This is a genomic window from Streptococcus sp. M334, from assembly GCF_000187745.1.
In the GTDB taxonomy this organism is placed as follows: domain Bacteria; phylum Bacillota; class Bacilli; order Lactobacillales; family Streptococcaceae; genus Streptococcus.
Window position 1 is genome coordinate 1 of record NZ_GL732487.1, and the last position, 49036, is coordinate 49036.

A 49036-nucleotide genomic window follows, 5' to 3' on the forward strand; every position below is an offset into this window, starting at 1 on the left:
GCCGATTGGCTAGCTGACGTGCTGGCTGATTGACTTGCACTTGTTGATGCTGACTGACTAGCTGACGTGCTGGCTGATTGGCTTGCGCTTGTTGATGCCGATTGACTCGCACTTGTGCTGGCTGATTGGCTTGCGCTGGTCGATGCGGACTTAGACGCGCTCGTGCTGGCTGATTGACTGGCGCTGGTCGATGCGGACTTAGACGCGCTCGTTGAAGCACTTTGGCTGGCACTGGTTGACGCTGATACTGACGCACTTGTGCTTGCTGACACTGATGCACGGTAATCTGAGTCAGATATATTTGGCGTTACCGTATTTACCGTTCCATCTTTATAAGTAATGGTTACCGTTCCATTCTCTGCAATAGAATAACTTCTGATACGGTTTGCAGTCTCTGGATTCGCTGTTTTCACAGCATCTAAGATTTCATCTTTCTCACGCTGACTCAGAGCGTTTGGATGTTTAACTTGGAAGACTACTGACGGCTTCTTACCAGGGAATTTCTCATTCAACTTCCCTTGGGCGACAACTACTGTTGAAGTTCTCGATTCATTATTAGACAAGTCCACAGCTTTTACACCAAGTGTCCATCTATTTCCATCTGCATGTGGCTGATTAGGATTATAAGTAGCTGTATACTCTAAAGTAACAGGGGCATTCGTTGGTTTATTCTTGAATCCTGGTGCACTATCATTCGAAGAATAGTCATCTGAGAATATTTTATCTTTATCTGATGTACCATCGTAAAGTTTCAAGTCTCTAAGTTTACCACTATTATCTGAACCTTTTAAGACAACCTTAACTTCATCTCCTGCAAAAATCTCGTATCCATTCGTACCAGGACGGACATTATTTTTCGGAGAAAGCTTTTCCCACTTACCATTATTCTTGACATAGATTTCAAATTCAGGGTTTGGAGATACATTTTCTTTAGTAATTATATTAGAAGATGTGTCAGATTGAAGAGTTACATTGCTACCATTTGGATCCCTAACAACCATTTCTTGTTTAACCGTTACATTTCCTGTAGGCAACAAACCATTATTGGTATCAGTAACCCGTTTCAACTCAGACGGTTCAAACGTCACACTTGTTCCAGTAGATTTTTTAGGGAAGGTTTGAGTCCCAATCGTTAAAGTGACTGTTGCTCCTGGTATTACATCTGTCACTGTAATACTACGATTTGGCAGACCTCCTTGTAGCTTCACTTGACTATCTGCGATTCGTGGTGGGTTCGGTCTAACTTTGATAGTTACAGGAACATTTGTACTGTTGCCTGCTTTATCTGCGGAACCTTGTGGTAAAGTAACTTTAACTTCTTTCTTATAGATACCTGGAGCTGAAGCATCAGGTCTGGATACCCACTCATAAGTTGTCCCATTTGGAATCACAACTCTAGAATCAGAATTTTTAAGTGCATTACCAGAATTGGCAATAATATCATTTAGTGGAGTTGTATTTCCAACTGTTGTAACATACTCTTGTTTAGCCACTGGATCCACTACTGTATAAGTAAAGCTTGTCTCACTTGTCAAAGCACGATCTTGTGCAGACGGAGTTCCAAAGCGCCCTGTTGGATAAGTTGCTTTTACAGTATAGGTTGTACGGTGTGTCGTAGCTTCAGAATCAGTTGTATGCCAGACAGTACTAAATTTAGGTGACCCAGTTCGATTATTTAGTGGTGCACTTGCATTGTTATTCAGACGATACTCATAAGCAAATGTTGTTCCTGAAGGAAGAGATGGATTATTGATATAAAGATATGAATCTCCACCTATATTATTAGCATAGCTACCGCCAACAGTTCTATCACCTGAAGCTGCTTTAAAGGCATAAAATTGACCAGTAACTCTATTATTGGTTTTAGTCTCAATCTTTTGGTAAACTCTGTAATTGTATGTTAAATCCGTAGTAGTGTTATCTGGGTGAGTTACCGTTAAGATTGCAGTTCTAGGGTTCTCTCTGTCCCCCATCGCTGTCATTGTAGGAGCTTGCCCTTGTTTCCATGCAAATCTTGTCCCACTAGGGAAGTCAGAAGCTCCGCCAACTGGACGCACAAGACTTCTTGGATTTATATTAGATAAAGGCTCGTCGCTAACTGCATAAAAGTGCTCAGTTGTTTTCTCTACACCATACTTAACATTGTTTGTGACTGTATCCGTGGTTTTATCACGATAAGTAATGGTAACATCTCCATTACTAGCTACACTGATTGAACCCTCTTCAGCTCCTTTTTTATAGTCAGTTGAGCCTACACCTGATCCTGTACCTGAAAGAAGACTAGCATTGGCCGCCTTAAAGTTATCCAAGACTTGTTCTCTTTCTTTTGGACTTAGATTTGCCTTGTCATTAACTACGACTTTAGTACCTTTCGCAGGGTCTTGTCGCTCATTAAATCCTTTGACATGGAAATTGGTACGGGCTGTAGCAGTCTGACCATCAATATCTCTAACTGTATATTCAAGAACATAAGTACCTGGTTTATACGGTTCCCAAGCAGTACCTTTACGACCAACTGTCCCTGTTATATCAATATTGCGGGAGGTTTGATATCCTGTTCGCCTTCCTTGATAATCATAGGTCCACAAATCCCCTAGTCCTCTTCTAATAGTAGCAGGATAGTTTGGGGAAGTTACACCTGTAATCTCCTTATTAGATCCAGAAGCAGTGATTGTATCCATCCCTCTATCATCACGTAATCGTATCTGAAAATTAGTGACTGCATCATCATTATAAAAAGTGACATCAGATGGCATCGTAATCGTAGGCGGATTAGAGGCTGCACGGCTCTGACCTGCTGCACGATTAGGAACTGCTATACTTCTACTCATACGTGGTGGATGCGACACTCTAGTAGCTACTTCATGATGCATAGAAGAAGTATAGTTCCCAGAAGTATCCGCACTTGTAAATGGCTGGCTACTTGTACCAACTCTTGCATCCAATGTTGCAGTTCGCGACTGATTATTTACAGTGGCATAAACTTCAAGCGTTGCTTCTAGGTTTCTTTGTTTATCATGGCGTATATCATAAACATACTCATTTCCTGAACCACCACGTTTCTCCATTTCTTGTCCATTAAAGGTCACACGAGTAATCGTCGTATTAGGATCCACATCCGCAATCAGCCCTACATGATGCAAGGCATTGTTCGCGTGCATATTGATACGCCAAACAACTTCGTTACGATTTCTATCATATCTACCAGACTCAATTGAAGCTGTCGTTCCATGACTAGAAAATGATGCCCTAGGAGACGCTCCTCTCTCTAACGCTTGTCCGTTACGACTATCACGTTGACCTGAATGTGCACCTAAAACAGCATTGACAATGGAATTACGAGCTAGAGTCGCTTTTTGTACTACTGATGTCAAATCACTAGTTGGATCTGCCAAAGCTTTTTCAATCTCCGTAACAGCAACATTCACTTTGGTAATAGCAGAGTCCACATTCGGCAATCCTACAGCTTTTGCTAGGTACTCACCCATTTCAGCTGAAAGTTTGGTTAACTTCTTACGATTTTCATCTTGTTGTTTAGCTGAAACTTCTGTTGTTGCTATGGCACCAGCAGTCACTCCTACTAAACTCGTTGTGTCAGAAGTTGCTTGAGCAACATTCACACCAGCCTTTCCATCAATCTCAGTAGCCTTCAGTACAGCAGAATCAATTTTAAGATTAGTTGATTCTTTTGAAGGTGAGGAAGACTGTTCAGTTGTTGCTACAGATGTGCTCTGTTCAACTGATGAACTTGACGCTACAGAAAAACTTTCTGACTCACTTTTTGATTGACTAGTACTAGTAGAGGCACTGACCGACTCACTAGTCGAAGTACTTGCAGAAAGGCTAGCTGATGTACTAGCTGAAACACTTGCTGAGGTGCTATTAGAAACCGATTCCGACTTTGAAGCGCTTTCACTAAGAGAACTAGAGCTCTCTGAATTGCTTGCATTTGTCGTACCTAAAACTACCGTATCGTTTGCTACTAAAACATCCGATTTATCTAGTGTTTTTTCCAAAGCTACTGCTTCATTTGCAAACACTTTGGTTTGCGCCGCAACAGCACCACCTAAAACGGCTCCTGTGGTCACGACCCCTCGGATAATATCTAACCCTGTAATTGAATGGTTAACTTTATCTTCTACCACTTCAGTCATAACTTGAGTCGTATCAACACCGCCCCTCATGACCTTGAACAAGCCCAAAAGAGAGGTTGAAGCTCTCAACCAATGCTTTCCTGATTTAATTAACTTATAACGTGTCACACGGTCTGTTTCTCTGAACCTACCATTCTGACGTCTAAAAAACATTTTCTACTCCTTTTCCAGATAAAAGTGTAAACTATTGCCAAGTTTAATCATACTTGTTTAGTATACTTTAATTCTGAACTAAGGTCAATATGATATGTACATCAATTACCAGTCCGAAATGAATAAACAAACATCTATTTTAATATATATATATATATATTAAGTCGATCTGCTAACTTATACTCCTAATAATCTATTCCCAGAAATAAAACTCCTTACTTATTTTTAATTTTTTTACAAATATATTCAATTCAACTGAAATTTTAAAATTTTTAATTATCTAATTAATAAGAAGTCTCCTACGACATATCCAATCAAACAACACATTTTTTTCTAAATAGAAGATAGAGTTTAATAATTCTACTTATATAGAAACCAACAATAATAGTCTTCAAAAATTCAAAACGCAACAGTAGTTATCCTCGCTTTATGCTAAATCTATCTGCGAACTTGTCATTAACTTCAATATCAAATCAATATCTTGAGCTATCTATGGCTAAATTTCTAGTTTACTCTTTGATTTTCCCAAGCAAAATCAGACTTTTAGCCACCTTAACTTTCTGAGACTTACAATGAAAAAGCCCACAGACAATAGCATTCGTAAAACTTTACTAGTGGTGCAGCTATAGGCTGAACAAAACTTAATTACAGAATAACGAAGTAAAATAAAACGCATAATATCAAGGTTGTCCATTCAATACCTGATACTATACGCTTTTTTGATTTCAAAAACTTTTTTCTCAAGCTCGTTAGTTACTTAGATTGTTACACAATCAAATAAATTTACTGAACTACGACACGGAGTTTGGCAAATCAATTCCATTTGTAAAACTCAGTTAGTGAGGCAGTTAGGTTGCTAGGCCACTTCCTTTCTGTTACGACGGCAAAGTCCACGAATCGATACCATTCGTGGACTTTGCCTAGTGAAGCGTTTAGGTAAGGCTATTTTTTACACTACGACACGGAGTTTGGCAAATCAATTTCATTTGCCAAACGTAGTTAGTAAGGCAGTTAGCTAGACCACTCACTACCAGTTACGACGTAAAGTTTTACGAATCGATATTATTCGTAAAACTTTACTAGTGGAGCGCCTAGCCAAGTTCCATAGAAACTTGGCGTTAGTTACTTAGATTGTTACACAATCAAGTAACTTTGGCGATCTACATCTTCTCTTCCAACTCTACATCTGGATACTTGTCCGCAAACCAACGGAGGGCAAAGTCATTTTCAAATAGAAAGACTGGCTGGTCAAAACGGTCTTTAGCCAATATATTGCGGCTTGATGACATCCGTTCATCTAGGTCCTCAGGCTTGATCCAACGAACGGTCTTTTTACCCATTGGGCTCATGACCACTTCCGCATTGTATTCGCCTTCCATACGGTGTTTAAAGACTTCAAACTGGAGTTGACCAACAGCGCCCAGCATGTACTCGCCTGTTTGATAATTCTTATAGAGCTGAACGGCTCCTTCTTGCACCAATTGTTCAATCCCCTTGTGGAAGGATTTTTGCTTCATGACATTCTTAGCAGAAACCTTCATGAAAATTTCAGGAGTAAAGGTTGGCAGGGGTTCAAATTCAAACTTATTTTTTCCAACTGTCAAGGTATCCCCAACCTGATAAGTACCTGTATCGTAAACCCCGATAATATCACCTGCTACGGCATTGGTCACATTCTCACGACTTTCCGCCATAAACTGAGTAACATTAGACAGTTTGGCACCCTTACCAGTACGAGGCAGGTTGACACTCATGCCACGCTCAAATTCACCTGATACGATACGGACAAAGGCGATACGGTCACGGTGACGAGGGTCCATGTTGGCTTGGATTTTAAAGACAAATCCTGAGAAATCCTTGTCGTAAGGATCCACAATTTCACCGTCTGTTTTCTTATGCCCATGTGGTTCTGGAGCAAACTTAAGAAAAGTCTCAAGGAAGGTCTGCACACCAAAGTTAGTAAGAGCCGAACCGAAGAAGACAGGTGTCAATTCTCCAGCTAGAATAGCTTCCTCTGAAAACTCATTTCCAGCTTCATTTAAAAGTTCAATATCATCCTTGACTTGCTCGTAGAAAGGGTTACTACCAAAAAGCTTGTCCCCATCTTCAAGACTGGCAAAACGCTCATCCCCTTTATAAAGTTCCAAGCGTTGGTTATAAAGGTCATAGAGCCCTTCAAAGGCTTTCCCCATACCGATTGGCCAGTTCATCGGATAACTTGCAATACCCAAGACTTCTTCCAATTCTTGCAAGAGGTCCAGTGGCTCACGACCGTCACGGTCCAGCTTATTCATAAAGGTAAAAACCGGAATACCACGGTGTTTGACAACTTCAAACAATTTCTTAGTTTGGGCCTCGATACCCTTGGCAGAGTCCACGACCATGACCGCAGCATCCACCGCCATCAAGGTACGATAGGTATCTTCTGAGAAGTCCTCGTGTCCTGGCGTGTCGAGGATATTGACGCGCTTACCATCGTAGTCAAATTGCATAACAGATGAAGTAACCGAAATCCCACGTTGCTTCTCGATATCCATCCAGTCAGACTTGGCAAAAGTCCCTGTTTTCTTTCCTTTTACGGTACCAGCCTCACGAATCTCGCCCCCAAAGTAGAGCAACTGCTCAGTGATGGTTGTTTTCCCCGCGTCCGGGTGGGAGATGATAGCAAAAGTACGACGTTTCTTAATTTCTTCTTGAATATTCATAAGTTCTCTTTCTTTGATTCTCTATTTTTCTTGTTTCAATAGCTAAGAATGATTTTTACATTGGATTTTACCATTCCTTTCAACACTCCATTATATCGGATTTTAGCATTTTTTTCAATTTCTATTTCTTTTCACTTCCCCCTCCCTTATTTATAGGAAAATATGGTAAAATAGAACAGACTAAAAATCATCATTTCACGAAAGGATGCAAGATGAAAATTACGCAAGAAGAGGTAACACACGTTGCCAATCTTTCAAAATTACGATTCTCTGAAGAAGAAACTGCCGCCTTTGCGACCACCTTGTCTAAGATTGTTGACATGGTTGAGTTGCTGGGCGAAGTTGACACAACTGGTGTCGCACCTACTACGACCATGGCTGACCGCAAGACTGTACTCCGCCCTGATGTGGCCGAAGAAGGAACAGACCGTGATCGCTTATTTAAAAACGTACCTGAAAAAGACAATTACTATATCAAGGTACCAGCTATCCTAGACGATGGAGGAGATGCCTAATGACTTTCAACAATAAAACCATTGAAGAGTTGCACAATCTCCTTGTTTCTAAGGAAATTTCAGCAACTGAGTTGACACAAGCTACGCTTGAAGATATCAAGTCTCGCGAGACAGCTATCAACGCTTTTATTACCATCGCTGAGGAGCAGGCTCTTGCTCAAGCCAAAGCTATTGATGAAGCTGGAATTGATGCTGATAACATCCTTTCAGGAATTCCACTTGCTGTCAAAGATAATATCTCTACAGACGGTATTCTTACAACTGCAGCCTCAAAAATGCTCTACAACTATGAGCCAATCTTTGATGCGACTGCGGTTGCCAATGCAAAGGCTAAAGGCATGATTGTCGTAGGGAAAACCAACATGGACGAGTTTGCCATGGGTGGTTCTGGTGAGACTTCTCACTACGGAGCAACTAAAAACGCTTGGGACCACAGCAAGGTTCCTGGTGGCTCATCAAGTGGTTCTGCCGCAGCTGTAGCCTCAGGACAAGTCCGCTTGTCACTTGGTTCTGATACTGGTGGCTCTATCCGCCAACCTGCTGCCTTCAACGGGATTGTTGGTCTCAAACCAACCTACGGAACAGTTTCACGTTTCGGTCTCATTGCCTTTGGTAGCTCTCTAGACCAAATCGGACCTTTTGCTCCGACTGTTAAGGAAAATGCTCTCTTGCTCAACGCTATTGCCAGCGAAGATGCCAAAGACTCTACTTCTGCTCCTGTCCGAATCGCCGACTTTACTTCAAAAATCGGTCAAGACATCAAGGGCATGAAAATTGCTTTGCCTAAGGAATACCTCGGTGAAGGGATTGACCCAGAGGTTAAGGAAACCATTCTTAATGCTGCTAAGCACTTTGAAAAGCTTGGTGCTATCGTTGAAGAAGTCAGCCTTCCTCACTCTAAATACGGTGTGGCAGTCTACTACATCATCGCTTCATCAGAAGCTTCATCAAACTTACAACGTTTTGACGGTATCCGTTATGGCTACCGCGCAGAAGATGCGACTAATCTTGATGAAATCTATGTAAACAGCCGTAGCCAAGGTTTCGGTGAAGAAGTGAAACGTCGTATCATGCTAGGTACTTTCAGCCTTTCATCAGGTTACTATGACGCCTACTATAAGAAAGCTGGTCAGGTTCGTACCCTTATCATTCAAGATTTCGAAAAAGTTTTTGCGAATTATGACTTGATTTTGGGACCAACTGCACCAAGCGTTGCCTATGACTTGGACTCACTCAACCATGACCCAGTTGCCATGTACTTGGCTGACCTCTTGACCATTCCAGTCAACTTGGCCGGTCTCCCAGGACTTTCGATTCCTGCCGGCTTCTCTCAAGGTCTACCTGTTGGTCTCCAATTGATTGGTCCTAAGTATTCTGAGGAAACCATTTACCAAGTTGCTGCTGCCTTTGAAGCAACAACAGACTACCACAAACAACAACCCGTGATTTTTGGAGGTGATAACTAATGAACTTTGAAACAGTCATCGGACTTGAAGTCCACGTAGAGCTCAACACCAATTCAAAAATCTTCTCACCTACTTCTGCCCACTTCGGAAATGACCAAAATGCCAACACTAACGTGATTGACTGGTCTTTCCCAGGAGTACTTCCGGTTCTCAACAAAGGTGTTGTCGATGCCGGTATCAAGGCTGCTCTTGCCCTCAACATGGACATCCATAAAAAGATGCACTTTGACCGCAAGAACTACTTCTACCCTGATAATCCAAAAGCCTACCAAATTTCTCAGTTTGATGAGCCAATCGGTTATAACGGTTGGATTGAAGTCGAGCTAGAAGACGGTACAACTAAGAAAATCGGTATCGAACGTGCTCACCTAGAAGAAGACGCTGGTAAAAACACCCACGGTACAGATGGCTACTCTTATGTTGACCTCAACCGCCAAGGGGTGCCATTGATTGAGATTGTATCTGAAGCTGACATGCGTTCTCCTGAAGAAGCCTATGCTTATCTAACAGCCCTCAAGGAAGTTATCCAGTACGCTGGCATTTCTGACGTTAAGATGGAAGAAGGTTCGATGCGTGTGGATGCCAACATTTCTCTTCGTCCGTATGGTCAAGAGAAATTCGGTACCAAGACTGAGTTGAAGAACCTCAACTCCTTCTCAAACGTTCGCAAGGGTCTTGAATACGAAGTCCAACGTCAAGCTGAAATCCTTCGCTCAGGTGGTCAAATCCGCCAAGAAACACGCCGTTACGATGAAAGCAACAAAGCAACCATCCTCATGCGTGTCAAGGAAGGGGCTGCAGACTACCGCTACTTCCCAGAACCTGACCTACCTCTCTTTGAAATCTCAGACGAGTGGATTGAGGAAATGCGCACTGAATTGCCAGAGTTTCCAAAAGAACGCCGTGCGCGTTACGTTGCTGACCTTGGCTTGTCAGACTATGATGCTAGCCAGTTAACCGCAAACAAAGTCACTTCTGATTTCTTTGAAAAAACTGTTGCCCTCGGTGGCGATGCCAAACAGGTCTCTAACTGGCTCCAAGGTGAAGTCGCTCAATACTTGAACGCCGAAGGTAAGACACTGGAACAAATCGAATTGACACCAGAAAACTTGGTAGAAATGATTGCCATCATCGAAGACGGTACTATCTCTTCTAAGATTGCCAAGAAAGTCTTTGTCCACTTGGCTAAAAATGGCGGTGGAGCGCGTGAATACGTGGAAAAAGCTGGCATGGTTCAAATCTCAGATCCAGATGTCTTGATTCCAATTATCCACCAAATCTTTGCGGATAATGAAGCCGCTGTAGCAGACTTCAAGTCAGGAAAACGTAATGCAGACAAGGCCTTCACAGGATTCCTCATGAAAGCAACCAAAGGCCAAGCCAATCCACAAGTCGCCCTTAAACTCCTTGCCCAGGAATTAGCGAAGTTGAAAGAAGAGTAATATGTAAAAGAAACCAGCCCTGAGGTTGGTTTTTTCTCCCCTACCAAATCCCATTAACTATTTTGGCTTTATTTCCAGAAGATTTTATGGTAAAATGAAGAGTAATAATATTTATTAAAGAGGTAAAAACATGATTGAAGCAAGCAAATTGAAAGCTGGTATGACATTTGAAACTGCAGACGGAAAATTGATCCGCGTTTTGGAAGCTAGCCACCACAAACCAGGTAAAGGGAACACAATCATGCGTATGAAATTGCGTGATGTCCGTACTGGTTCTACATTTGACACAAGCTACCGTCCAGAAGAAAAATTCGAACAAGCTATTATCGAAACTGTGCCAGCTCAATACTTGTACAAAATGGATGAAACTGCCTACTTCATGAACACTGAAACTTACGACCAATACGAAATTCCAGTTGTAAACGTTGAAAATGAATTGCTTTACATCCTTGAAAACTCTGATGTGAAAATCCAATTCTACGGAACTGAAGTGATCGGTGTAACTGTACCAACTACTGTTGAATTGACAGTTGCTGAAACACAACCATCTATCAAAGGTGCTACTGTTACAGGTTCTGGTAAACCAGCAACTATGGAAACTGGACTTGTTGTCAACGTTCCTGACTTCATCGAAGCTGGACAAAAATTGATCATCAACACTGCAGAAGGAACTTACGTTTCTCGTGCCTAATCTCTAGAAAGAGGTCATTCTATGGGAATTGAAGAACAATTTGGCGAAATCGTTATCGCTCCACGTGTACTTGAAAAAATCATTGCCATCGCAACTGCTAAAGTTGAAGGTGTCCACTCATTTTCAAACAAATCCGTATCTGATACCCTATCAAAACTCTCTCTTGGTCGTGGCGTCTACTTAAAAGAAAGCAACGAAGAACTAACTGCTGACATCTATCTCTACCTTGAGTACGGTGTGAAAGTACCCAAAGTTGCTCTTGCTATTCAAAAAGCAGTCAAAGATGCTGTCCGTGATATGGCTGATGTGGAACTTGCTGCTGTTAACATCCATGTTGCAGGAATCGTTCCAGATAAAACGCCAAAACCTGAGTTGAAAGATTTATTTAACGAGGACTTCCTCAATGACTAGTCCATTATTAGAATCTAGACGCGAACTTCGTAAATGCGCTTTTCAAGCTCTTATGAGCCTTGAATTCGGTACAGATGTGGAAACAGCTTGTCGCTTTGCCTACACACATGATCGTGAAGATGCAGATGTGCAAATCCCAGCCTTTCTTCTGAACTTGGTTTCTGGTGTTCAAGCTCAGAAAGACGAGTTGGATAAACAAATCAACCAGCATCTCAAATCAGGCTGGACAGTTGAACGTTTGACCTTGGTCGAAAAAAACTTACTACGCTTGGGTATCTTTGAAATCACTTCATTTGATACACCTCAGCTGGTAGCAGTCAATGAAGCCATTGAACTTGCCAAAAATTTTTCAGATCAAAAATCAGCCCGCTTTATCAACGGACTACTTAGTCAATTTGTAACTGAAGAATAGTAGATAGAAAACAGTGTTTGACAACTATCAAACACTGTTTTCTTTGCTTCCACTATCTTAAAAAGTGGTAATAGACATAATTATAAACAAAAATCCAGATGGGTTTTGCATAAATGAGAAAGTTAAAAAAACTATGGCACAGGATGGTGATTTTTAAGTTCTTTGTCCACCGATATACTAAGGCATAGAAGAGACCGCCTAAACTATATATAATCAAACTGATAGGATCTCGGTGAGTTAGGATCAAATGACTAAGTCCAAATATAAGAGCAGATAAAATAACATCCAGATAGTACTTGGACTGGTGGAAAAAGGTATTCATAAAATACCCTCTATCAATTAGTTCCTCTGATATAGGTGCGACGACTACTGTTAAACTAAAACTGAGAACAGTTGATAGAAAAGTTGGTTGCCCATTGGAGTATAGAATCGAAAGAAAATCTTGAAAGATATACTTGTTATCAATTAGATGATGAAACTGTAACTGAAAAGCATCCACCAATTGACGAACAAAATAAGTAGCCACTAGACCAACTACAAGGTGAAAGAATCTTGACTTCTTTGAGCTTTTTTTTAAAATATAGAGCATCTCTTTCTTTTTTAACCAAAAGACAAATAAGACTACAAGAACTAGTTCCCAAACAAGTGAAATGACAGAATAGCCATCTATCCCCCATCCCAAAAACTTAGTTAGATGTACAACCCCTAACTCTGGTAGATAAACCGATAGAAATACCAGTGATGTATAGACTCCCAAATGCCCTAGTTTTTTCATACTTCCCCCTTTAATTTATCAATAGCCAATACCAGAACCACGTCTAGTCGCATGAGTCAGTATTGTACTCCATTCTGTCGCTAAACTATATACATATGGCGAATCCCAATGTCTATCATCAACCAACCAAATCATTCTACCACCTGAAGTTTGCTCTAAGTTCTCAGATGAAAGAACTGTAAATGTTTCTGTACCTGTCATTGCAAGTACTTCCTTAAAATAAATTTTTGTAAGCTTAGATCTACAGTATACATCTTTTTTATCTATTTTATAGCCCATCTCCTCAACTGTCAATTTTTCGACCTGAATTGCATTTTTCTAAAAAAATGAGACCTTTCTAGTCTCATTTAGTCATTCTTAGTATTTTCTAAATCGTTGATAACGCTCTTCCAACAACTCTTCTAGCGGTTTTTGTGAAAGTCTAGCTAGCTCAGCTTGGAGTTCTTTTTTGACACTCTTAATCAGTTCTTTACTAGAAAGTCCTGCTTCAGAAATCACCTTATCCACCACGTCCATTTCCAACAGTTCATGCGAAGTGATTTTCATCAGTTCTGCTGCTTCCATGGCACGACTGCCATCCTTCCATAGAATGGAAGCAAAACCTTCTGGGCTGAGAATGGCATAGATAGAATTTTCCAGCATCCAGACACGGTCCGCGACGGCTAGAGCCAGAGCCCCACCTGAACCACCTTCACCGATAATGATGGCGATAATCGGAACTTTCAGATCACTCATTTCCATGAGATTGCGAGCGATAGCTTCCCCTTGACCGCGTTCTTCCGCCCCCACACCAGGATAGGCACCTGCAGTATTGATAAAGGTCACTATTGGACGACCAAACTTTTCAGCCTGTTTCATCAAACGCAGGGCCTTGCGGTAGCCTTCTGGATGTGGTTGACCAAAATTCCGTTTTAGATTGTCTTGTAAACTCTTGCCTTTTTGGATACCAACCACTGTTACAGCTTGCTCTCCAAGCCAGCCAATACCACCAACAACTGCACCATCGTCACGAAAAGAACGGTCACCGTGTAATTGGATAAATTCATCAAAAATGCCTGTCGCAAAGTCCAAAGTTGTCAAGCGACTCTGCTCACGCGCTTCTCTGACTATTTTTGCAATATTCATCTTGGACCCCCTCCGTGCAATCTGACTAGGCTAGCAATGGTATCTGGCAAGTCTCTCCTTTTAACAATAGCATCCACAAATCCATGTTCCAATAGGAATTCTGCCTTTTGGAACCCCTCAGGCAAGCTTTCACGAACCGTATTTTCAATCACACGACGTCCAGCAAAACCAACCAAGCTCTGTGGTTCAGCCAGAATGATATCTCCTTCCATAGCGAAAGAAGCTGTTACACCACCTGTCGTTGGATCTGTCAAAATGGTCAGATAAAAGAGACCTGCATTTGAATGGCGTTTAACTGCTGCAGAAATCTTGGCCATTTGCATGAGACTCATGATTCCTTCCTGCATACGGGCTCCACCAGAGGCAGTGAAGAGGACAACTGGCAATTGTTCGACAGTTGCATACTCAAATAAGCGAGTGATTTTTTCACCTACAACCGTACCCATAGAAGCCATGATAAAGTTGGAATCCATAATCCCAAGAGCCACAGTCTGACCTTTAATAAGAGCAGTTCCTGTCACAACAGCTTCATCCAGCCCTGTTTTTTCACGCATAGCTGCTAGTTTCTTTTGATAACCAGGGAAATGCAAGGGATCCTTGCTTTCAATCCCTGTAAACAATTCCTTGAAGGTGCCCATATCAATCGTCAAAGCCAAGCGTTCTTGGGCAGAAATACGAAAGGTATAGCTACAGTGCGGACAGATACGCTCACTTCCCAGATCCTTCTGATAGATGGTATGCTTACATCCTGGACACTTAGAAAATAATTCATCTGGAACCTCTGGCTTGGCTTGAGGTTTTTCCCTAACCGAACGATTGGGATTGATTCGAATATACTTATCTTTTTTACTAAATAGAGCCATTGATTCCCCTTTTCGGTTTAAACTCTTAAAGTCATTTTATTCTTTTTCTTGATATTTAGGTAAGAAGGTTTCCATCAAGAAGGAAGTATCATAATCTCCAGCAATGACATTGCGATCTGAAATGAGGTCAAGCTGGAAATCTGCATTGGTCTGCACCCCCTCAATCTCTAGTTCATAGAGGGCACGTTGCATTTTCATCAAAGCATCAAAACGATTCTCTCCATGAACAATGACTTTGGCAATCATACTATCATAATAGGGGGGAATGGTATAGCCTGGATAAACTGCTGAATCTACGCGCAAGCCAACTCCACCACTTGGCAGATAGAGATTGGTAATCTTACCTGGGCTTGGAGCAAAGTTGAAGGCTGGGTTTTCTGCATTGATACGACACTCGATAGCATGTCCTCTTAGAACAATATCTTCTTGCTTAACAGACAGAGCTTGACCTGCCGCAATTCGAATCTGTTCCTTAACGATATCCACACCTGAAACAAATTCTGTTACTGGATGTTCTACTTGTACACGAGTATTCATCTCCATAAAATAGAATTTACCGCTAGCTTCATCAAGAAGAAACTCAATGGTCCCTGCATTCTCATAGCCAACAGACTCTGCCGCTCGAACAGCAGCAGCACCGATTTCATGGCGCAACGTTTTTCCGATTGCAATCGAAGGGCTTTCTTCCAAAACCTTTTGGTTATTCCGTTGAAGAGAACAATCCCGTTCACCCAAGTGAATCACATGTCCATGCTCATCTCCTAGGATTTGAACCTCGATGTGACGAGCTGGATAAATAACCCGTTCTATGTACATAGCACCATTACCATAATTGGCCTTGGCTTCACTTGAAGCAGTTTCAAAGGCAGAAACGAGATCGTCTGGTTTTTCAACCTTACGAATCCCTTTACCACCTCCACCTGCTGAAGCCTTGAGCATCACAGGATAGCCAATTTTTTCAGCAACAATCAAAGCTTCCTCAGAGTTATGCACTTCTCCATCTGAACCTGGTATAACAGGCACGCCTGCTTTGATCATCTGAGCACGCGCATTGATCTTATCCCCCATCATATCCATAACATGGCCAGATGGGCCGATAAACTTGATTCCCACCTCTTCACACATGGTAGCAAATTTGGAATTTTCACTGAGAAATCCAAAACCTGGGTGAATGGCTTCTGCCTCAGTCAAGACTGCAGCTGATAGAACCGCATTAATATTGAGATAAGACTCTGTTGCCTTACCAGGGCCGATACAAACCGCTTCATCTGCCAAAAGCGTATGAAGGGCTTCCTTATCAGCAGTCGAATAAACCGCCACCGTCGCAATGCCCAATTCACGCGCCGCACGGATAATACGAACCGCAATTTCACCACGATTGGCAATTAAAATTTTTCGAAACATGGAGAACCTCCTTAGTTCCCTATTGCAAAGGTAAGAGTACCACTAGCTGCAAGCTTGCCATCCACTTCAGCCTTTGCTTCAACCACGGCAATGGTACCGCGACGTTTTACAAAGGTCGCCGTCATAACTAATTGATCACCTGGTACAACTTGCTTCTTGAATTTAACCTTGTCCATACCAGCGTAAAAGACCAGTTTTCCTTTATTTTCAGATTTTGACAACTCCAAGACACCAGCTGTTTGCGCCAATGCTTCCATGATCAGAACACCTGGCATAACTGGATATTGAGGGAAATGACCGTTAAAGAAGGGCTCATTGATGGTTACATTTTTGATGGCAACAATAGTGTCCTCGCTCACTTCCAAGACACGGTCTACTAGGAGCATAGGATAACGGTGGGGAAGGGCTTCTTTGATTCCTTGAATATCGATCATTTGATACGTACCAATCCTTTACCAAACTCAACCATTTCTTCGTTAGAAACGAGAATTTCCGTTACCACACCATCCTTAGGAGCTGGGATTTCATTCATGACTTTCATGGCTTCGATAATGACCAATGTTTGACCTTTTTTAACACTATCACCAACTGTTACAAAGGCAGGTTTATCTGGACCAGCAGCCAAGTAAGCCACCCCAACAAGTGGGCTCTCTACAAGATCTCCCTCAGCAGCCACATTTGTTTCTGCTGGAGCTGGAACTTCTTCTGCTACAGTCTCTGCTGGAGCAGATGTAGGAGCTACTGGACTTGGTGTTGCTAGAACGGGTGCTGGAGCAACTTGAGGTGCAACTTCAGATACAAGTCTCGCTTCATTCTTGCTAAACTCCAACTCATCCGTCCCATTCTTATAAGAAAATTCTCTCAAACTTGATTGGTCAAATTGAGCCATCAAGTCTTTAATATCGTTTAAATTCATACTTACTTATTCTCCCAACGTTTGAAAGCAAGAACTGCATTGTGGCCACCAAAACCAAAAGTATTTGAAATAGCATATGGAATTTCTTGCTCCAAGCCTTGTCCATAAACGACATTGGCTTCGATATAATCTGATACTTCACTTGTTCCAGCTGTCATTGGTACAAAGTTATGACGCATAGCTTCAATTGTGACGATAGCTTCTACCGCACCTGCAGCCCCCAGCAAATGTCCTGTGAATGATTTAGTTGATGATACAGGTACTTCCTTACCAAGAACAGCCACGATCGCACCACTTTCTCCTTTTTCATTAGCAGGAGTTGACGTTCCGTGAGCATTGACATAGGCTACTTGCTCTGGAGAAATCTCAGCTTCTTCCAAGGCTAGTTTGATGGCCTTGATAGCTCCCTGACCTTCTGGATGTGGAGAAGTCATGTGGTAGGCATCACAGGTATGTCCATAACCAACCACTTCAGCAAGGATAGTTGCCCCACGTTTTTCAGCGTGTTCAAGGCTTTCAAGAACCAACATCCCTGAACCTTCACCCATGACAAAACCGTTACGGTCCTTATCAAATGGAATAGAAGCACGAGTTGGATCCTCTGTAGTAGAGAGAGCTGTCAGGGCTTGGAAACCAGCAATAGCAAAAGGTGTGATAGAAGCTTCTGAACCACCTACCAACATAACATCTTGGAAACCAAACTTAATGGAGCGGAAGGCATCCCCAATCGCATCATTTGATGAAGCGCAGGCAGTATTGATAGATTTACAAACACCGTTTGCTCCAAAACGCATAGCAACATTTCCTGAAGCCATATTTGGTAAGGCTTTTGGAAGAGTCAATGGTTTCACACGTTTTGGTCCTTTGTCATGGAGGCGAAGCACTTGATCTTCAATTTCTTTGATTCCACCAATACCTGAGGCAACAATAACACCAAAACGATCTTTATCAAGGGCCTCTACATCCAAATTGGCATGATTAACGGCTTCTTGAGCTGCGTACAAGGCATACAAAGAATAGTTATCGAAACGATTGGTATCTTTCTTAACAAAGTATTTATCAAAAGGAAAATCTTGGATTTCTGCCGCATTATGCACATCAAAGTCACTATGATCAAATTTTGTAATTTGACCAATTCCGATTTTTCCAGTTGTCAAACTATTCCAAAATTCTTCTGGTGTATTTCCGATTGGAGATGTTACTCCATAACCTGTTACTACTACGCGATTTAGTTTCATCTTTTTCACCTCTAGCTTTTGCTACATACTTAAGCCACCATCAATGGCAACCACTTGACCAGTTAGATAATCTTGGCCTGCTAAAAATACTGTTAAATCTGCAACCTGCTCTGCCTGCCCAAATTCTTTCATAGGAATTTGCGCCAGCATAGCATCTTTTACCTTGTCGGATAGAACAGCTGTCATATCAGATTCTATCATTCCTGGTGCGATCGCATTAACCCTGATATGGCGATTAGCCACTTCACGCGCCACAGACTTGGTAAAACCAATCAAACCAGCCTTAGAAGCAGCGTAGTTAGCTTGACCGATATTTCCCATCAAGCCAACAACACTAGACATATTAATGATAGCACCTTCTCTGGCTTTCATCATCGGTTTTAAGACTGATTGTGTCATGTTAAAAGCCCCAGTCAGGTTAACCTTGAGAACTTTTTCAAAATCTGCTTCTGTCATCTTGAGCATAAGGGTATCTTGGGTAATCCCTGCATTGTTGACCAAAACATCTACTGAACCCAGCTCTGCAATAGCTTGCTCAACCATACGTTTAGCATCTGCAAAATCTGACACATCTCCTGAAATAGGAACTACCTTGACACCATAGTCTGCAAACTCAGCGAGCAAGTCTTCTGAGATAGACCCACGACTGTTTAAGACGATGTTGGCTCCTGCTTGAGCAAACTTATGAGCAATGGCAAGACCAATACCACGACTCGAACCTGTAATAAAGATATTTTTATTTTTTAGTTGCATTCTTTTCTCCTGTTTCCTCTTGTATTTATGGGAGAAGGGATTACTCGTTTTCTAGCAAGGCTTCCAAGCTAGCCTGATCTTCAACATTGGCTAGTTTAGCTGTTTTATCAATTTTTTTGACAAAGCTTGACAAAACTTTCCCTGGTCCAATCTCGATAAAGTTGGTTACGCCTGCTTCTTGCATAACTGCAATACTTTCATAGAAACGAACTGGTTCCTTGACCTGACGCGTCAAGAGTTGAGCAATGTCTTCTTTTTGCATAACTGCAGCTTCTGTATTGCCAACTAGAGGACAAGTAAAATCTGAAAAACTTACCTGAGCTAGAGTTTCAGCTAGTTTCTGGCTAGCAGACTCAAGGAGAGCGGTATGAAAAGGTCCTGAAACCTTGAGTGGAATCAAGCGTTTGGAACCTGCTTCTTGCAAAAGTTCAACAGCTCGATCAACTGCAACCACTTCTCCACCAATCACGATTTGTGCAGGTGTATTATAGTTGGCTGGAGTAACTACTCCAAGTTCAGAAGCTTTACGACAGACTTCTTCAATAACCTCTACTGGCGTATTGAGAGCTGCGACCATCTTGCCAGATCCAGCAGGAGCTGCTTCTTCCATATAGGCTCCACGCTTAGCAACCAAGGCAACCGCATCTTCAAAATCCAAGGTGCCACTGGCCACCAAGGCAGAATATTCTCCAAGAGACAAACCAGCAACCATATCAGGCTGATAGCCCTTCTCTTGCAATAAACGGTAGATAGCAACCGAAGTCGCTAGAATGGCTGGTTGGGTATAGCGAGTCTGATTGAGTTTTTCTTCTTCCGTATCAATGAGATGACGCAAATCATAACCAAGCACCTGACTCGCTTGATCAATCGTTTCTTTGACAATAGGGTAGTGATCATATAGATCTCGTCCCATACCTAGATACTGGGCACCTTGGCCAGCAAATAAAAAGGCTGTTTTAGTCATTTCTTACAACTCCTGCCCAACGAGAGGCTTCTTCTTGAATTTTCTTAGCTGCTCCGTAATACAAATCTTTTAGGATTTCTTCAACGGTTTCTTCTTTGGAAACAAGGCCTGCAATTTGACCTGCCATAACAGAGCCACCATCCACATCTCCGTGAACAACCGCTTTGGCTAGAGCACCTGCTCCCATTTGTTCAAAAATTTCCAAATCTGGATTTTCTTGTTTAAAGGCGTCTTTCTCAGCTTTTTCAAAATCACGAGTCAACTGATTTTTAATCGCACGAACAGCATGTCCAAAGTGTTGAGCTGAAATCGTAGTATCAATATCTCGAGCTTTTAATATCTTGGCCTTATAATTTGGATGGGCATTAGACTCTTTTGCAACGACAAAACGAGTTCCAACCTGAACCGCCTCTGCACCTAGCATAAAGCCAGCCGCAGCACCTTCACCATCCGCAATCCCTCCTGCAGCAATAACAGGAATAGATACAGCAGCAGCAACCTGGCGCACCAAGGTCATGGTTGTTAATTTCCCAATATGTCCCCCAGCTTCCATTCCTTCTGCAATAACAGCATCCGCACCGATTTTTTCCATGCGTTTAGCTAGGGCAACACTTGGTACAACTGGAATAACTGTAATACCAGCTTCATGGAAACGTTCCATGTATTTGCTTGGATTTCCTGCTCCTGTTGTCACTACCTTAACACCTTCCTCGATAACAAGGTCTACAATATCTTCCACAAAGGGAGACAAAAGCATGATGTTGACACCAAAGGGTTTATCAGTCAATGATTTGATTTTATCAATATTTGCCTTGACAACTTCTTTAGGGGCATTCCCCCCACCGATAATCCCTAGCCCTCCAGCCTTGGAAACAGCCCCTGCCAAATCACCATCAGCAACCCAGGCCATTCCTCCTTGGAAAATAGGATAATCAATGTTCAATAATTCTGTAATACGCGTTTTCATAGTGCCTCCATCGTTTCTTGCTTACGTAATAGTTCGATATCGTCATAATTTGAAAATCAAACTATTGCCTAAACAAGAGGGAGCGGGTTTCCCTACTCCTTCTATCTATATTCTGTTTATTTTGTTTGCTCTTCAACGTAGGCAACCAAGTCACCAACTGTTTTCAAGTCATCTTCTGCTTCGATTTGGATATCAAAAGCATCTTCGATTTCTGAGATTACTTGGAACAAGTCCAATGAATCTGCATCCAAATCATCAAAAGTTGATTCAAGTGTTACTTCTGATGCGTCTTTCCCAAGTTCTTCAACGATAATTTCTTGTACTTTTTCAAATACTGCCATGATAGGACTCCTTTAAAATAAATAGTTTTTTATAACAATGTGTTCACCACATGATTACCTAAATTGTAAGAATGAGCGTGCCCCAGGTCAAGCCTCCACCGAAGCCTGATAGCAGAACAGTCTGACTACCATCTAAACGGATGAGGCCTTGTTCTACACACTCTGAAAGTAAAATCGGGATACTGGCTGCACTGGTATTTCCATATTCCATCATATTGGCTGGAAGTTTGTCTCGGTCGACACCGATTTTCCTAGCCATCTTATCTAAAATACGGTCATTAGCCTGATGAAGTAGCAGATAATCCAAGTCTGTCGCCTCTACAGGAGATTCTTCAATGGTCTGTTTGATAGACTTAGCTACATCTCGAATAGCAAAATCAAAGACTGCGCGTCCATCCATCTTCAAAAATGAATCTGCATTTTCTTGATTTGAAAATGGAGAATGTAGACCTGAATGTCCATAGGTCAGACACTCGCTGCGACTTCCATCACTATTGAGACTCTCAGCCAAGAAATACTCTTGCTCGCTAGCTTCTAACAAGACACCACCAGCACCATCTCCAAACAAAACAGCTGTTGATCGGTCCGACCAATCGACCGCTTTAGAGAGGGTTTCGCTACCAATTACCAAGCCTTTTTGAAAGCGTCCAGAAACGATAAACTTTTCAGCAGTTGAAAGAGCAAATACAAATCCACTACAAGCAGCTGTTAAGTCAAAAGCAAAGGCTTTTTTTGCACCGATATTAGCTTGAACACGAGCAGCTGTAGAGGGCATCATCGAATCTGGAGTAATGGTAGCTAGGATGATAAAATCCAACTCCTCTCCTGTGATTCCATCTTTAGCCATCAGTTTCTTAGCAACCTCTGTAGCCAAATCACTAGTAGATTCTATTCTTGAGATATGCCTTTGTCGTATTCCCGTCCGACTTGAAATCCACTCATCATTGGTATCCATAATCTGAGCCAAATCATGATTTGTAACCACTTGCTCTGGCACATAATGAGCAACCTGGCTTATTTTTGCAAAAGCCATTATCTCAAATCCTCCAAAAATTGATAAAGATTAGTCAAACCTTTGCTCATAACCTCAATTTCTTGCTTACTCATACCATCAATGATTTTTTCAACCATGGCCTTGTGGAAGCGTTTATGTAGCCTATGAACCAAGCGACCTTTCTTTGTCAAATGCAGATGCACCACACGTCGATCATGTTCTGAACGAATGCGTTCAATGTAACCCTTGCGTTCGAGATTATTCAAACTAGTCGTAACTGTCCCAAGAGTCACCATCAACTCTTTCGACACTTTACTTGGTGTTACATCTGGGAATCTCCCAATCACATCAATCGTATGCATTTCTTTGATGGAGACATCCTTGAAACGACTACCTCTCAAGCTAACTTCCTCAATGACGAGGACATTGTTAAATATAGATGTTAAATATTCATTAATTCGTTGGTAGTCCAATCTTTCTTTCCCTCCTTCTCAAAAAACTTTTACAATCAAAACATTTGACAAAAGAATTATATCAAACTTCAAAGAATGGCGCAAGTATTTTTTTATTTTCCTGTAAATTTAGGTCTTCTTCTCTCCGAATGAGCCCGAACTCCCTCTTTGAAATCCTCTGTTTTGGCCAGTGATTCCTGCAGATGCAGTTCTAAAACAGCATAATCTTGCCAATCTTTAAATTGGCTCTCCCAAACCAACTTCTTGATGGCTGCATAGGAATTACTTGAACCACGTCTTAATTTTTTAAGAAGCTGTTCTCTGGTTTTTTCTAACCTATCAGCTTCCGAAATACGGTAAACCACACCCCACTCTAGAGCTTTTTCTGCTGTTAAAGCCTCTCCTGTCATGGCTAGTTGAGCAGCACGCGTCACACCGATACTTCGGCTCAAGAGATGAATTCCTCCTGCATCTGGAGCCAAACCAACTCCAACAAAGGCTTGGATAAATTTAGCCTTATCGGTCGCTAAACAGAAATCTGCGGCAACAGCCATATTTGCTGCAGCACCTGCAACAGCTCCATCAACCTCCATCAAGACAGGTTTAGCAATTTGCTTGATTTTATAAGAAATAGCATTGACCAATTCTGCGATTTTCGTCAATGATGGAATATCATCTTCATCCACCGCCCGCTTCATCTCTACTAAATCTCCCCCAACTGAGAAGACTTTGCCATTCGCATTGATCAAGATAAAATGCACAGCTGAATCCTCTTCCGCCAGAGTCAAGGCTTCTAAAATTTCCTCACACATGGGAATATGGAAACCATTTGCGACCTCAGGACGATTCAAGGTAATAATTGCCAAATCCTCTTCAAGCTGATAAATAATATGTTCCATCTGGACTCCTTTTTTATTTTTATAAGCAAGTTAAATTATTTTGTTTTCAAAGTATATCTTTTTTATTCTAAAAAAGCAAGAATAAGAATGTAATAAGTGTCTCAGCCGATTTTAGATTCCTTATCTTTTCCTGTAAAATAGCTTATTTTCTTCATTGAAAAAAGGCTTTCTTTCTGCTATAATCGTATAAAATACTTACTTTAGGAGTTCTTATGAAAGTTGTTAAATTTGGAGGTAGCTCTCTTGCCTCTGCTAGTCAATTAGAAAAAGTTTTGAACATCGTAAAAAGTGATTCAGAGCGCCGTTTTGTAGTCGTTTCTGCGCCTGGTAAACGCAATGCTGAAGATACTAAGGTTACGGATGCCTTGATTAAATACTACCGCGACTATGTTGCTGGTAACGATATTAGCAAGAGTCAAAACTGGATTATCGACCGCTATGCCGCTATGGTTAGTGAATTGGGACTGAAACCAGCCGTTCTAGAAAAAATTTCAAAAAGTATTCGCGCCTTAGCCACTCTTCCTATTGATGAAAATGAATTTCTCTACGATACTTTCCTCGCAGCGGGTGAAAATAACAATGCCAAATTGATCGCTGCCTATTTTAACCAAAACGGTATCGATGCACGCTATGTTCATCCTAGAGAAGCTGGGATTGTGGTAACGAGTGAACCTGGCCACGCTCGCATCATTCCATCAAGTTATGACAAGATTGAGGAATTGACAAATACAAATGAAGTCCTTGTCATTCCTGGTTTCTTTGGAGTTACCAAGGAAAATCAAATTTGTACCTTCTCACGTGGAGGCTCAGACATTACAGGTTCTATCATTGCTGCAGGGGTTAAAGCTGATCTCTATGAAAACTTTACGGATGTTGATGGTATCTTTGCAGCCCACCCAGGAATTATCCACCAACCACACTCGATTCCTGAGTTAACCTACCGTGAAATGCGTGAGTTGGCTTATGCAGGATTCTCAGTTCTTCATGACGAGGCACTTCTTCCTGCCTACCGTGGAAAAATTCCTCTCGTTATCAAGAATACCAACAACCCTGACCATCCAGGCACTCGTATCGTTCTAAAACACAATAGTGATGAATTTCCAGTTGTGGGAATTGCTGGTGACTCAGGCTTTGTCAGCATCAACATGTCTAAATACCTCATGAACCGTGAGGTGGGATTTGGACGCAAGGTTCTTCAAATCCTTGAAGATCTCAACATTGGTTGGGAACATATGCCAACAGGTATCGACGATCTTTCAATCATCCTTCGTTCTCGTGAACTAACTCCTATCAAGGAAGAAGAAATCCTTCGTCAGTTGGTTCAAAAGGCTGAAGTAGACCATGCAGAAATCGAACACGACCTTTCAATCATTATGATTGTTGGAGAAAAAATGAAGAGTCATATCGGAGTAACTGCTACTGCGACACGTGCTCTATCTGAAAATAAGATTAATATCCAGATGATGTCTCAAGGTTCTAGTGAAGTATCTATTATGTTTGTTGTCCATAAGGACCAAGAGAAAGCAGCAATTAAAGCCCTCTACAATGCCTTTTTCGGTGAAAGTAAGGAAGTCTAATCATGGCCCAATCTCTTAACAAAACAGTGCTTCTCAATACGACAGGAACTTCTTACCTCTCTATAGCTGGGAAAGTTGGGAAATTTCTGGTCGGAGATCAGGCTTTGGAATTTTATCCAGATGTCAATGTCGAACAATTTATCCAGATTCCTTGGGACCATATCAACCAAATTGGAGCCAATGTCACTGGTCGCAAAATCAGTCGCCACTTCGAAGTCTTTACAGACAGAGGAAAATTCCTCTTTGCATCAAAAGACTCAGGTGCCATTCTCAAAATTGCTCGCGAAAAACTGGGCAACGACAAAGTCGTCAAGCTTCCGACCCTAATTCAGACCATTGGTCAAAAATTTAAAAATCTATTTGCAAAAAAGTAGAAACTTTAGTATAATCATAACAACGGATAAGTAGGTTATCTTCTTCTTTCAGAAAGTCTGCGGGTGCTGCGAGCAGATAGGAGGGATAGGTGAAATTCTACCGTTAGTAACAATTACATACACAATCAAGTGCACACCTGTGAAGTTGGATGGAACCGTGGCCCTGCCACTCCAACGCTTTATCAGGTGTGCTTTTTTCATAAAGGAGTTCTTATGTTAGATATCAAACGCATTCGTACAGACTTTGATGCTGTCGCAGAAAAATTGGCTACACGTGGTGTAGATGCTGCTGTTTTGAATGAGATGAAAGAAATCGACGCTAAACGTCGTGACATCTTGGTCAAGGTTGAAACTCTCAAAGCAGAACGTAACACAGTTTCAGCTGAGATTGCCCAAGCCAAACGCAACAAGGAAAATGCAGATGACAAGATTACTGACATGCAAAATCTATCTTCTGAAGTCAAAGCCTTGGATGCTGAATTGGCAGACATCGATGCTAAATTGACAGAATTTACCACTACTCTTCCAAACATCCCAGCTGACAGCGTTCCTGTTGGGGCTGACGAAGACGACAATGTGGAAGTTCGCCGTTGGGGGACTCCACGCGAGTTTGACTTCGAGCCAAAAGCTCACTGGGATCTGGGTGAAGACCTTGGTATCCTTGACTGGGAACGCGGTGGTAAGGTAACAGGCGCTCGCTTCCTCTTCTATAAAGGGCTCGGTGCTCGTTTGGAACGTGCTCTCTACAACTTTATGTTGGATGAACACGGAAAAGAAGGCTATACTGAAGTCATCACACCTTACATGGTTAACCACGACTCTATGTTTGGGACTGGTCAATATCCAAAATTCAAGGAAGATACTTTTGAACTCAGCGACAGCAATTATGTCCTGATTCCTACAGCTGAAGTTCCTCTAACAAACTACTATCGCGATGAAATCCTGGACGGTAAAGACTTGCCAATCTACTTCACTGCTATGAGTCCATCATTCCGTTCTGAGGCTGGTTCAGCTGGTCGTGATACGCGTGGTTTAATTCGTTTGCACCAATTCCACAAGGTTGAAATGGTGAAATTTGCCAAACCAGAAGAATCTTACGAAGAATTGGAAAAAATGACAGCCAACGCTGAAAATATCCTTCAAAAACTCAACCTTCCATACCGTGTCGTTGCTCTCTCTACTGGAGATATGGGCTTCTCAGCTGCTAAAACTTACGACTTAGAAGTTTGGATTCCAGCACAAAATACCTACCGTGAAATCTCAAGCTGTTCAAACACAGAAGATTTCCAAGCCCGTCGTGCTCAAATCCGTTACCGTGATGAAGCTGATGGAAAGGTTAAATTGCTCCACACCTTAAACGGTTCTGGACTTGCAGTTGGACGTACAGTGGCTGCTATTCTTGAAAACTACCAAAATGCAGATGGTTCTGTGACCATCCCAGAAGTTCTTCGTCCATACATGGGTGGAGCTGAGGTCATCAAACCATAAAAAAATAAGGTTTAGCTATTTCTAGCTAGACCTTTTTTCGTAACCAATTCAGATAAGCACCCAATACAAAGAATAAAATAGTTAGGCATATAATAGTTTCAGCCAAGACCAGATAATCTAGAAATGGAAGCTTCAATATTCCCTGAGCCATCTTGAGCGAGGTAGCCGTGATAATGGTTGGGAAGGTGAGGGCTGAGAAGGCTGGTTGAAAGCCTTGTTTTAAAATATTGGGCAGGCAAGTTAAAACAAAGAAAAAGAAGGATTGAGAAGCCAAAATCATAACGATTAAGACCCAAGTCGGTAGGCTGGCACCTCCAACCCGAACCAGGGAAGCCAAGAGTAGAGAGAAAGGAGCACAGTAGATTCCTTCCTGTCCAAGCATGGCTAGTGGGAGTGGATGTTGCTTTAAATCACTATAAATAAGGGGATAGAGATAGAAGGTCAAGAGAAAACCAAAACTCAAGGTCGCATAGGCAATCTCGATGATGCCCACAAGCGGATAGGTCAAGGCTGCCACTGCTATCCCCACATAAAGTACCGTCCAGCTAGGAGTGGAATGAACCCTCCGACCCGGATAGGCAAATTTGATAGTGAAGCCAGCAATCAGAGCCACATCCAAGAGAAATGAAAACCACCAGAGTCCCTGTGCTACCAAAGGAAGATGAGGGAATACGCGAAAGACATAAGTCGATAAAATCATCCCAGCCATGGGAAAGGTCGCCATTCCTGACAAAAGAGGGGGCTTGGTCAATTCCTGCTTGGTTTCCTTCCAATTAAAGAGATGCAAAATCAGAAAGTAAATCCACAAAATCAAACCTGCTAGACTCAACAGATGGGACAGAACCGGCAACGTATCTAAAATGAGATTTCCAGCTCCTGCTAAACCTAGCAAACAACCAGAAAATACTAAGGGGAGTTTTTTCATCCTAACCTCCAATAATCATGTTAGTTTCAGTATAGCATAAAAGCGCTTAAATGAGGACTTAAAAAACGAAGTCCGATTATTTCAGACTTCATTTTTTACTCAGATATGAATTAAGCATAAGGTTGCAATTCTGGGTTAATTGGGGTATTAGCTAGGTTGTTGGCATAGTTGCAAAGACTGGCAAGACTAACACCGAGAACCACATCCAAGGCATTTTGTTGGCTATAGCCAACTTCTAGAAACTCAGACAAGGCTTCATCGCCTACACGACCCTTGGTATTGATAACTGCCAAGGTAAACTTAGCTAGGGTGTCCAATTTAGGATCTGTTTCAATTGGAGTACGATTGCGGAGGGCTTGAAGCAGGTCATCATTCATTTGGATTTGTTTGATTGAAAATGCTGTGTGACCTGCGACGCAGAAAGCACAACCATTGGTCACAGCTGCCGTGATTTGCACTACTTCGCGCTCAACGGGGGTCAGGCTGTTGCGACGGTTGATAGCTCCGACAGTACGGTAAGCCTCTAAAGCAGTCGGTGCATTAGCCAAGAGACCGATTAGGTTGGGAATATAGCCATTGTTATCTTTTTCTACTGTTTCAAGAACTTCTTTCACTTCTGCTGGTGCTGATTCTACTGTATGAATTGTAAATGTTGTCATCATAAAACCTCTTTTCATGTTGTTGAAATCTAGTCTATCACAGATTCTATACCGTGTATAATATATATTTTAAATTGCATCGATAGAAATTTTTTATGAAAGCAAAAAATCACACGCGATGTGTGATTTCATTATTTGTCAAAATACTTTTTAGTTTCAGCAATAACGACTGGCGACAAGACTAAGAGGGCAATCAAGTTTGGCAGAGCCATCAAAGCGTTAACAATATCAGCAATAATCCAGACCATATCCAACTCGATAAATCCTCCCAGCAAGACCATGAGCACAAAAATCACACGGTAGAGCCAGATAAAACGAACACCAAAGAGGAACTCGAAACAGCGTTCTCCATAGTAGTTCCAACCTAGAATCGTTGTAAAGGCAAAAAGTACAAGGAAGATGGTTAAGAGGGCAGGCCCAAAATGTGAAAAGACTGTTGAAAAGGCTGACTGAGTCAAGGCAACTCCATTCAAGTCACTATTCCATACTCCAGTCACTAAGATGGTCAAACCAGTCAGAGTACAAATGATGAGGGTATCAATAAAGGTTCCTGTCATGGAAATCAAGCCTTGCTCTACTGGTTCATTTGTCTTAGCCGCAGCTGCTGCAATGGGAGCTGAACCCAGACCAGATTCGTTTGAGAAAACACCACGCGCCACACCATTTTGGATAGCCATCCGAATGCTAGCACCAGCAAATCCACCTACCGCAGCAACAGGACTAAAGGCTGATGTCAAGATTAAAGCGACTGTAGCAGGAAGTTTTCCAATATTGAAGAAAATAACTGTAAGCGTTCCCAAAATATAGATGATAGCCATAAAAGGAACAACAGTAGTTGAAACCTTTGAAATGGACTTGAGTCCACCAAAGACTGCAATCGCTACAAATACTGACAACACAAGAGCTGTGATGGCTGGCGAAATAGTCGTCGTATTTTGGATAGATTCTGTAATCGAGTTGACTTGGGTGAAGGTTCCGATTCCCAACAAAGCTACTAAGACACCTGCGATAGCAAAAAAGATGGCAAGTGGTCTCCACTTTTCTCCCATCCCTAGAAGGATATAGTGCATGGGACCTCCTGCAACAGCACCGTTATCGTCTTTAGTCCTGTATTTAATAGCTAATAAACCTTCTGCATACTTGGTAGCCATCCCAAAGAAAGCCGCCATCCACATCCAAAAGAGGGCTCCTGGTCCACCGACCTTGATAGCCGTCGCCACCCCGATAATATTTCCCGTACCAACTGTCGCTGCGAGGGCTGTACACAAGGCCGCAAAGCTGGATACATCGCCATGCCCCTTGTCCTTAGTAAAAATAAGCTGGAAAGCCTTGGGCAGACGCAAAACCTGCAAAAGTCCTAGACGAGCAGTTAGGTAAATTCCTGTTCCGACCAATAAAATCAAAAGGGGTGGGCCCCAAGCAAAAGCATCGATTGATTTAAGCAATTCTAACATTTCCTTCTCCTATCTTTTCAACCCCAAAAGAAAGAGCACATGCAAGATACATGTACTCTGGAATGCTTAGATAAATGCTAAAAAGCGGTCTATCCTAGCTCTGTCCTTTTACCTGAGAGTTTGAGCAGTTGCCTGCCTTGCCCCTTCGGTGCCTTTACGGTCTCTCCAGAGTTCCGTCCATTTACAGTCATGGAAAATCAAACGATTCGCCACTTCTATTAAACTTCATTCGGTGTTGGTATTTAATTGATTCTTATTTTACAAAAAATGTTGGCTTTTGTCAATGTGTTTATTAGTAAAACTTAATTCAACAGTTTTTACTGTATAAATTACCTCGCTATCTCGAAAATAGAGCTATAATTTCAATAGAAATCATGACTTTTTGATAAATTTTAAAATACTATCTAAACTCATTTACCACTCAGTTCTACTCCTAAAAATTTTCGAATTGCTTCTACCATTTTCTCTGGTTCAGTTGACGAAAAAATACGACTTCTTCCACTCGAGTCATGACTTGTATTATCAAACGCAAAAATTGGTTTATTTTTATCACTAATTTCTTCTACAATAGTTCCTACAACTCCTCCATGATTGATATCTAGATAGAAATCCATCTTATCCAAGGTTTCATTCTTGTTAAAAGGACTAAAGTTTGGATAAATTGAAAGATTCAAAAATCGTTGCATATCAACTACACTATCAGCAAAATTTGTTGGCGCTAATATTGTAAAATGAACTTCCGGTAATTCAGATAGTAGGTATTCTATTGATTCTAGGCTAGCACTATTTGTAAAAATACAAGTATGATAGAGAGGAGCTCTCACTAGATCTCTAAAAGAACGTCTGATGATATCTGTTCCTAATAGTACATCATTCCAATTCAATCCATAATAAAACCACCACAATTTACGAAAACGAGTCAAAGTTAAATGAGTCCATGGTTTAAATTCTGAAGTATAGTGAATAATCTTTGGTTCACAATTTCCGTAGTAATCAGACTGATACCATTCCCTATTCCCACTCAAATGTAGAAATTGATCCCAAACCAACCATAAAATTGTACTCTTTATCCAAATGTAGCCACTGATCACCAAAATACATATTGAGAACACCTTGATCACCATAAACATGCTCATGGTGTTGAACAGTTAACTCTAGTAAACTTTTTGTCGAATGATTTTCCCGCCATTTCCTCGCATCAATCAATAACATACCTGCATTAAAGGTTGTCAACCAACCACTCTGATCAAAATCCTGAACAGCTGCAATGTCATAGCCTTGTAAGTCTAAGGAGAACAATTCATCCAATCTTGCATTTACGATCATATCTGAGTCTAAGTAGAGAACTCTGTCTTCTTGTACTTCATCTGCTATGAAATATCTAAAGAACGTAGCATAGGAAAGGATTGCATTTGGCAAGTGAAAATCGCGAAGATTATGAGCCGTTTTTTTAACGTTGACAATCTCAGAACCAATAACCTTCAGACGATTTCTCATCAACAAAAACCATTCACTAGGCAAATCGTCATTAAATACATAAAATTTCACTTCATGATTATGAACCGATACTGACTTTATCACAGTTTCTACCTTATCCATATAACGAATATCAGCTCCAAGAGCAATCACTTTTTGATACAATTTCATTCCTTCTCCCCACTATCAACTTTTTCTAGTTGGTGACGAATGGCCATCACCATATTCTCTTTGTCCTCTATACTAAACACTTGAATTCCTTCATCAGTTCGATGAGCTACTGTGTCAAATGCAAATATCGGTTTTCCTATTGCCAAAGCGCGCCCAATAATATCATCAACCTCATTCCAGTGGTTTATATCCAGATAGACATCAGCCAACTCTAAAATGCGATCTGAAATCTCTCTCGATTGGCAATATTCATATAGTTGAAAATTACTAAATCTGGAAAAACTTCTTAAAAAATCTGAAACATTCGTTGGCGCCGCAACATGAAAATCAACTTCAGGTAAACTAGCCAGCAAATACTCCAAGCCTTCCAACTGATCCGAGTAAGTATAAACAAAGGCATGGAATTTGGCAATATTCTTAGGTTTAATCGTTAATGTTTCACTATGGGTGACGATTGAATTACTAGGAATATCCTGATGGATGAGACAGTTAGCACCTATGATGACATTGTCACCTATAGTAACTCCTCTAAGAATAACGGTATTAGCACCAATCCAACAATCCCGCCCAATATGAATAGGAGCGCCGCTCATTGCAGTTTTAAACACATGATAGTTATTGAATTGATGATTCGAATCAAAAATTCGTACTCCATCCCCAAACATTGTATCATGACCAATGGTGATTTCCTCAGTACAGCGGATTGAACAATGGTCATTAAAAAAGACCCTATTTCCTACTTTCAAGTTCGCACCACTTGAAACTTCAATACTTGCAAACGAACGAATTGTAATATCTGCTCCCAAATCAAGATGAGCATCTGGAGACACTTCAACATGATGATAATCTCCAACTAACTGTACTATATTTTTCAAATTCATCCTATATTTCTCGATTCTTTTATACACTAAAATTTGTAAAAATGATACTTCTAGCCTTTAAAGGTCACAATAGTTGCACCACTGCCTCCAGCATTTTGTGGGGCATAGCCGAAACTCTTGACATGTTTGTTTCTTTGTAGGTATTTGGTAACTCCTTCACGGATGACACCTGTTCCGATACCATGGATGATATCAACTTGAGCCATATTGTTAAGCAGGGCTTGGTCGATAAAGGCATCTAACTCATTCATGGCTTCTTCATAACGTTTGCCTCGAAGGTCCAGTCTTGCTTGCGGTCCTCGCCCAGAAGTTCGTTTCACAACATTGACTTGTTTCTTCTTAACTTGCTTTTCTTGCTGAGCTTGAACAAGGTCAAATTCTTTCTCTTCCAAGGTCATCTTAATCAAGCCGACTTGGGCTTCCCAGCGGCCATCCTTGAGTTGACTAGTCAAGGTACCACGCTGTCCATAACTGAGCACCACGATATCATCTCCCACCTTTGGAGCTCGTTTTTTCTTGGCCTTTTGAAGGACCTTGTTTTTGGACAAATCTACTTTTTCAGGAGCCAATTTTTTCAGCTTGGCCTTGGCTTCTATGATTTCGTGGGGTTTAAGTTGAGATTTGCTGTGGAGATTTTTGAGAATCTGGTCACTCTCACTTAGGGCCATGTCCACAATCTCAGCAGCTTGTTCACGTGCCTTGTTAAGCTCGGTTTCCTTTTCACGATTGAGCTCGTTATAAAGTTTTTTAAGAGCACGGTTCATCTTGAGATTTTCTTGCTCCACCTCACGGATATTGTCCAAGCGTTTGCGACTTTCTAGCGTCTGCTCTTCCAGTTGCTCAATGATACGATTGACATCATTATCTTGATCGACCTGCTGACTGGCATCCCCTACAATAACTTCAGATAGGCCTAGACGTTTGGCAATTTCAAAGGCATTGCTTCGGCCAGGAACACCCTGCATAAAGCGATAGGTTGGGCGAAGAGTTGCAGTATCAAACTCCATACTGGCATTTTGCACAAAGGCTGTCTCAATACCGTAGGCCTTGAGTTCTGGATAGTGAGTTGTAGCCATGGTCTTGACTTGACGCAGGCGAAGGTCCTCCAGAATAGCCATGGCAAGGGCGGCTCCCTCTTGGGGATCTGTACCAGCCCCCAACTCATCCAAAAGTAAGAGTGAATGTTGGTTAACCTTGCCAAGAATATCCACGATATTGGTCATGTGACTAGAGAAGGTAGACAAGCTCTGCTCAATAGACTGCTCATCTCCAATATCGGCAAAAATTTCTTCAAAAATACCAACACGACTTCCCCTGTCTGCTAAAATCGGCAAACCAGACTGGGCCATAACCTGTGTCAAGCCCAGAGTTTTAAGCATGATAGTCTTCCCACCTGTATTGGGACCTGTAATGACAATAGCTGTTAAATCTTTGCCAAAATGGACATCATTTGCGACAGCATTTTTGACCAAAGGATGGCAGACATGGAGTAGTTGAATCTCTTGATTTTCTGACAGCTGAGGCACAACTGCTTGCCTTTCTTGGATAAAGCGGACCTTGGCACGAATCAAGTCTAGATGGCCGATAATCCAAGCGTCATTAGCAATCTCAGCCGCATGAGGGCGGACACGCTCCGAGATTTCTTGGAGAATGCGAAGCATTTCATAGCGCTCATCTGCTCGCAAACTGGCAATTTCTTCGCTCAGTTTGACCACCTCACGGGGTTCGATATAGACGGTATTTCCACTAGCAGAAATATCATGAACGACACCTGCAATCTTATTGCGGTAGGTGTTTTTGACAGGTAAAACCTGACGGCCATTTCTGCTGGCAACGATTCCTTCCGTCAACATCTGCGCTTTTTGCTTGAGCAGGTCTTGTAAAACATCGCGTACCTGACTCTCGCTATCATGGATTTTTCGACGGATGCGCGCCAATTCTTCACTGGCAAAATTTTCAATGAAACCTGCATCATTAAAGGCTTGGAGATTTCCTTGTAATTGCGGAAAATCATGTAATTTCTCAAACCAGAGGGCTAAGTCTTCCAAGCTGACATTTTCCAGATTGGCATAAAAACTTTGAAGCTCTCGGCTAGACAGAAGCACGCGCTTTAAGAGCAGGAACTCCTCGATATTGAGGTCTGCACCCATCTCCAAACGCTTGCAGACTCCTGCGATTTCCTTGGTTGAGAGAATAGTGAAATGCGGTTGCTCGACGAAAAGAGCCTGCATTTCCTTCATCTCAGCAAAAGCCTGTTTGATTTTATCTGCTTTGGCAGTCGGAGCCAGCTGTCTCAATTGCTCCAAGCCCTGCTCGGTCAACAAATGGGGTTCAAACAAGGCCTTGACCTTATTGAACTCTAATGTTTCTAATATTTTCTTATTCATCTTTATTTCCTTGTCTTTGAATGTCTAGGTGTAGTAACTTTTTACATTCTGATAGGTTCGAGTCAAATCTGTAAACAAAGGGCTAGGAAAATTCCTGCCCTTTTTATCCGATTAAATTTGTCACCCAGATTTGTTTGAGCCAACTGGTTGTTACTGGTATGCTCTGGATGATATGTTTTGCGACGATGCTCTTTTCAAGAGGATTTTGTATAGCTGCCATGGGAATGGTCGCCAAGATTGTCAAAGCCATCTGCAAGACAAATAAGGTCACCAACATGGACAAGATACCTGCTGAAACTTGGAAGAACTTGCCACCCAATTTTTTACTAGGAATCAAGTGTAAGAGGAGACCAAGCAAACGACCGATGCTATAGACTATCCCAAATACAAGCAAGTAGCTGATTCCTGCGTAAAAGACCTTATCCAACTGAAAGAGTTGATCCGATGGGAAAAAGAAAGTCCCCTGACCTTCCTGCGGATTTGCATAAGGGAGCAATAAATGGAACTGTTCCCCAAGTCCCTTATAAAACTGGCCAGCCACAAAAGCAGATGCCATGGCTGAAATCAGGTAATAAACCTGTAAGAGCAGGCCTCTCCGATAGCCGATATAAAATCCCCAAGCCAAGACCAATAGAAGAAGGAGTGAAATCATAAGGAATCCTCAATCTTGCTCTGTTCTTGCTTGCAAGTCACAAGTTTGTGACGGAGTTCTTCTAGCTCTTGCTCCTTATCATCAAATTCAATCTCACGACTGAGTTGAGTTGACAAACAGTTGACTGCCAACAAAAGAGCGATTGTTTCATCGTCTGAACTAGGCATTTGTTCTTTAATTGCTTGGTATTTTTCTGTCGCAACCTTGGCAATTTCCTCCATAAAGAGATTATCATGCTCGCTTGTCAAGGTTAATGATTTTTTCCCGAATGTAAATTTGAATCGATTTAGATTTGCCATAAAATTCACCTCACGATATTATACCAAAATTCGCTAACTTTGTCAGTTTTTACAAATTTGTCTGCTTTTATGGTACAATAGAAACTATGGCAAGTATAACACTCACACCAAGTGAAAAGGAGATTCAGGCTTTTCTTGAACACTATCAAACCAGTCTGGCTCCCAGTAAAAATCCCTATATCCGCTACTTTTTACGACTACCTCAAGCTACCGTTTCTATCTATACTTCTGGAAAGGTCTTGCTTCAGGGGGAAGGAGCCGAGAAATACGCCAGTTTCTTTGGCTATCAAGTTGTAGAGGAAACTAGCGGACAAAATCTTCCTTTGATTGGGACAGATGAGGTGGGAAATGGTTCCTACTTTGGTGGGCTTGCAGTTGTGGCTTCCTTTGTCACACCTGACCAGCATGACTTCTTGCGAAAACTAGGTGTGGGAGATTCTAAGACTCTGACCGACCAAAAGATTCGTCAGCTTGCCCCTATCCTCAAGGACAAAATCCAGCATCAGGAACTGCTTCTCTCACCAAGCAAGTACAACGAGGTCATCGGAGACCGCTACAACGCTGTTTCGGTTAAGGTTGCCCTCCATAATCAGGCTATCTATCTCCTCCTTCAAAAAGGCATTCAGCCTGAGAAAATTGTGATTGATGCCTTTACCAGTGCTAAAAATTATGACAAGTACTTGGCACAAGAGGCTAATCGTTTCAGCAATCCTATTAGCTTAGAAGAAAAGGCTGAGGGCAAATACTTGGCTGTCGCAGTTTCTTCTATCATTGCGCGTGATCTCTTTCTGGAAAATCTAGAAAATCTAGGACGAGAACTGGGTTATCAACTTCCAAGTGGGGCTGGAACGGCTTCTGATAAGGTAGCTAGCCAGATTTTGCAAGCCTATGGTATGCAGGGACTCAATTTCTGCGCCAAACTGCACTTTAAAAATACTGAAAAAGCGAAAAAACGCTTAGGAAGGTAAGTTATGAATTCATTTAAACATTTCTTAAAAGAGTGGGGATTGTTCCTCCTGATTCTGTCATTACTAGCTTTGAGCCGTATCTTTTTTTGGAGCAATGTCCGCGTAGAAGGACATTCCATGGATCCTACCCTAGCGGATGGCGAAATCCTCTTTGTTGTCAAACACCTCCCTATTGACCGTTTTGATATCGTGGTGGCCCATGAGGAAGATGGCAATAAGGACATTGTCAAGCGCGTGATCGGAATGCCTGGCGACACCATCCGTTACGAAAACGATAAACTTTTCATCAATGACAAAGAGACGGACGAGCCTTACCTAGCTGACTATATCAAACGTTTCAAGGATGACAAACTCCAAAGCACTTACTCAGGCAAGGGCTTTGAAGGAAATAAAGGAACTTTCTTTAGAAGTATTGCTGAAAAAGCCCAAGCCTTCACAGTCGATGTCAACTACAATACCAACTTTAGCTTTACTGTCCCAGAAGGAGAATACCTTCTCCTCGGAGACGACCGCTTGGTTTCAAGTGACAGTCGTCACGTAGGTACTTTCAAAGCAAAAGATATTACAGGAGAAGCTAAATTCCGCTTCTGGCCAATCACTCGTATCGGAACATTTTAAGAGACCTAAGAGGCCGAGAATCAAGAATCTCAGCCTCTTCTTCTATCGTGAGAATATGATTATTCACTATCCAGTTTGATTAAGATAGAAACAAAGTTATACTCAATGAAAATCAAAGAGCAAACTAGGAAGCTAGCCGCAGGTTGCTCAAAGCACTGCTTTGAGGTTGTAGATGAAACTGACGAAGTCAGTAACCATATCTACGGCAAGGCGAAGCTGACGTGGTTTGAAGAGATTTTCGAAGAGTATTAACTCTCACCTATTTATGCAAAGGAATCTTATGGAAGTTTATTTTTCAGGAACCATTGAACGGATTATTTTTGAAAATCCCAGCAATTTTTATCGTATCCTCCTCCTAGAAATCAACGATACAGACGCAGAGGATTTTGATGATTTTGAAATTATTGTCACGGGTACCATGGCTGATGTGATTGAGGGAGAAGACTATACTTTTTGGGGACAAATTGTCCAGCACTCCAAGTATGGGGAACAACTGCAAATCAGCCGTTATGAACGTGCAAAACCAACTAGCAAGGGCTTGGTCAAGTACTTTTCTAGTAGCCATTTCAAGGGGATTGGTCTCAAGACTGCTCAGAAAATTGTGGATACCTATGGCGACAATACCATCGACGAAATTCTGCAACACCCAGAAAAGTTAGAAGGCATCGCAGGACTCTCTGCCAAAAATCGTGAAGCTTTCGTCTCCACTCTCCGCCTCAACTACGGAACGGAAATGGTTTTAGCCAAACTGGCCAACTACGGCATTCCCAATAAACTAGCCTTCCAGATTCAAGACTTTTACAAGGAAGAAACCCTTGATGTGGTTGAAAATTATCCCTACCAGTTGGTTGAGGATATCAAGGGTTTGGGCTTTACCATTGCTGACCAATTAGCAGAGGAACTTGGCATCGAAAGTCAGGCTCCTGAGCGCTTTCGTGCCGGTCTAGTACATAGTCTTTTTCAGGCCTGTATGGAAACAGGGGACACCTATGTTGAAGCACGGGATTTGCTAGAACAAACCCTTACTCTCCTTGAATCTTCTCGCCCCGTGGAACTGGACCCCAGCCAAGTGGCCCAAGAACTCTCCTACCTGATTGAAGAAGACAAGGTTCAGCAGATTGATACCAAGATTTTTGACAATAGCCTCTTTTTCGCTGAGGAAGGCATCCGCAGTCACTTGGTTCGTATCCTTGAAAAAAGAAAACAGAAGAGCCAGGATTTAGAAAGCATTCAAAAACATATCGCTACTGTCGAAGAAGAGCTGGGGATTGAGTATGATAATATTCAAAAACAGGCTATCTGCGACGCTATCCAGAACAAGGTCTTTATCCTGACAGGTGGCCCTGGTACTGGTAAGACAACTGTTATCAATGGTATCATCGCTGTTTATGCCCTCTTAGAAGGACTTGACCTCAGGAAGAAAAGCAATTTGCCTATTCTTCTTGCCGCTCCAACTGGCCGAGCCGCTAGGCGCATGAATGAATTGACAGGTTTGCCTAGCGCTACCATACACCGCCATTTGGGAATGACAGGGGACGATGATACCAGTCATCTGGAAGATTATCTGGATGCCGACTTTATTATCGTGGATGAATTTTCCATGGTGGATACTTGGCTGGCCAACCAACTCTTCTCCAATATCTCTTCTAACAGTAAAATCCTCATCGTGGGTGACAGCGACCAGCTACCATCTGTCAGCCCTGGACAGGTTCTAGCGGATTTGCTTCATATTCCCTTGATTCCTCAGACTCGCTTGGAAAAAATTTACCGACAAAGCGAAGAATCAACCATCGTAACCCTAGCTAGTCAGATTCGACAGGGCATCTTGCCAGCTGATTTCACCCAGAAAAAAGCAGACCGTTCTTACTTTGAAATCGCTAGTGGTCATATCCCTGCTACTATTGAAAAAATCTTAGGCGCCGCCCTCAGAAGTGGCATCCCTGCCCGTGATATTCAGGTTCTGGCCCCCATGTACCGAGGGACGGCAGGGATTGATGCTATCAATCAGCTCATGCAAGATCTGCTCAACCCACCACAAAAAGATCAACTCAGTTTTGAAGCTCCCCAGTGCCACTATCGTAAGGGAGATAAGGTCATTCACTTGGTCAACGATGCTGAAATCAATGTTTTTAATGGGGATTTGGGAGCCATCACAGACCTGATTCCTGGTAAATACACCGAGTCGAAACAAGACGAGATTGTCATTGATTTTGATGGCAACGAGGTCTCTTACCCACGTAACGAATGGTACAAAATTCGCTTGGCCTATGCCATGAGTATCCATAAGTCCCAGGGAAGTGAGTTCCCTGTTGTCATCCTACCTATCACCAGTGCTAGTAGGCGTATGCTGGAGCGCAATCTCATCTACACAGCTATTACACGCGCCAAAAGCAAACTCATCTTACTAGGCGAATTACAGGCCTTTGACTATGCTACCCAGCACATCGGAACTGCCCGAAAAACCTACCTGATTGAACGCTTCAGTGATCTATTGGAAAATGTTGAAGAAAAGCAACAAGCGGTCTCTGAAACAGCCACATCAAGTACCTCTGAACAATCCTACATCCTAACCGAAGAAAACTGGAACAGCATCCCAGCCATGATTGGGATTACAGACGCAGACCTCAAAGAGATTTTTGGAAAATAGTACACAAGAAAACCCACCAATTCAGGTGGGATTTTTGTCTATTAAGATTATTTAACTGTTGCTGTGCTTGTGATCAACTCAACAGCTTTTTTGATTGTGATATCATGTTTCAACATATCAGCTGAAAGCAAGCTTTGTACTTGTGCAACTTCCATGTTGTAATCTGCAGCCAATTGCTCGATTTCTTTTTGGATTTCTTCTTCTGAAGCGTCAAATCCTTCAGCCTTGGCAACTGCTTCGATAACAAGGTTAGTCTTAGTACGTGACTCAGCTTCTCCTTCATATTGTTTGTGAAGGTCTTCTTGAGTAGTTCCAGTGATTTGGAAGTACATGTCAGGGTTGATACCTTGACGTTGCAAGTTTCCAAGGAATTCGTTTACTGAGCGGTGAACTTCTTCGTGGATCATTTCTTCTGGAAGTTCTACGATTTCAGCATTTTCTACAGCTTTATCAATTGCTGCACCTTCAACTGCATCTTTGTAAGCTTCTTCTTTAGCAGCAGCCAATTCCTTGCGGTATTTTTCTTTCAATTCAGCAAGTGTTTCAACTTCTTCGTCGATGTCTTTTGCAAGCTCATCGTCAAGAGCTGGAACTTCTTTTTCTTTTACTTCGTGGATAGTTGTCACGAATTTAGCTTCTTTACCTGCAAGGTCTTCTGCTTGGTAGTCTTCTGGGAATGTTACGATAACATCAACAGTTTCACCAGCTGAGTGACCTACCAATTGGTCTTCGAAACCAGGGATGAATTGACCTGAACCAAGTCCAAGTGAGAAGTTTTCACCTTTTCCGCCGTCAAATTCAACACCGTCGATAGAACCAACGAAGTCGATGACAACAGTGTCGCCGTTTTCAGCAGCAGCTTCCTTGATAACCAATTCAGCCAAGTTGTTGCGTTCACGTTCGATACGCTCTTCAACGTCAGCATCAGTTACTTCTTTTTCTAGATCAACTGATACTTCAAGGTTTTTGTAGTCACCCAATTTTACTTCAGGTTTTGTAACAACTTCAGCAGTGATAACCCAGTCTTGACCTTTTTCCATTGAAGTTACGTCAATTTTTGGTTGAGCAACCACTTCAAGACCAGCTTCTTTTACAGCTGCTTCATAAGCGTTTGGTAAAAGAGCATTCATAACGTCTTGGTAAAGTGACTCTTCACCAAATTTTTTGTCGAAGATAGGACGTGGAAGGTGACCTTTACGGAAACCTGGAACATTAAGAGATTTCTTCACTGAGTTGAAGACACGGTCCAATTCTGGTTTGATTTGGTCTTGAGAGATAGTGAAAGTCAAGACACCACGGTTTGTTTCTTTGTTTTCAAATGATACAGACATTCTGTCATTTCTCCTTAAAATTTTTTAAATACAGTCTATTATAACATAAATGGGCGACTTTTTTCAAGTAACGAATGCGCTTTTCAATCACGCTAGAGGTACTTGCTTGCTTCTTTGATACTAAGGTCAGCCATTCTTTCCTTGTTTTTCTCAATGAAACCTGCTACCCAAGCTGGATTGGTTTTGGAGTAGTCTCTTAGAGCCCAGCCAATGGCTTTATTGATAAAGAATTCTGTTTGGTTCAAATTATGAAGCAGAATCTTTTCCATTAATTGAACATTGGTCTTCTCTTTTCTTAACAACTGGTGGTCAATAGCGACCCGTCTCAGCCAGATATTATCTGATAGGCTCCATTTTAAGATTATTTCTTCTAGTTCAGGGTGGTCATACACCAAACTCCCTACTACTCGATCTAGGATATCTACGGTATCCCACCAGGATTTTGTGACGACTAGTCGCTCAAGCTTAGGTAAATCGTTCTCCGTTAGATAAGACTGCATGGCTTTCAAATAATTGGCAGCCACATATTGGTATTCTCTAGATTCTTTTTCCCAGCAAGTGTCTACAAAATCCCAATCGATAATCTTTGTTTTTTTCGCTTCTGGAAAATATTTTTTATAGAGTTTATTTCTTTCTGGCGCCGCAACGCCTAGAAAGAAAAATTGATGACGCATATAGGCCTCCATAGGCCCTGCTTTTTTAGGATCTTTTGCTGCTTCTAGCTCAACAAGTAAATCTGTTAGACTCATCTAAAACTCCTCCTGCCCTACCAAATGATGCTGAAAGGCATAGACTGCAGCCTGGGTACGATCGCTGACTTCAAGTTTGGCAAGAATGTTAGACACGTGGGTCTTGACCGTCTTGAGAGAGATAAAAAGTTCATCTGCGATGCGCTGATTTTCATAGCCCTTGGCGATGAGTTGGAGTACATCTCGCTCACGCGCAGTCAGGTCCTCATGTAGTTCTATGTGATTGCGGTGGTATTCGACCTTCTTGCTGACCTCCTGCTCAATGGCCAACTCGCCAGTAGCTACCTTACGGACGGCATGGAGTAGTTCGTCTGCACTAGAAGTCTTGAGCATATAGCCCCGAGCACCAGCATTTAAGACAGGCATGATTTTTTCATTGTCCAAGTAAGAAGTCACAATTAAAATCTTGGCTTCATGCCATTCTTTGAGGATAGCCAAGGTCGCATCAATTCCATTCATCTCAGGCATGACAATATCCATGACAATGACATCTGGACGCAGTTCCAAGGCTAAATCAATGCCTTGAGACCCGTTGGACGCCTCACCCACAACTTCTACATCGTCTTGGAGGTCAAAGTAACTTTTCAAGCCCAATCGGACCATTTCATGATCATCTACTAGTAAAATTTTCATCTTTACTCCTTTATCATTCCTTATCTAGCAAGGGAATACGAATATCAACTGCCAGCCCTTGCTTGGGAGCTGTTAATAACTGAACCGTCCCTGCCATATCTTCAACCCGCTCCTTGATATTGCGGAGTCCATAACTCAGGTCATCTAAACTCCCCAACTGGAAACCAATCCCATTGTCCACCACCTTCAGCTGCAATTCAAAATCCGTCTGATAGAGGTAAACATCCAAACAGGAGGCTTGGGCATGGCGGAGGGTATTGCTGATCAACTCTTGCAGAATGCGGAAGATATGCTCCTCGATTTTCTTAGGCAATTTCGTCACATTTTGCTTGAAACTAACCTTGAGATCACTCTTGTCCTCAAGCTCTTTTAAGAGGATTTGAATCCCTTCAACCAGACTCTTCTGCTCTAGTTCAACTGGTCGCAAATGCAGGAGCAAGACCCGCAAATCCTTCTGGGCGGTTTCTAAAATGGCTGTGACACTCTGCAACTGGGTCTGCATCTTTTCTCTATCCAATTTCAAAGCCTGCTGGCTGATACCTGATAAAATCATGTGGGCCGCAAACAACTCCTGACTGACTGTATCGTGCAAATCCCGAGCAAGCCGCTTCCGTTCCTTCTCGATGATTTCCTCTTCCTGATCAAGACTGTGATTTTCAGCTTTTTGAAGAGCCTCTGTCAAAAGGTTAAGTTTACCTGACAAGGACTTGAAACTGGCATCCAAATCTGGATCTGCAAGCTGAACCACTTCTTGCCCTGCCAACAAACGCTTGAGATTAACCTGCATTTTTCTTAGAGAAAGCTCTTCAACACCTCTCCAAAACAGGGCTAGGAGACAGGTCATGGACATGCTGAATACCAACAACAAAAAGACAAATTTTTCTGTTTTTTCGACATCGTGCAAGAAAATAGACCAGTCAAAGTCAAGAATTTCCAGCAAGCTGTGGGAAAAAAATAAGACAAACAGGATGGAAGTGAGAGCAATGATTATATAGGCTTGTTTTTTCATCCTCTAACCACCTCCACATCCCCAATTATAGTGGTCAAGAAAATCTTGACACTCTTGTTACTCTTGAGATAGTCTTTAGTTTCTTGATGATAGTGTTCATTGCGGAGGGCTCGCTTGGGCTGGTTGAAAAAAGTCAAATCACCATAGAGACAGTTAACGCTGAGACTGACTTCCACATCAACAGGTACAATGATTTTGGTCGTTCCTACCATCTTTCTGAGGATAATGACATTATCGTGATTGGTTAGAATGACCCTCTCCAGATGAATCGTATCCTTGCCCATGAGGCGAAAAAAATTGATATCATCAAACTGGCAAGTCTGGTAGCTTGAAAAATGATGAAGATTTCCAAACCAACGATTTTTCTCCTTCTTAACCGTCACCACCTCTTCAAAAACCAAATTGGTCTGCTCTTTTTCTTGATTCATCATCGGATAAAGAAGAAAGAGGCTATAGATAACCGCAATAAAAATAGCTAGAATCACAAAAGGATTGAGCATGACGATAAAAAAGAAGAGAATGGTTGCCACTACTAAAAGAAGATTATTGCCCTCTTTACCAGTGTAATAGCGAATCAAAAGCAAAAAGAGGAATAAAATCAGCAGAAAACGCGAAAAATGCTCTGATAGCATCAAAATCAGAGCTCCTGTCAAAAGACAGGCTTCGATAAATAAAAAGATTTTAAATTTTCTCATAGGTTCATCCTCTCCCCTCTATTTTATCACAATTCAAAAAAGTCACCTCAGTCTGAAGATGGAAAAAAGGCGGTGGTTACGCCTTTTTCATCTGATCATTTGCTTCTTTTAATTTTCCGTATAGAAGATAGTCTACTTTTTGCAGATCTGCTATGGTGGCACAATTAAGGGCACACATGATCAAGCGTAGATCTGCTTTCCAGCCTTGGATAATGCCGATCACTTCTTCAATCGTATAGCTTTCAACCAATTCCAGAACTGTTCGAGACAGCCCCACAGCCTTGGCACCAAAGACCAAGCACTTAATCATATCCAGCGGATTCCGAACCCCTCCACTGACCAAGAGTTCGACCTTGTCTTTCCATTCTTGGGCATTGAGAAGGGCCTGCATGGTGGACTGACCCCATTGATCGAGGTAATCACGCTGGCCACTGCGACGGTTTTCGATATAGGCAAAGCTGGTACCACCACGACCCGATAGGTCAAATGTTTGAACGCCCAGCTCATAGGCTCTCTCAATGGTCTTGGCATCCATTCCAAAGCCGACTTCCTTTAAAACGATTGGAACGGGGATTTGCTTGCTATAGTCTGCCAGATGCGATTGCCAGCTTCTGAACATTCTTTCTCCCTCAGGCATGAGTAATTCCTGCATGACATTGACATGCACTTGCAGGAGGAGAGGATTCATCTCTACCACAGTATGAAGACCCAACTCAACAGGCTTGTCCAATCCAATATTGGTTCCAAGGAGGAGACTTGGATGATCAGACTTGACAGAAAAAGAGTCATCTGTTGGATCCTTGAGGGCTGCACTATATGAACCCGTTACAAACAAAATCCCACAGGCTTCTGCCACTTGAGCCAGCTTTTGATTGATTTCTTTACCTTTTTCGCTCCCACCTGTCATGGCATTGATATAAAAAGGAAAGTCCCACTTTCGACCTGCAAATTCTGTAGACAAATCAATCTCATCCAGGTCGTAAAGAGGCAAGGAAGAATGAATCAACTCCACCTCATCAAAGCTATTATAAGAACTTTTCTGCTCAAGGGCATAGCGGATGTGCTCATCCTTACGATTTGTCGTCATGTCCTATCCTTTCTTGGTATAAGAGCTCAATCCCCAGATCGGCCCAACGATTTTTTAAGGTTTCGGTTGATTGCGCATTAAAACTCAAGGCAATACCACAATCACCACCACCAGCGCCGCTACTCTTAGCAACAGCTTGCAAATCTTGACTAGCTTCTTTCAACTGTCTGAGCGAAGGCGTGTAAATATCTGCGCTCAAACCTTCTAAGAGCTTGCTGGCTACTTCTACTTGCTTGACAACTTTTTCGGCTTTTCCTTGCTCCAAAGCAGCTACCAAAGCAGCTACCGTTTCTTTTGAGGAATTTAAAAAATTCTGATTGATATTTTGCTTGATTTGCTTGACCATATCACTAGATACAGCCACTTCCTTGGTCCATCCCACTAGAAAATCACATTCTAGGGCTGGTTTCACTTGTGAGATAGAAAAGCCCCAATCACGCTCCAAAACTGTTGCCAAGTTTTCTTCTTCCAACCAAGCAGCCACCTTCTGGCGATCAAAAGACTGGTAGAGAACCAAATCCTCTGCCACAATACAGGCAAGGTCCCCCATAGAACCATTGTCTCCTCGTTTGAGCAAGACAGCGCTGGCTAACTTGAATAAGAGTTCCTGATCAACCGCAAGATCATAGAGAGCCAGCAGAGCCTTGACAACCAAGACAACGACGCTACCGCTAGATCCTAGACCAAACTTTTTCCCTCCTCGTTCCATTTTTCCTTGGATTTCTAGAGAAAAAGGTCGTAAGGTCTGACCACGATAAGTCAGGAAATCTTCCACTAAAGCAATCGTTTCTTGAATCAAACTATAGTCAGGATTTGGCGTTAAATCCACTTCGAAATCAAACATATCCGAATAAATAAGGTAACTATCAGAAAAAGCAATCTCGCCCTTCATATAGATGGGAATGGCCTTTATCAAGGCTAACTGCCCTGACTCTAAAATAGCGTACTCACCCGCCCAATAGAGTTTTCCGCAAGTTTTAACAGCAATCATCTTGGCTCAAATCCTTTGTTTTTGACACAATCAAACGATAACGTTGACCGAAGATTTCTGATAAATGCTCCAAGTCTTTCTCTTGACAGAGGACCTTGACATTGGGACCAGCATCCATAGTAAAGTAGCAGGCTTCCCCTTGCTCACGAAGCTGGCGGACAAAGTCCATGGCTTCATAGCTTGCATCCGTCAGATAAGAAAAGGCTGGTGATGCTGTTTTTGTCGTAGCGTGCATAGCAAGGGCATTTTTCTCCGTTAACTCCCCAACCTTGGCAAAGTCATTTCCTTTGAGATAAACCAGCATATTCTGATAATCCTTCTCAGACTGACGCACCCAGTCATCAAAGGTCGTCGAGGTTTCCACACAAAGTTTCATCCCGTCACGACTAGAAATTGGTTTTTTCTTGTCCTCTAGCACCAACATAATCATAGCTAGTTTCAAGTCTGTCTCTACAGGGTAAATTTCCCCGCTATCCTTGTCCCAGGCACCAAGTGGTCCATAAAAACTCCGAGAAGAAGATCCTGAGGCAAACTTAGCCTCCTGTGCTAACTGACTTCTATCCAATCCAAGCTGGAAATAGGCATTGCAAGCCTTGACCAAGGCGGACAAACCACTAGAACTTGAGGACAGGCCCGCTGCGGTAGGCATATTGTTTTGAGTATCAATACGAACAAAGCCTTCACCAGCTGGACGGTAACGGTCAATAATCTTACTCATCTTGGCATGCTCCGCCTCATTTTGTAGCTGACCATTGATATAAAAGACATCAGCTGTCGCATCCGTCGGTAGAGGTGACAAAGTCGTCTCCGTATACATATTTTCTAAAGTCAGAGAAATACTGCTAGTAGCAGGCACCATCTCTTTTTCTTGTTTCTTTCCCCAATATTTGATAATAGCAATATTTGCGTAGGAACGTACTGTTACAGGCTCTCTATCCATGTCTGAACAGCTCCTTTCTCTTCTAATCTTTCTGCTAGTTCTTGTGCGTGTGTTAAATTGTCTGCCAAGGCTATGATACAGCCTCCAAGCCCACCACCGCTCATCTTAGCACCCAGAGCACCATGGCTAAGAGCCGTTTCAACCAAAGAGTCTGCCTCAGGGCTACTGACACCAATTTCTTTTAAATGTAAGTGTGCTTGACTGAGGATTTGTCCCAATCCTTCAGCATCTTTTTGTGAAATCGCATCTTCTGCTTGCTGGGTTAATTCTCCTAAGGCATGCAAAAACGGTAGGGCATCCTTGCCCTTACTTTGAACCACTTGGATGGCTTCACGAGTGTGACCATACACGCCCGTATCGGCAATCACCAAATAGGCGGATAAATCCATCTCAAGCTCTGTAAATCCTACGTTCTTGATAAAGCGAATAGGTTGGTCACTGAGACAGGTCTTAGCATCCAAACCACTAGGATTCATATGGGCAATCATCTCAGACCTATTGACCAAGATTTCTAGTACATCATGAGGCAGATTTGCCTGATAGTAGTCAAATACTGCACGAATGGCCGCTATGCTGATAGCAGCTGATGAACCCATTCCCCGTTTTTCAGGGATAGCCGAGTCAATCTCACAGCGAATGCAAGCTTCTTTGATATCCAAATACTCCAGCGAAGCATAAACTGCCATGGACAAGGTATCCTCCTCATAGAGGCGCCAAGGACTCTCTGCAGGAACTACCTTACAAATCACCTCCACCTCCAAAAGAGGCAGGGAAATGGCAGGATAACCGTAAACGACCGCATGCTCCCCTATTAAGATAATCTTACTATGTGCCTGACCGACACCAATTTTTTTTGTCATGTTTTCCTTTTGCTAGACGAAAAAGCCGTCCCATACTCAATGAAAATCAAAAAGCAAACTAGGAAGCTAGCCGCAGGCTGTACTTGAGTACGGTAAGGCGACGCTGACGTGGTTTGAAGAGATTTTCGAAGAGTATTATTTTTTCCTACAAGTATTGATTCTCTCCTATCTATTTTATTATATTTTCACAAAAAAAGCGATTGTTTCCATTCACAATCGCTTCTTTCATTATTGGATCCATTCACCATTATAGTTGACGTAGTAGCCATCTACAGTGGTATTCACTGCCAAAGCACCTGAGCTGTAAGCATAGTACCATTTGCCATTGACCTGGAACCAACCTGTCTTCATATCACCATTTTTATTATCTAAGTAATACCATGTTGATCCATCTTGATACCAACCAGTTGTCATAGCTCCTGATGAACGGAGATAGTACCAACGGTTACCAACATATACCCAACCTGTCTTCATATCACCATTTTTATTATCTAAATAATACCAAGTTGAACCATCTTGATACCA

At 42.1% G+C, this 49036-nt stretch carries 46 protein-coding genes, 2 pseudogenes and 1 riboswitch; of the genes and pseudogenes, 13 read left to right on the plus strand and 35 right to left on the minus strand.

Going from position 1 to position 49036, the window contains the following annotated elements; all coding sequences use genetic code 11:
* A partial coding sequence (locus tag HMPREF0851_RS08720) for an accessory Sec-dependent serine-rich glycoprotein adhesin (protein ID WP_000466198.1) occupies nucleotides 1–4307 on the minus strand: 4307 nt, incomplete at its 3' end.
* A gap of 1160 nt (nucleotides 4308–5467) precedes the next feature.
* Nucleotides 5468–7012 (minus strand): peptide chain release factor 3, encoded by a 1545-nt coding sequence (locus HMPREF0851_RS08725; RefSeq protein WP_001025438.1) that lies wholly within the window; start codon nucleotides 7010–7012, stop codon nucleotides 5468–5470.
* 212 nt (nucleotides 7013–7224) lie between these two features.
* Here HMPREF0851_RS08725 and gatC point away from each other — a divergent pair, with 212 nt between their 5' ends.
* From gatC to nusB, 6 genes are all read left to right on the plus strand, one after another.
* Entirely contained in the window at nucleotides 7225–7527 is a 303-nt protein-coding gene (gene gatC, locus HMPREF0851_RS08730) for an Asp-tRNA(Asn)/Glu-tRNA(Gln) amidotransferase subunit GatC (RefSeq protein ID WP_000705419.1), read from the plus strand.
* The gene (gene gatA, locus HMPREF0851_RS08735) at nucleotides 7527–8993 is read left to right on the plus strand and encodes an Asp-tRNA(Asn)/Glu-tRNA(Gln) amidotransferase subunit GatA (RefSeq protein WP_000143727.1); all 1467 of its coding nucleotides are present in this window, start codon (nucleotides 7527–7529) and stop codon (nucleotides 8991–8993) included. Before gatC ends, gatA begins: the two co-directional genes overlap by 1 nt.
* Nucleotides 8993–10435: an Asp-tRNA(Asn)/Glu-tRNA(Gln) amidotransferase subunit GatB gene (gatB, locus tag HMPREF0851_RS08740; protein WP_001008671.1), complete on the plus strand. Its 1443-nt coding sequence runs from the start codon at nucleotides 8993–8995 to the stop codon at nucleotides 10433–10435. The genes gatA and gatB overlap by 1 nt, the downstream gene beginning before the upstream one ends.
* Before the next feature lie 130 nt (nucleotides 10436–10565).
* Nucleotides 10566–11126 (plus strand): elongation factor P, encoded by a 561-nt coding sequence (gene efp / locus HMPREF0851_RS08745; RefSeq protein ID WP_000568643.1) that lies wholly within the window; start codon nucleotides 10566–10568, stop codon nucleotides 11124–11126.
* A 21-nt stretch (nucleotides 11127–11147) separates the two neighbouring features.
* Nucleotides 11148–11537, plus strand: a complete 390-nt coding sequence (locus HMPREF0851_RS08750) for an Asp23/Gls24 family envelope stress response protein (RefSeq protein ID WP_000510577.1) — start codon at nucleotides 11148–11150, stop codon at nucleotides 11535–11537.
* Nucleotides 11530–11949 (plus strand): transcription antitermination factor NusB, encoded by a 420-nt coding sequence (gene nusB, locus HMPREF0851_RS08755; protein ID WP_000203643.1) that lies wholly within the window; start codon nucleotides 11530–11532, stop codon nucleotides 11947–11949. Before HMPREF0851_RS08750 ends, nusB begins: the two co-directional genes overlap by 8 nt.
* Nucleotides 11950–12001: 52 nt before the next feature.
* On the opposite strand, the gene HMPREF0851_RS0103940 is transcribed toward nusB, so the two are convergent.
* The 15 genes from HMPREF0851_RS0103940 to HMPREF0851_RS08825 form a co-directional block, all read right to left on the minus strand.
* Nucleotides 12002–12724, minus strand: a complete 723-nt coding sequence (locus HMPREF0851_RS0103940) for a CPBP family intramembrane glutamic endopeptidase (protein WP_000732999.1) — start codon at nucleotides 12722–12724, stop codon at nucleotides 12002–12004.
* 18 nt (nucleotides 12725–12742) lie between these two features.
* Nucleotides 12743–12925, minus strand: coding sequence for a hypothetical protein (locus HMPREF0851_RS16190; protein WP_000148142.1), 183 nt, complete (start codon nucleotides 12923–12925; stop codon nucleotides 12743–12745).
* A gap of 156 nt (nucleotides 12926–13081) precedes the next feature.
* Nucleotides 13082–13849, minus strand: coding sequence for an acetyl-CoA carboxylase carboxyl transferase subunit alpha (locus HMPREF0851_RS08765; protein ID WP_001017403.1), 768 nt, complete (start codon nucleotides 13847–13849; stop codon nucleotides 13082–13084).
* Entirely contained in the window at nucleotides 13846–14712 is an 867-nt protein-coding gene (gene accD, locus HMPREF0851_RS08770) for an acetyl-CoA carboxylase, carboxyltransferase subunit beta (RefSeq protein WP_001173348.1), read from the minus strand. The genes HMPREF0851_RS08765 and accD overlap by 4 nt, the downstream gene beginning before the upstream one ends.
* A 36-nt stretch (nucleotides 14713–14748) precedes the next feature.
* Nucleotides 14749–16116: an acetyl-CoA carboxylase biotin carboxylase subunit gene (accC, locus tag HMPREF0851_RS08775; protein ID WP_000488678.1), complete on the minus strand. Its 1368-nt coding sequence runs from the start codon at nucleotides 16114–16116 to the stop codon at nucleotides 14749–14751.
* Nucleotides 16117–16127: 11 nt separating this feature from the next.
* Nucleotides 16128–16550: a 3-hydroxyacyl-ACP dehydratase FabZ gene (fabZ, locus tag HMPREF0851_RS08780; protein ID WP_000565518.1), complete on the minus strand. Its 423-nt coding sequence runs from the start codon at nucleotides 16548–16550 to the stop codon at nucleotides 16128–16130.
* The gene (accB, locus tag HMPREF0851_RS08785; protein ID WP_001052226.1) at nucleotides 16547–17032 is read right to left on the minus strand and encodes an acetyl-CoA carboxylase biotin carboxyl carrier protein; all 486 of its coding nucleotides are present in this window, start codon (nucleotides 17030–17032) and stop codon (nucleotides 16547–16549) included. Before accB ends, fabZ begins: the two co-directional genes overlap by 4 nt.
* A gap of 2 nt (nucleotides 17033–17034) precedes the next feature.
* Nucleotides 17035–18270 (minus strand): beta-ketoacyl-ACP synthase II, encoded by a 1236-nt coding sequence (fabF, locus tag HMPREF0851_RS08790; RefSeq protein ID WP_000774073.1) that lies wholly within the window; start codon nucleotides 18268–18270, stop codon nucleotides 17035–17037.
* Between the two features lie 21 nt (nucleotides 18271–18291).
* Complete coding sequence (gene fabG / locus HMPREF0851_RS08795; RefSeq protein ID WP_001176201.1) at nucleotides 18292–19023, minus strand: 3-oxoacyl-[acyl-carrier-protein] reductase; 732 nt, start codon at nucleotides 19021–19023, stop codon at nucleotides 18292–18294.
* A gap of 40 nt (nucleotides 19024–19063) precedes the next feature.
* Nucleotides 19064–19987, minus strand: a complete 924-nt coding sequence (gene fabD, locus HMPREF0851_RS08800) for an ACP S-malonyltransferase (protein WP_000167640.1) — start codon at nucleotides 19985–19987, stop codon at nucleotides 19064–19066.
* Nucleotides 19980–20954 (minus strand): enoyl-[acyl-carrier-protein] reductase FabK, encoded by a 975-nt coding sequence (fabK, locus tag HMPREF0851_RS08805; protein WP_000857445.1) that lies wholly within the window; start codon nucleotides 20952–20954, stop codon nucleotides 19980–19982. Before fabK ends, fabD begins: the two co-directional genes overlap by 8 nt.
* 116 nt (nucleotides 20955–21070) lie before the next feature.
* Nucleotides 21071–21295: an acyl carrier protein gene (locus tag HMPREF0851_RS08810; RefSeq protein WP_000257838.1), complete on the minus strand. Its 225-nt coding sequence runs from the start codon at nucleotides 21293–21295 to the stop codon at nucleotides 21071–21073.
* A gap of 58 nt (nucleotides 21296–21353) precedes the next feature.
* A complete protein-coding gene (locus HMPREF0851_RS08815; protein WP_000852941.1) occupies nucleotides 21354–22328 on the minus strand; it encodes a beta-ketoacyl-ACP synthase III in 975 nt (324 codons plus the stop codon).
* The gene (locus HMPREF0851_RS08820; protein ID WP_000386359.1) at nucleotides 22328–22762 is read right to left on the minus strand and encodes a MarR family winged helix-turn-helix transcriptional regulator; all 435 of its coding nucleotides are present in this window, start codon (nucleotides 22760–22762) and stop codon (nucleotides 22328–22330) included. Before HMPREF0851_RS08820 ends, HMPREF0851_RS08815 begins: the two co-directional genes overlap by 1 nt.
* Nucleotides 22763–22854: 92 nt before the next feature.
* The gene (locus tag HMPREF0851_RS08825; RefSeq protein ID WP_000400067.1) at nucleotides 22855–23640 is read right to left on the minus strand and encodes an enoyl-CoA hydratase; all 786 of its coding nucleotides are present in this window, start codon (nucleotides 23638–23640) and stop codon (nucleotides 22855–22857) included.
* A 212-nt stretch (nucleotides 23641–23852) separates the two neighbouring features.
* On the opposite strand from HMPREF0851_RS08825, the gene HMPREF0851_RS08830 reads away from it, so the two are divergent.
* From HMPREF0851_RS08830 to serS, 3 genes are all read left to right on the plus strand, one after another.
* A complete protein-coding gene (locus HMPREF0851_RS08830) occupies nucleotides 23853–25217 on the plus strand; it encodes an aspartate kinase (RefSeq protein ID WP_000869663.1) in 1365 nt (454 codons plus the stop codon).
* A gap of 2 nt (nucleotides 25218–25219) precedes the next feature.
* On the plus strand, nucleotides 25220–25591 hold the full coding sequence (locus HMPREF0851_RS08835) for a DUF956 family protein (RefSeq protein WP_000079345.1): 372 nt from the start codon (nucleotides 25220–25222) through the stop codon (nucleotides 25589–25591).
* A gap of 213 nt (nucleotides 25592–25804) precedes the next feature.
* Entirely contained in the window at nucleotides 25805–27079 is a 1275-nt protein-coding gene (serS, locus tag HMPREF0851_RS08840) for a serine--tRNA ligase (RefSeq protein WP_000884234.1), read from the plus strand.
* A gap of 25 nt (nucleotides 27080–27104) precedes the next feature.
* Here the strand turns inward: serS and HMPREF0851_RS08845 are convergent, their stop codons facing one another.
* The 8 genes and pseudogenes from HMPREF0851_RS08845 to zapA all read right to left on the minus strand — a co-directional run bounded on the left by HMPREF0851_RS08845 (nucleotide 27105) and on the right by zapA (nucleotide 35983).
* Nucleotides 27105–28004, minus strand: a complete 900-nt coding sequence (locus tag HMPREF0851_RS08845) for a TDT family transporter (RefSeq protein WP_000735974.1) — start codon at nucleotides 28002–28004, stop codon at nucleotides 27105–27107.
* A gap of 110 nt (nucleotides 28005–28114) precedes the next feature.
* Nucleotides 28115–28663, minus strand: coding sequence for a carboxymuconolactone decarboxylase family protein (locus tag HMPREF0851_RS08850; protein WP_009014261.1), 549 nt, complete (start codon nucleotides 28661–28663; stop codon nucleotides 28115–28117).
* A 131-nt stretch (nucleotides 28664–28794) separates the two neighbouring features.
* Complete coding sequence (locus HMPREF0851_RS08855) at nucleotides 28795–30117, minus strand: alanine/glycine:cation symporter family protein (RefSeq protein WP_000891465.1); 1323 nt, start codon at nucleotides 30115–30117, stop codon at nucleotides 28795–28797.
* Nucleotides 30118–30207: 90 nt separating this feature from the next.
* Nucleotides 30208–30296: riboswitch (glycine riboswitch) on the minus strand.
* A gap of 231 nt (nucleotides 30297–30527) precedes the next feature.
* Nucleotides 30528–31758, minus strand: a pseudogene (locus tag HMPREF0851_RS16695) (glycosyltransferase).
* Nucleotides 31759–31760: 2 nt separating this feature from the next.
* The gene (locus HMPREF0851_RS08865) at nucleotides 31761–32645 is read right to left on the minus strand and encodes an acyltransferase (protein WP_001049882.1); all 885 of its coding nucleotides are present in this window, start codon (nucleotides 32643–32645) and stop codon (nucleotides 31761–31763) included.
* A gap of 50 nt (nucleotides 32646–32695) precedes the next feature.
* A complete protein-coding gene (locus HMPREF0851_RS08870; RefSeq protein WP_001035050.1) occupies nucleotides 32696–35032 on the minus strand; it encodes an endonuclease MutS2 in 2337 nt (778 codons plus the stop codon).
* 103 nt (nucleotides 35033–35135) lie between these two features.
* On the minus strand, nucleotides 35136–35684 hold the full coding sequence (locus tag HMPREF0851_RS08875; RefSeq protein WP_000624514.1) for a CvpA family protein: 549 nt from the start codon (nucleotides 35682–35684) through the stop codon (nucleotides 35136–35138).
* The gene (gene zapA / locus HMPREF0851_RS08880) at nucleotides 35681–35983 is read right to left on the minus strand and encodes a cell division protein ZapA (protein WP_000002021.1); all 303 of its coding nucleotides are present in this window, start codon (nucleotides 35981–35983) and stop codon (nucleotides 35681–35683) included. Before zapA ends, HMPREF0851_RS08875 begins: the two co-directional genes overlap by 4 nt.
* A gap of 86 nt (nucleotides 35984–36069) precedes the next feature.
* Here zapA and rnhC point away from each other — a divergent pair, with 86 nt between their 5' ends.
* From rnhC to HMPREF0851_RS08900, 4 genes are all read left to right on the plus strand, one after another.
* Entirely contained in the window at nucleotides 36070–36951 is an 882-nt protein-coding gene (gene rnhC / locus HMPREF0851_RS08885) for a ribonuclease HIII (RefSeq protein ID WP_000146886.1), read from the plus strand.
* A 3-nt stretch (nucleotides 36952–36954) separates the two neighbouring features.
* Complete coding sequence (gene lepB, locus HMPREF0851_RS08890; protein WP_001083982.1) at nucleotides 36955–37569, plus strand: signal peptidase I; 615 nt, start codon at nucleotides 36955–36957, stop codon at nucleotides 37567–37569.
* Nucleotides 37570–37674: 105 nt separating this feature from the next.
* Nucleotides 37675–37821: a hypothetical protein gene (locus tag HMPREF0851_RS16465; protein WP_025169861.1), complete on the plus strand. Its 147-nt coding sequence runs from the start codon at nucleotides 37675–37677 to the stop codon at nucleotides 37819–37821.
* Between the two features lie 28 nt (nucleotides 37822–37849).
* On the plus strand, nucleotides 37850–40216 hold the full coding sequence (locus HMPREF0851_RS08900) for an ATP-dependent RecD-like DNA helicase (protein WP_000454529.1): 2367 nt from the start codon (nucleotides 37850–37852) through the stop codon (nucleotides 40214–40216).
* A gap of 47 nt (nucleotides 40217–40263) precedes the next feature.
* On the opposite strand, the gene tig is transcribed toward HMPREF0851_RS08900, so the two are convergent.
* The 10 genes and pseudogenes from tig to HMPREF0851_RS08955 form a co-directional block, all read right to left on the minus strand.
* A complete protein-coding gene (gene tig, locus HMPREF0851_RS08905) occupies nucleotides 40264–41547 on the minus strand; it encodes a trigger factor (RefSeq protein WP_000116483.1) in 1284 nt (427 codons plus the stop codon).
* A 92-nt stretch (nucleotides 41548–41639) separates the two neighbouring features.
* Entirely contained in the window at nucleotides 41640–42296 is a 657-nt protein-coding gene (locus HMPREF0851_RS08910) for a DNA alkylation repair protein (RefSeq protein WP_000059641.1), read from the minus strand.
* Complete coding sequence (locus tag HMPREF0851_RS08915) at nucleotides 42297–42929, minus strand: response regulator transcription factor (protein WP_000698427.1); 633 nt, start codon at nucleotides 42927–42929, stop codon at nucleotides 42297–42299. It abuts the gene before it with no gap.
* A gap of 13 nt (nucleotides 42930–42942) precedes the next feature.
* Complete coding sequence (locus tag HMPREF0851_RS08920) at nucleotides 42943–43938, minus strand: sensor histidine kinase (protein ID WP_000743649.1); 996 nt, start codon at nucleotides 43936–43938, stop codon at nucleotides 42943–42945.
* A complete protein-coding gene (gene liaF / locus HMPREF0851_RS08925; RefSeq protein ID WP_001224630.1) occupies nucleotides 43935–44633 on the minus strand; it encodes a cell wall-active antibiotics response protein LiaF in 699 nt (232 codons plus the stop codon). Before liaF ends, HMPREF0851_RS08920 begins: the two co-directional genes overlap by 4 nt.
* Before the next feature lie 76 nt (nucleotides 44634–44709).
* Entirely contained in the window at nucleotides 44710–45720 is a 1011-nt protein-coding gene (gene fni, locus HMPREF0851_RS08930; protein WP_000210651.1) for a type 2 isopentenyl-diphosphate Delta-isomerase, read from the minus strand.
* Nucleotides 45704–46711: a phosphomevalonate kinase gene (locus HMPREF0851_RS08935; protein WP_000562446.1), complete on the minus strand. Its 1008-nt coding sequence runs from the start codon at nucleotides 46709–46711 to the stop codon at nucleotides 45704–45706. The genes fni and HMPREF0851_RS08935 overlap by 17 nt, the downstream gene beginning before the upstream one ends.
* Nucleotides 46698–47651 (minus strand): diphosphomevalonate decarboxylase, encoded by a 954-nt coding sequence (gene mvaD / locus HMPREF0851_RS08940; RefSeq protein ID WP_000373477.1) that lies wholly within the window; start codon nucleotides 47649–47651, stop codon nucleotides 46698–46700. The genes HMPREF0851_RS08935 and mvaD overlap by 14 nt, the downstream gene beginning before the upstream one ends.
* Complete coding sequence (gene mvk / locus HMPREF0851_RS08945) at nucleotides 47633–48511, minus strand: mevalonate kinase (protein WP_000162299.1); 879 nt, start codon at nucleotides 48509–48511, stop codon at nucleotides 47633–47635. Before mvk ends, mvaD begins: the two co-directional genes overlap by 19 nt.
* Nucleotides 48512–48739: 228 nt before the next feature.
* Nucleotides 48740–49036 (minus strand): annotated as a pseudogene (locus HMPREF0851_RS08955) (N-acetylmuramoyl-L-alanine amidase family protein); the annotation flags it as partial.

Bases quoted from the DNA above. Each gene is read 5' to 3' on its own strand.
- HMPREF0851_RS08725 (WP_001025438.1), bottom strand. From the start codon at position 7,012: ATGAATATTCAAGAAGAAATTAAGAAACGTCGTACTTTTGCTATCATC.
- gatC (WP_000705419.1), top strand. From the start codon at position 7,225: ATGAAAATTACGCAAGAAGAGGTAACACACGTTGCCAATCTTTCAAAA.
- gatA (WP_000143727.1), top strand. From the start codon at position 7,527: ATGACTTTCAACAATAAAACCATTGAAGAGTTGCACAATCTCCTTGTT.
- gatB (WP_001008671.1), top strand. From the start codon at position 8,993: ATGAACTTTGAAACAGTCATCGGACTTGAAGTCCACGTAGAGCTCAAC.
- efp (WP_000568643.1), top strand. From the start codon at position 10,566: ATGATTGAAGCAAGCAAATTGAAAGCTGGTATGACATTTGAAACTGCA.
- HMPREF0851_RS08750 (WP_000510577.1), top strand. From the start codon at position 11,148: ATGGGAATTGAAGAACAATTTGGCGAAATCGTTATCGCTCCACGTGTA.
- nusB (WP_000203643.1), top strand. From the start codon at position 11,530: ATGACTAGTCCATTATTAGAATCTAGACGCGAACTTCGTAAATGCGCT.
- HMPREF0851_RS0103940 (WP_000732999.1), bottom strand. From the start codon at position 12,724: ATGAAAAAACTAGGGCATTTGGGAGTCTATACATCACTGGTATTTCTA.
- HMPREF0851_RS16190 (WP_000148142.1), bottom strand. From the start codon at position 12,925: ATGACAGGTACAGAAACATTTACAGTTCTTTCATCTGAGAACTTAGAG.
- HMPREF0851_RS08765 (WP_001017403.1), bottom strand. From the start codon at position 13,849: ATGAATATTGCAAAAATAGTCAGAGAAGCGCGTGAGCAGAGTCGCTTG.
- accD (WP_001173348.1), bottom strand. From the start codon at position 14,712: ATGGCTCTATTTAGTAAAAAAGATAAGTATATTCGAATCAATCCCAAT.
- accC (WP_000488678.1), bottom strand. From the start codon at position 16,116: ATGTTTCGAAAAATTTTAATTGCCAATCGTGGTGAAATTGCGGTTCGT.
- fabZ (WP_000565518.1), bottom strand. From the start codon at position 16,550: ATGATCGATATTCAAGGAATCAAAGAAGCCCTTCCCCACCGTTATCCT.
- accB (WP_001052226.1), bottom strand. From the start codon at position 17,032: ATGAATTTAAACGATATTAAAGACTTGATGGCTCAATTTGACCAATCA.
- fabF (WP_000774073.1), bottom strand. From the start codon at position 18,270: ATGAAACTAAATCGCGTAGTAGTAACAGGTTATGGAGTAACATCTCCA.
- fabG (WP_001176201.1), bottom strand. From the start codon at position 19,023: ATGCAACTAAAAAATAAAAATATCTTTATTACAGGTTCGAGTCGTGGT.
- fabD (WP_000167640.1), bottom strand. From the start codon at position 19,987: ATGACTAAAACAGCCTTTTTATTTGCTGGCCAAGGTGCCCAGTATCTA.
- fabK (WP_000857445.1), bottom strand. From the start codon at position 20,954: ATGAAAACGCGTATTACAGAATTATTGAACATTGATTATCCTATTTTC.
- HMPREF0851_RS08810 (WP_000257838.1), bottom strand. From the start codon at position 21,295: ATGGCAGTATTTGAAAAAGTACAAGAAATTATCGTTGAAGAACTTGGG.
- HMPREF0851_RS08815 (WP_000852941.1), bottom strand. From the start codon at position 22,328: ATGGCTTTTGCAAAAATAAGCCAGGTTGCTCATTATGTGCCAGAGCAA.
- HMPREF0851_RS08825 (WP_000400067.1), bottom strand. From the start codon at position 23,640: ATGGAACATATTATTTATCAGCTTGAAGAGGATTTGGCAATTATTACC.
- HMPREF0851_RS08830 (WP_000869663.1), top strand. From the start codon at position 23,853: ATGAAAGTTGTTAAATTTGGAGGTAGCTCTCTTGCCTCTGCTAGTCAA.
- HMPREF0851_RS08835 (WP_000079345.1), top strand. From the start codon at position 25,220: ATGGCCCAATCTCTTAACAAAACAGTGCTTCTCAATACGACAGGAACT.
- serS (WP_000884234.1), top strand. From the start codon at position 25,805: ATGTTAGATATCAAACGCATTCGTACAGACTTTGATGCTGTCGCAGAA.
- HMPREF0851_RS08845 (WP_000735974.1), bottom strand. From the start codon at position 28,004: ATGAAAAAACTCCCCTTAGTATTTTCTGGTTGTTTGCTAGGTTTAGCA.
- HMPREF0851_RS08850 (WP_009014261.1), bottom strand. From the start codon at position 28,663: ATGACAACATTTACAATTCATACAGTAGAATCAGCACCAGCAGAAGTG.
- HMPREF0851_RS08855 (WP_000891465.1), bottom strand. From the start codon at position 30,117: ATGTTAGAATTGCTTAAATCAATCGATGCTTTTGCTTGGGGCCCACCC.
- HMPREF0851_RS08865 (WP_001049882.1), bottom strand. From the start codon at position 32,645: ATGAATTTGAAAAATATAGTACAGTTAGTTGGAGATTATCATCATGTT.
- HMPREF0851_RS08870 (WP_001035050.1), bottom strand. From the start codon at position 35,032: ATGAATAAGAAAATATTAGAAACATTAGAGTTCAATAAGGTCAAGGCC.
- HMPREF0851_RS08875 (WP_000624514.1), bottom strand. From the start codon at position 35,684: ATGATTTCACTCCTTCTTCTATTGGTCTTGGCTTGGGGATTTTATATC.
- zapA (WP_000002021.1), bottom strand. From the start codon at position 35,983: ATGGCAAATCTAAATCGATTCAAATTTACATTCGGGAAAAAATCATTA.
- rnhC (WP_000146886.1), top strand. From the start codon at position 36,070: ATGGCAAGTATAACACTCACACCAAGTGAAAAGGAGATTCAGGCTTTT.
- lepB (WP_001083982.1), top strand. From the start codon at position 36,955: ATGAATTCATTTAAACATTTCTTAAAAGAGTGGGGATTGTTCCTCCTG.
- HMPREF0851_RS16465 (WP_025169861.1), top strand. From the start codon at position 37,675: ATGAAAATCAAAGAGCAAACTAGGAAGCTAGCCGCAGGTTGCTCAAAG.
- HMPREF0851_RS08900 (WP_000454529.1), top strand. From the start codon at position 37,850: ATGGAAGTTTATTTTTCAGGAACCATTGAACGGATTATTTTTGAAAAT.
- tig (WP_000116483.1), bottom strand. From the start codon at position 41,547: ATGTCTGTATCATTTGAAAACAAAGAAACAAACCGTGGTGTCTTGACT.
- HMPREF0851_RS08910 (WP_000059641.1), bottom strand. From the start codon at position 42,296: ATGAGTCTAACAGATTTACTTGTTGAGCTAGAAGCAGCAAAAGATCCT.
- HMPREF0851_RS08915 (WP_000698427.1), bottom strand. From the start codon at position 42,929: ATGAAAATTTTACTAGTAGATGATCATGAAATGGTCCGATTGGGCTTG.
- HMPREF0851_RS08920 (WP_000743649.1), bottom strand. From the start codon at position 43,938: ATGAAAAAACAAGCCTATATAATCATTGCTCTCACTTCCATCCTGTTT.
- liaF (WP_001224630.1), bottom strand. From the start codon at position 44,633: ATGAGAAAATTTAAAATCTTTTTATTTATCGAAGCCTGTCTTTTGACA.
- fni (WP_000210651.1), bottom strand. From the start codon at position 45,720: ATGACGACAAATCGTAAGGATGAGCACATCCGCTATGCCCTTGAGCAG.
- HMPREF0851_RS08935 (WP_000562446.1), bottom strand. From the start codon at position 46,711: ATGATTGCTGTTAAAACTTGCGGAAAACTCTATTGGGCGGGTGAGTAC.
- mvaD (WP_000373477.1), bottom strand. From the start codon at position 47,651: ATGGATAGAGAGCCTGTAACAGTACGTTCCTACGCAAATATTGCTATT.
- mvk (WP_000162299.1), bottom strand. From the start codon at position 48,511: ATGACAAAAAAAATTGGTGTCGGTCAGGCACATAGTAAGATTATCTTA.